The 57,671-nt window shown below is 71.6% G+C and carries 39 protein-coding genes (1 of these 39 running past the window's edge); 18 read left to right on the top strand and 21 right to left on the bottom strand.

Annotated elements, in window-relative coordinates; translation table 11 throughout:
- Both A3IG_RS0107400 and A3IG_RS0107395 read left to right on the top strand, forming a co-directional pair.
- Nucleotides 1-187: the final stretch of a DNA polymerase III subunit alpha gene (locus A3IG_RS0107400; protein ID WP_018382912.1), read on the top strand. It extends 3,350 nt beyond the left edge of the window; only the last 187 of its 3,537 coding nucleotides appear in the window; its start codon lies beyond the left edge, outside the window; it ends in the stop codon at nt 185-187.
- Between the two features lie 5 nt (nt 188-192).
- Nucleotides 193-1,209 carry a DNA polymerase Y family protein gene (locus tag A3IG_RS0107395; protein ID WP_236719117.1) on the top strand — a complete coding sequence of 339 codons (1,017 nt, stop codon included), beginning with the start codon at nt 193-195 and terminating at the stop codon, nt 1,207-1,209.
- A 28-nt stretch (nt 1,210-1,237) separates the two neighbouring features.
- Here A3IG_RS0107395 and A3IG_RS28870 read toward each other — a convergent pair whose 3' ends face one another.
- The gene (locus A3IG_RS28870; protein ID WP_018382910.1) at nt 1,238-2,038 is read right to left on the bottom strand and encodes a thioesterase II family protein; all 801 of its coding nucleotides are present in this window, start codon (nt 2,036-2,038) and stop codon (nt 1,238-1,240) included.
- A gap of 204 nt (nt 2,039-2,242) precedes the next feature.
- Here A3IG_RS28870 and A3IG_RS0107385 point away from each other — a divergent pair, with 204 nt between their 5' ends.
- A complete protein-coding gene (locus tag A3IG_RS0107385; RefSeq protein ID WP_018382909.1) occupies nt 2,243-3,730 on the top strand; it encodes a carboxyl transferase domain-containing protein in 1,488 nt (495 codons plus the stop codon).
- 19 nt (nt 3,731-3,749) lie between these two features.
- On the opposite strand, the gene A3IG_RS0107380 is transcribed toward A3IG_RS0107385, so the two are convergent.
- Nucleotides 3,750-4,805, bottom strand: a complete 1,056-nt coding sequence (locus A3IG_RS0107380) for a DUF5925 domain-containing protein (protein WP_040911002.1) — start codon at nt 4,803-4,805, stop codon at nt 3,750-3,752.
- Nucleotides 4,806-5,247: 442 nt separating this feature from the next.
- On the opposite strand from A3IG_RS0107380, the gene A3IG_RS0107375 reads away from it, so the two are divergent.
- The 3 genes from A3IG_RS0107375 to A3IG_RS34760 all read left to right on the top strand — a co-directional run bounded on the left by A3IG_RS0107375 (nt 5,248) and on the right by A3IG_RS34760 (nt 7,747).
- A complete protein-coding gene (locus A3IG_RS0107375; protein WP_018382907.1) occupies nt 5,248-6,060 on the top strand; it encodes an SGNH/GDSL hydrolase family protein in 813 nt (270 codons plus the stop codon).
- A 226-nt stretch (nt 6,061-6,286) separates the two neighbouring features.
- Nucleotides 6,287-6,550 (top strand): hypothetical protein, encoded by a 264-nt coding sequence (locus A3IG_RS0107370; protein WP_040910987.1) that lies wholly within the window; start codon nt 6,287-6,289, stop codon nt 6,548-6,550.
- A 186-nt stretch (nt 6,551-6,736) separates the two neighbouring features.
- On the top strand, nt 6,737-7,747 hold the full coding sequence (locus A3IG_RS34760; protein WP_211219465.1) for a hypothetical protein: 1,011 nt from the start codon (nt 6,737-6,739) through the stop codon (nt 7,745-7,747).
- On the opposite strand, the gene A3IG_RS0107360 is transcribed toward A3IG_RS34760, so the two are convergent.
- The 4 genes from A3IG_RS0107360 to hmgA all read right to left on the bottom strand — a co-directional run bounded on the left by A3IG_RS0107360 (nt 7,701) and on the right by hmgA (nt 12,239).
- Nucleotides 7,701-8,864 carry a CaiB/BaiF CoA transferase family protein gene (locus A3IG_RS0107360; RefSeq protein ID WP_040911000.1) on the bottom strand — a complete coding sequence of 388 codons (1,164 nt, stop codon included), beginning with the start codon at nt 8,862-8,864 and terminating at the stop codon, nt 7,701-7,703. The genes A3IG_RS34760 and A3IG_RS0107360 overlap by 47 nt on opposite strands.
- Complete coding sequence (locus A3IG_RS0107355; protein ID WP_018382903.1) at nt 8,864-10,015, bottom strand: acyl-CoA dehydrogenase family protein; 1,152 nt, start codon at nt 10,013-10,015, stop codon at nt 8,864-8,866. The genes A3IG_RS0107360 and A3IG_RS0107355 overlap by 1 nt, the downstream gene beginning before the upstream one ends.
- Before the next feature lie 92 nt (nt 10,016-10,107).
- Complete coding sequence (locus A3IG_RS0107350) at nt 10,108-10,860, bottom strand: GntR family transcriptional regulator (protein ID WP_018382902.1); 753 nt, start codon at nt 10,858-10,860, stop codon at nt 10,108-10,110.
- Complete coding sequence (hmgA, locus tag A3IG_RS0107345) at nt 10,857-12,239, bottom strand: homogentisate 1,2-dioxygenase (RefSeq protein WP_018382901.1); 1,383 nt, start codon at nt 12,237-12,239, stop codon at nt 10,857-10,859. The genes A3IG_RS0107350 and hmgA overlap by 4 nt, the downstream gene beginning before the upstream one ends.
- Nucleotides 12,240-12,527: 288 nt before the next feature.
- Between hmgA and A3IG_RS0107340 the strand changes: the two genes are divergently transcribed.
- Together A3IG_RS0107340 and A3IG_RS0107335 are read left to right on the top strand one after the other, a co-directional pair.
- The gene (locus tag A3IG_RS0107340) at nt 12,528-14,312 is read left to right on the top strand and encodes an acyl-CoA dehydrogenase family protein (RefSeq protein ID WP_018382900.1); all 1,785 of its coding nucleotides are present in this window, start codon (nt 12,528-12,530) and stop codon (nt 14,310-14,312) included.
- 205 nt (nt 14,313-14,517) lie between these two features.
- A complete protein-coding gene (locus A3IG_RS0107335) occupies nt 14,518-15,411 on the top strand; it encodes a 4'-phosphopantetheinyl transferase superfamily protein (protein ID WP_018382899.1) in 894 nt (297 codons plus the stop codon).
- A 273-nt stretch (nt 15,412-15,684) separates the two neighbouring features.
- Here A3IG_RS0107335 and A3IG_RS0107330 read toward each other — a convergent pair whose 3' ends face one another.
- On the bottom strand, nt 15,685-17,055 hold the full coding sequence (locus A3IG_RS0107330) for an NAD(P)/FAD-dependent oxidoreductase (RefSeq protein WP_078500138.1): 1,371 nt from the start codon (nt 17,053-17,055) through the stop codon (nt 15,685-15,687).
- A gap of 36 nt (nt 17,056-17,091) precedes the next feature.
- Nucleotides 17,092-17,364 (bottom strand): phosphopantetheine-binding protein, encoded by a 273-nt coding sequence (locus A3IG_RS0107325; RefSeq protein ID WP_018382897.1) that lies wholly within the window; start codon nt 17,362-17,364, stop codon nt 17,092-17,094.
- A 288-nt stretch (nt 17,365-17,652) separates the two neighbouring features.
- Here A3IG_RS0107325 and A3IG_RS0107320 point away from each other — a divergent pair, with 288 nt between their 5' ends.
- The gene (locus A3IG_RS0107320) at nt 17,653-18,336 is read left to right on the top strand and encodes a TetR/AcrR family transcriptional regulator (RefSeq protein ID WP_157862267.1); all 684 of its coding nucleotides are present in this window, start codon (nt 17,653-17,655) and stop codon (nt 18,334-18,336) included.
- On the opposite strand, the gene A3IG_RS0107315 is transcribed toward A3IG_RS0107320, so the two are convergent.
- Nucleotides 18,302-19,099: a thioesterase II family protein gene (locus A3IG_RS0107315; protein WP_018382895.1), complete on the bottom strand. Its 798-nt coding sequence runs from the start codon at nt 19,097-19,099 to the stop codon at nt 18,302-18,304. The two genes, A3IG_RS0107320 and A3IG_RS0107315, sit on opposite strands and share 35 nt — an antisense overlap.
- Nucleotides 19,100-19,261: 162 nt before the next feature.
- Here A3IG_RS0107315 and A3IG_RS0107310 point away from each other — a divergent pair, with 162 nt between their 5' ends.
- The 4 genes from A3IG_RS0107310 (at nt 19,262) to A3IG_RS31785 (ending at nt 34,728) form a co-directional block, all read left to right on the top strand.
- A complete protein-coding gene (locus A3IG_RS0107310) occupies nt 19,262-25,765 on the top strand; it encodes a type I polyketide synthase (protein ID WP_018382894.1) in 6,504 nt (2,167 codons plus the stop codon).
- 2 nt (nt 25,766-25,767) lie between these two features.
- Nucleotides 25,768-32,460 carry a type I polyketide synthase gene (locus A3IG_RS0107305; RefSeq protein ID WP_018382893.1) on the top strand — a complete coding sequence of 2,231 codons (6,693 nt, stop codon included), beginning with the start codon at nt 25,768-25,770 and terminating at the stop codon, nt 32,458-32,460.
- Between the two features lie 217 nt (nt 32,461-32,677).
- Nucleotides 32,678-33,745, top strand: coding sequence for an ABC-2 transporter permease (locus tag A3IG_RS0107300; protein WP_157862266.1), 1,068 nt, complete (start codon nt 32,678-32,680; stop codon nt 33,743-33,745).
- Nucleotides 33,746-34,029: 284 nt separating this feature from the next.
- Nucleotides 34,030-34,728 carry a class I SAM-dependent methyltransferase gene (locus A3IG_RS31785; RefSeq protein WP_018382891.1) on the top strand — a complete coding sequence of 233 codons (699 nt, stop codon included), beginning with the start codon at nt 34,030-34,032 and terminating at the stop codon, nt 34,726-34,728.
- A 327-nt stretch (nt 34,729-35,055) separates the two neighbouring features.
- Here the strand turns inward: A3IG_RS31785 and A3IG_RS0107290 are convergent, their stop codons facing one another.
- The 7 genes from A3IG_RS0107290 to A3IG_RS28855 all read right to left on the bottom strand — a co-directional run bounded on the left by A3IG_RS0107290 (nt 35,056) and on the right by A3IG_RS28855 (nt 46,076).
- Complete coding sequence (locus tag A3IG_RS0107290; protein WP_018382890.1) at nt 35,056-35,370, bottom strand: antibiotic biosynthesis monooxygenase family protein; 315 nt, start codon at nt 35,368-35,370, stop codon at nt 35,056-35,058.
- A gap of 365 nt (nt 35,371-35,735) precedes the next feature.
- On the bottom strand, nt 35,736-36,941 hold the full coding sequence (locus tag A3IG_RS0107285; RefSeq protein ID WP_026219989.1) for a cytochrome P450: 1,206 nt from the start codon (nt 36,939-36,941) through the stop codon (nt 35,736-35,738).
- A 444-nt stretch (nt 36,942-37,385) separates the two neighbouring features.
- On the bottom strand, nt 37,386-38,792 hold the full coding sequence (locus A3IG_RS0107280) for an FAD-dependent oxidoreductase (RefSeq protein WP_018382888.1): 1,407 nt from the start codon (nt 38,790-38,792) through the stop codon (nt 37,386-37,388).
- Nucleotides 38,793-39,013: 221 nt separating this feature from the next.
- Nucleotides 39,014-41,116, bottom strand: coding sequence for a molybdopterin oxidoreductase family protein (locus A3IG_RS0107275; protein ID WP_018382887.1), 2,103 nt, complete (start codon nt 41,114-41,116; stop codon nt 39,014-39,016).
- 163 nt (nt 41,117-41,279) lie between these two features.
- Nucleotides 41,280-42,938, bottom strand: coding sequence for an NAD(P)/FAD-dependent oxidoreductase (locus tag A3IG_RS0107270; protein ID WP_018382886.1), 1,659 nt, complete (start codon nt 42,936-42,938; stop codon nt 41,280-41,282).
- A gap of 33 nt (nt 42,939-42,971) precedes the next feature.
- Nucleotides 42,972-44,726 (bottom strand): NAD(P)/FAD-dependent oxidoreductase, encoded by a 1,755-nt coding sequence (locus A3IG_RS0107265; protein WP_018382885.1) that lies wholly within the window; start codon nt 44,724-44,726, stop codon nt 42,972-42,974.
- 408 nt (nt 44,727-45,134) lie between these two features.
- The gene (locus tag A3IG_RS28855) at nt 45,135-46,076 is read right to left on the bottom strand and encodes an SDR family oxidoreductase (protein ID WP_018382884.1); all 942 of its coding nucleotides are present in this window, start codon (nt 46,074-46,076) and stop codon (nt 45,135-45,137) included.
- 708 nt (nt 46,077-46,784) lie between these two features.
- Here A3IG_RS28855 and A3IG_RS0107255 point away from each other — a divergent pair.
- The 5 genes from A3IG_RS0107255 to A3IG_RS28840 all read left to right on the top strand — a co-directional run bounded on the left by A3IG_RS0107255 (nt 46,785) and on the right by A3IG_RS28840 (nt 51,941).
- Nucleotides 46,785-47,246, top strand: a complete 462-nt coding sequence (locus tag A3IG_RS0107255; RefSeq protein WP_078500153.1) for a methyltransferase family protein — start codon at nt 46,785-46,787, stop codon at nt 47,244-47,246.
- A 291-nt stretch (nt 47,247-47,537) separates the two neighbouring features.
- Complete coding sequence (locus A3IG_RS28850) at nt 47,538-48,506, top strand: SDR family oxidoreductase (RefSeq protein WP_018382882.1); 969 nt, start codon at nt 47,538-47,540, stop codon at nt 48,504-48,506.
- Between the two features lie 483 nt (nt 48,507-48,989).
- Nucleotides 48,990-49,634, top strand: coding sequence for a DedA family protein (locus tag A3IG_RS28845; protein ID WP_018382881.1), 645 nt, complete (start codon nt 48,990-48,992; stop codon nt 49,632-49,634).
- A 172-nt stretch (nt 49,635-49,806) separates the two neighbouring features.
- Entirely contained in the window at nt 49,807-51,480 is a 1,674-nt protein-coding gene (locus A3IG_RS0107240; RefSeq protein ID WP_018382880.1) for an NAD(P)/FAD-dependent oxidoreductase, read from the top strand.
- 161 nt (nt 51,481-51,641) lie between these two features.
- Complete coding sequence (locus tag A3IG_RS28840) at nt 51,642-51,941, top strand: acyl carrier protein (RefSeq protein WP_018382879.1); 300 nt, start codon at nt 51,642-51,644, stop codon at nt 51,939-51,941.
- A 74-nt stretch (nt 51,942-52,015) separates the two neighbouring features.
- On the opposite strand, the gene A3IG_RS0107230 is transcribed toward A3IG_RS28840, so the two are convergent.
- The 5 genes from A3IG_RS0107230 to A3IG_RS0107210 form a co-directional block, all read right to left on the bottom strand.
- A complete protein-coding gene (locus tag A3IG_RS0107230; protein ID WP_018382878.1) occupies nt 52,016-52,579 on the bottom strand; it encodes a flavin reductase family protein in 564 nt (187 codons plus the stop codon).
- The gene (locus A3IG_RS0107225; protein WP_018382877.1) at nt 52,579-54,057 is read right to left on the bottom strand and encodes an amino acid adenylation domain-containing protein; all 1,479 of its coding nucleotides are present in this window, start codon (nt 54,055-54,057) and stop codon (nt 52,579-52,581) included. Before A3IG_RS0107225 ends, A3IG_RS0107230 begins: the two co-directional genes overlap by 1 nt.
- Entirely contained in the window at nt 54,054-55,193 is a 1,140-nt protein-coding gene (locus A3IG_RS0107220; RefSeq protein ID WP_018382876.1) for an acyl-CoA dehydrogenase family protein, read from the bottom strand. The genes A3IG_RS0107225 and A3IG_RS0107220 overlap by 4 nt, the downstream gene beginning before the upstream one ends.
- Before the next feature lie 108 nt (nt 55,194-55,301).
- Nucleotides 55,302-56,741: a cation:proton antiporter gene (locus A3IG_RS0107215; protein WP_018382875.1), complete on the bottom strand. Its 1,440-nt coding sequence runs from the start codon at nt 56,739-56,741 to the stop codon at nt 55,302-55,304.
- Nucleotides 56,742-56,786: 45 nt separating this feature from the next.
- The coding region (locus A3IG_RS0107210; protein ID WP_018382874.1) for a 2-oxoacid:ferredoxin oxidoreductase subunit beta at nt 56,787-57,671 on the bottom strand (885 nt) is incomplete at its 5' end.

Genomic DNA, 57,671 nt, shown 5'->3' with positions numbered 1-57,671 from the left:
ACCACCGGGTCGCAGCCTCGAGCTGTCCACCGGGTACACCCTGCACCCGTGGGCCGACCTCAGGCCCGCCGGGACCCCGGCGGCCGGCACGGGCTCCCGCACGGCCCCTGCCGGGTCCCCGGCCCCCACCAGCACCCCCCGCCCCACCCGGCGGATGTGGCACTCGAGCCCGGGAAGCGCGGGGTGAGCGGCGTGACCGGAACGACCCTCTGGTACGTCCGCTGGCACACCGGCGCCGGGCCCCGCACCGGGGAACCGCCCCCCGGCCCGGCCCCCGAGCTGCTCGACCTGCTGTACGGCATCACCCCCGTGGTCGAGGTGCTGCCCCCGAACGCCGCGCTGGCGGACGTCCGCGGCGCCCTGCGCTACTTCGACCGCGGCCCGGAGCAGCTCGCCGAGCTGCTCCGGGTCCGCACCTTCGCCCGGTACGGCGTCACCTGCGCCATCGGTGTCGCCGGCAACCGGATGCTGGCCACCATGGCCGCCTGGGCCGGCCCGGCCGACGGCGTCCACGTCGTCCCCGGCACCCCGGAGGCGGTCGCCGCGTTCCTGCGCCCGCGACCCGTCGCCGACCTGCCCGGGGTCGGCCCGGCCACGGCCGGGACGCTGGCCCGCCACGGCCTGTACACCATCGGCGACGTCGCCGACCTCCCGCTGCCCACCCTCCAGCGCCTCCTCGGCCGCTCGGCAGGCCGCCACCTGCACGAACACGCCCGGGGCCACGACCCGCGCCCGGTGGTCAGGCACGCCCCCGCGCCCAGTCTGACCGCGGAGCGCGCGTTCCCCCTGGACACCGTTGACCAGGCCGTGGTCCGCCGGGCCCTGCTCGCCCTCACCGTTGACCTCGGCGCCGAGCTGCGCGGCACCGGGCAGGTCGCGCACGCCCTCACCCTGGTCGTCCGCTACGCGGACCGCTCCACCACCACCCGTTCCCGGGCCCTTCCCGACCCGGCCAACAGCACCGCGGCGCTCACTCGCTGCGCCTACCGCCTCCAGGACGCGCTCGGCCTGCAGCGGGCCCGGGTGCGGGCGGTCGCACTGCGCGCGGACGGCCTCACCCCGGCGGCGACCACCCCGGCGCAGCTCTCCCTCGACCCGGTGGACGAGCGCGCCCGCCGCCTCGAGGCCGTCGCCGACCGGGCCGCGGCCCGGTTCACCAGCGGGGTGGTGTCACTGGCGACGCTGCTCCCGCCCCGCGACGCGGCCTGAGCCCGGTCCGGGACGCGGCCCGCCGGCCTCAGTGCCCGGTGCCGCCGTGGGCGAGGCGCTCCAGGTCGTCGGTGAACGTCTTCACCATCGCCGCCGTGTGGTCGAACAGGAAGAAGTGGTCGCCCTCGTACCGGCGCACCCGCACCGCACCGGTGGTCTGCGCCGCCCAGCCGTGCAGCTTCTCCATCGGGGTCAGGGGGTCCCCGGTGCCGCTGAACACCGAGACCGGCACGGTGACCCGGTCGCCGGCCCGGTACTCGTACGCCTCGATCACCGCGAAGTCGGCCTGCATCGGTGGGATGACCTGGTCCAACAGCGCCGGATCGGCCAACACCTGCGGACTGATCGCTCCCATCCCGCCCATGACCTGGACGAACTGTTCCTGGGTCAGCGGAGCCAACCGTCCCGTGAACGGCACGTGGGGCAGCCCGGTGTCCGGGGCGGGCCAGCCGGAGACCCCGAGGAGCACCGGCTGGGCCCCGCCCCTGCGGTGCAGCTCCCGGGTCAGCTCGAAGGCGAGCAGCGCTCCCATGCTGTGTCCGAACAGGCCGAACGGCAGCCCGTCGTCCTCTCCGGCGATGGCGTCGGCGACGCCCGAGACGACCTCGGCCACCGAGGCCGCCGCCGGTTCTCCGGCACGACCTCCCCGGCCCGGCAACTGCACCGCGCGCAACCGCACCCAGTCCGGCAGGTGGTCGGCCCACGGCTGGTACGCGTCCGCGGCACCGCCGGCGAACGGCAGGCAGTACACCCGGACCGTGGCGTCGGGGCCGTCGGGACGGAGCCGGGGGAACCAGTGCGGGTGGGCGGTGCGGGGGGACTCGTCCATCACGGACCTCCGGCTCGCGGTTGGTGCTGTGGCTCGTGGTCGCTCTCGCGGCGTCTGGCGTGTCCGCTGCCGCGGTACTCGTCAGTATCCGTCCGAGTCAACGTCGGCCCACCGGCGGGCGGCTCGAGTCGGGCTCGAGCCGGGGACCGGGGCGCCACCACCCGTGCGGCCAGGACGGCACCCCGCCGGGCTACCATCCGGAACGTGCCGCGATCACGGGAACTCATCGCCGCCACCCTGGACCCGGGCTCCTGGGTGAGCTGGGACGAGCCGGCGGGTGAGCTGCCGGACGATCCGGACTACCGGGACGAACTGCTGCGGGCCCGGGCCCGTACCGGTCTCGACGAGTCGGTGCTGTCCGGCGAGGGCACGGTGCGCGGACGCCGGGTCGCGGTCATCACCTGCGAGTTCGAGTTCCTCGCCGGCTCGATCGGGGTCACCGCCGGGGAGCGGCTGGTCAGCGCGGTGGAACGGGCGACCGCCCGGCGGCTCCCACTGCTGGCCGCGCCGGCGTCGGCGGGAACCAGGATGCAGGAGGGAACCGTCGCGTTCCTCCAGATGGTCAAGGTCGCCGCGGCCATCTCCGACCACAAGGCGGCCGGCCTGCCCTACCTGGTCTACCTGCGCCACCCCACCATGGGCGGGGTGTTGGCGTCGTGGGGCTCGCTCGGGCACCTGACCGCCGCCGAACCGGGGGCGCTGATCGGGTTCCTCGGGCCGCGGGTGCACCAGGCGCTGTACGGGGAGGCGTTCCCCGAGGGCGTCCAGGTGGCGGAGAACCTGCTGGCGCACGGCCTGGTGGACGCCGTGCTGCCGGTGGAGCGCCTGCACGACACGGTCGCGGACGCCCTGGACGTGCTCTGCGCCCCGGTCCCGCCGACGGGCCCCGGTCCGCGGCACCCCGGTGAGCCGGCGGAGCCGGGGACGCCTGCCGGGCCGGCGCCCCCGGCCGAGGAGTCCATCCGCCGTTCCCGCCGCGAGGACCGACCCCGGCTGCGTGCCCTGCTCAGGACCGCGGCCCGGGTGGTCCTCCCGCTCAGCGGGACCGGGGCCGGCGAACGCGACCCCGCCTTCCTGCTGGCGCTGGCCCGGTTCGGTGACGTGCGGTGCGTGGTGCTCGGGCACGACAAGGGCCGGCTCGGTCCCGCCGGGCTGCGCGAGGCGAGGCGCGGGATGCGCCTCGCCGCCGAGCTCGACCTGCCGCTGGTCTCGGTCATCGACACCGGTGGGGCCGCGCTGAGCCGGGAGTCGGAGGAGGGCGGGCTCGCCGGGGAGATCGCCCGCTGTCTCGCCGAGCTGGTCACCCTCCCGGCCCCCACGCTCTGCCTGCTCCTCGGCGAGGGCGCCGGCGGTGCGGCGCTGGCCCTGGCCCCGGCCGACCGGGTGGTGGCCGCCCGGCACGCCTGGCTGTCGCCGCTGCCGCCCGAGGGGGCGTCCGCGATCCTGTACCGGACCACCGACCGCGCGGCCGAGGTGGCCCGCCGTCAGGGCGTCCGCTCCGCCGACCTGCTGGCCCGCCGGATCGTGGACCGCGTGGTCGAGGAGCACCCGGACGCCGCTGACCAGCCCGACGCCTTCCTGGCCCGGCTCGGCGGGGTGCTCGAGGCCGAACTCGCCGCGCTGCGCCGGGCGGACCCCGCGGAGCGGATGGCCGCGCGCCGGGCCCGCTACCGGTCCCTGGGCCGGAGCTGACCCCGCCCGGGGACACCGGTCACAGGTACATGCCGTCCGAGGCGTTCGCCTGGACGGGCAGCAGCGGGGAGCCGCCGCGGCGCAGCGCGTACAGCTCCGCCAGGGTGCACCCGTCCTTGGCGATGCCCTGGTCGTGCCCGAGCCAGGCGACCGCCTCGGCCCGGGAGAGCCGTCCGACCTCGATCCGGGACAGGCAGCGCCCCGGTCGGACCACCGCCGGGTGCAGCCGTTCGAGGTCCTCGTTGGTGGTGATGCCCACCAGCACGTTCCGCCCCTGGCCGAGCAGTCCGTCGGTGAGGTTGAGCAGCCGGGACAGCGCCTGTCCCGTGGCGTGCTTGGCCTCACCCCTGATCAGCTCGTCGCAGTCCTCGAGCAGCAGCAGCCGCCAGCGGTGGTTGCCGTCCTCCTCGCCGATGGCGATGTCCATCAGGTAGCCCGGGTCGTTGAACAGCCGCTCCGGGTCGAGCACGCAGTCCACCTGGCACCAGTCGCGCCAGGAACGGGCCAGGGTGCGCAGCGCGGACGTCTTCCCGGTGCCCGGTGGGCCGTGCAGCAGCACCAGCCGCCCGGTGATGTCCTCCGGGGTGACCTTCATCAGTTGGTCCAGGCTGTCGGCGACACCCGCCGAGTAGTTGGTGCGGATCTCCGGCCAGGTCGCCGCACTGATGGTGCGGGTGGTGCGGTAGGGGCCGCGGCGGGCCACGGACAGGTACCAGAAACCCATGGTGACGCTCTCGGGTTCCGGGTCCGGCTCCTTGGCCGCCCCTTCCAGGGCCCGGGCCAGCACCTCTTTGGCCAGTTCGTCGGTGACCGCGGTGACCGTGACCTCGCCGCCCTCCCGCCACCGCGACGCCTCGACCGTCCAGCCGGGGCCCTGGGCGAGGACCGCTGACCGCTCCTTCTCCCGGGCCGAGCGCAGCACCTCGGCGCCGGGCGGTAGCAGGGTGGCCTCGGGCTTGACGTTGTCCAGGGAGGCCGAGTGCGCGAACGGTTGCGCGCCGGAGGCGAAGCGGCCGAGCAGCAGCGCGTCCACCACGTCGTAGGGGGAGTCCCCGTCGTCCAGGTACACCCGCATGGGCACGGAGTCCTCGGGGTTCCGCGGCGGGTCCTCCGGCGCCGTGCCGGTCGGCGCTTCGGGTACGGGCCCCAACGGCTCCTCCGGTTCCCCCTGGGACGGGTCCTTCGGCGCGGGGGCGGGCGCGGGGAGTCCCTGGGACTCTGACGGCACAGCAGACATGGTGTCCATGATCTGGCACCGGGGCCGCGGGCGCACTGCATTTGCCCGGAGCGTCCGGCTCCCGCCGGAGCGGGTCAACGCGTCACAGTCCGGCCTGACGCACCGTCCATGTTCCCTCGCGGCAGACATGACTCGCCAGTAACGACACTGACAGACCACTACAAAACTGACGTAATGATTTACGTTACGCGCGAAGAATTGGCATGGACACTTCCCTTTGTGTGGGGGGCGCTGCTACCACTGAGTGCGTGGCAGTACGTCACTCACCCGTGGAGGTCCCATGAGGCTGTCCCGCATCGTGTCCGCTCTCTCCGCCCTGGCCATGGGCGCAACCCTGTCCGTGGTCGGTGTCCAGTCAGCGCAAGCCAGCACAGCCACCACCACCGCCGCCACGAACTACGTCGCCCTCGGAGACTCGTACTCCTCCGGAGTGGGAGCCGGGAGCTACTACGGCGACAGCGGTGACTGCAAGCGCAGCCCCAACGCCTACCCGGTCAAGTGGGCCGCGGCCAAGGGCGCGTCGCTCTCGTTCACCGCCTGCTCCGGAGCCGTGACCGGAGACGTGCTCGCCAACCAGTTGGGCCCGCTCAACACCTCGACCAACCTGGTCAGCATCAGCATCGGCGGCAACGACATCGGGTTCGCCGACGTGATGACGACCTGCGTGCTCAACTCCGAGAGCACCTGCCTGTCCCGCATCAACGAGGCCCGCGCCGCCGCCACCAACGTGCTCCCCGGCAAGCTGGACCAGACCTACGCGACGATCAAGAACAGGGCTCCCTACGCCAAGGTCGTCGTCATGGGCTACCCGCGCCTGTACAAGCTCAACGGTGACTGCATCTTCGGGCTGACCGAGACCGAGCGCACCGCGCTCAACTCCGCCTCCGACTACCTCAACACGGTGATCAGCGGGCGTGCGTCCGCCGCCGGGTTCAGCTTCGGTGACGTGCGCGGGAACTTCACCGGGCACGAGATCTGCTCGGGCGACTCCTGGATCCACAGCGTGACCTGGCCGATCGGTGACTCGTACCACCCGACGGCGGCCGGGCAGGCCGGTGGCTACCTGCCGGTCTTCACCACGAAGGCGGGCTGACCCCCCTGTTCCCCGGGCATCCGGAAGGCGCCACGCCTTCCGGATGCCCTGTTTTTCACGGGAGTTCTTTGGGAGGATGACGCCGCCGTGCGCCGTCGCGTGCGGGGCTCGTTCGTCAACTGTCATGGTCCGATGGGGAATGCGAGGCGCGTGGCTGCACCGGAGCCTCCGGCAGTGGTTAGGCTTACCCTGCCCGCTTGGGCGCCTCGTACGGGTGGGGAGTTTGATGAAGCAGATAGAAACACGCACCAGGCCACGGATTCCGGCCGTGCACTGCGGCGGCAGCGTCTCCAGTGCGCGCCTGGATCGCCACCTGGCGGTGCTCGGTGGGCCCGCCCGGCCCGTGAGGGAGACCGAGGAGGCCGCCGGGCTGATGCTCGACCTGGCTGCCCACGGTCGGGACAGGACCACGCCCCGTCGTACCGCGGGCGTGTCCCTGTTCGCGCCGCTCCGGCGCCTCCGCAGGACGCTGTTGGGCGGTCACCGTTGACCTGATCCGCGTGTCGGGTGGGGGCGGACCCACGTCTCGCTGAACGCGCCTCACCGGCCCGTGCCGGAGCAGGAGCGGCGAGGAAGAGCCCGCCCCCCTCCACCCCTGTGCTGCCCCTCGCCGGAGTCTTCCCACCCGTCACCGGCTGTGGGTTCCGCTTGCCCGTGCACAGTGCCGGAGGGCGATGTGAACCGCACAGTTCCTCTTCTTCCGTTCCACGTGACCGAGTACTTCCCCGAGGTCGCCGACCTCGCGCGTCCCACGACGCTGCTGTACCCGCGTGCCGGTCGGCCCAGCGTGCACGCCAGCTCGATGGGCGGGCCGTTGCTGTGGCCCGCCGACGAGCCCTGGCCGCACTGCCGGGCCCCCGACCACTACCGGCCGCTGCGCCAGCCGGTGGAGACGGTGGGCCCGGAGGCGGTCGCCCTGGTACCGGTGCTCCAGCTCTACGCCCGTGAGGTCCCCGACCTGCTGGTGCCGACGGGTTCCGACCTGCTCCAGATGCTGTGGTGTCCGCTGATGCACCCGCCCAGCCACGCCCCGTCCCCCGTGCTGCGCTGGTGGCGCACCTCGGACATCGTGATGGGACCGCTGCTGACCCAGCCGCCCCCGCCCTGGGAGTACGACGAGCAGTGCGTGCCCCGGCCGTGTGTGGTCCACCCCACCCGGGCGACCGAGTACCCCGGCTGGGACCTGCCGGGGGAGCTCGGCCAGGTGGTCAGGCGGCACAGCGCGGAGATCGAGGAGACGCTCGGACTGTCCTACTGGGACGCGGCGGTGGCCACCCAGACCAAGGTGGGCGGCTACCCCGGGTGGACCCAGCCGCCCGACTGGCCGGTCTGCGGCTGCGGGCGGCGGATGGAGCACCTGTTGACCGTGCACAGCCGGGAGCCGGCGATGGGCGACCCCTGGCTGCCGGAGGAGGACCGGGTGGGCAGCGGCCCGATGTGGCGGCGCCCGGTGGCGCCGGACGTCGAACCGCGCATCGGGCCGGGGCTTTCGCTGGGGGACATGGGCGGGGTGTACGTCTTCGTGTGCACGGTCTGCCCCGGCTCCCCCTACGAGCACCGCTACGACTGCGCGCTGGAAGACCTCCAGCACGTCGCGGCACCTCCGGGCCGGCGGGCCGAGGACCGCCCCTTCGTCCCCGTCACCGGCCCGGCTCCGGGGTCAGGGCAGCGATCTCCGCACTGGTGAGCCCCGCTTCGGCCAGCACCTCCGCGGTGTGTTCGCCGGGTGTGGGCGCGGCCCTCGGCGCGTCGCTCGGCGTCCCCCCGAACCGCGGCGCGGGGCTGGGTTGGACGATCCCGGTGGGGCCGGCGAGGTAGGTGCCGCGCGCGAGGTTGTGCGGGTGCGCCGCGGCCTCGTTCAGGGACAGCACCGGGGTGACGCACGCCTGGGTGCCCTCGAACAGGGCGGCCCAGTTGTCGCGGGTGCGGCTGGTGAAGATCTGCTCCAGGCGCTGGTTCATCACCGGCCAGTTCTTCCGGTCGTCCGGGGTCGCGAAGTCCGGGTCGTCGGTGAGGCCGAGGACCCGCAGCAGGTCGGCGCGGAACTGCTCCTCGAGGCAGCCCACCGCCACGTGGCGCTGGTCACGGCACCGGTAGACCCGGTAGAAGGGGCCGCTGCCGTCGAGCAGGTTGACCCCGCGCTGGTCGGTCCACAGCCCGTTGGCGAGGAAGCCGTAGGTCATGGCGAGCAGCAGGGCGGTCCCGTCCACCATGGAGGCGTCCACCACCTGGCCCCGGCCGTCACGCTGGGCCCGGAGCAGGGCGCTGACCACGCCGAGGGCGAGCAGCATGCCTCCGCCGCCGAAGTCGGCGACCAGGTTCAACGGGGGAACGGGGTCACCGTCCGCGGGGCCGAAGGTGTGCAGCGCCCCCGAGAGCGCCAGGTAGTTGATGTCGTGACCGGGCGCCTGGGCGTGCGGGCCGTCCTGCCCCCAGCCGGTCATCCGGGCGTACACCAGGCGGGGGTTGGCCTGGCACAGCTCCTCCGGCCCGAGCCCGAGCCGCTCGGTCACCCCCGGCCGGAACCCCTCGATCAGCGCGTCGCAGCGCTCGGCGATGCTGCGGACCGCTCGTGCCGCGACGGGGTCCTTCAGGTCCAGGGCGACGGAACGGCGTCCCCGCAGCAGCACCGGCATGGCCAGCGCGCCGCGGTCCCCGGGGCGCTCCACCCTGATGACGTCGGCGCCCATGTCGGCGAGGACCATGCCGCAGAACGGTCCCGGGCCGATGCCGCCGAGTTCCAGCACCCGCACCCCGGCGAGCGGGCCCCCCCGGCCCGGGGCCCCTTCGGTGTCGGTGCCCATCACAGGCCCAGCGACTTGCCGACGATGGACTTCTGCACCTCGCTGGTCCCGCCGTACACCCGGTGCACCCGGGCGTCGGCGTACAGCCGGGCGATCGGGTACTCGAGCATGTAGCCGTACCCCCCGTGGAGCTGGAGGCACTTGTCGATCACGCGGCCCTCCATCTCGGTGCAGAACAGCTTGGCCTTGGCCACGTCCGCGTGGCTCAGCTCCCCGCGCTCGTGCTCCTCGATCGCCCGGTCCATCAGCACCTGACCGGCCTCCACCTCGGCGGCGCACTCGGCGAGCACGAACTTGGTGTTCTGGAACGAGGACAGCGGCTTGCCGAACACCTCGCGCTGGCGGACGTACTCCACGGTCATCTCCACCGCCGCCGCGGCGGCGGTCACCGCTCCGATGACGATGGCGAGTCGTTCCTGCACCAGGTTGTGGGAGAGGTAGCCGAACGCCTCGCCCTCCTCGCCCAGGAGGTTGGCCGCGGGCACCCGCACCTCGTCGAAGAACAGCTCCGCGGTGTCCTGGGTGCGCAAGCCGATCTTCTCCAGCTTCCGGCCGACGCTGAAACCCGGGGACGTGGCCTCCACCACCAGGATGCTCAGCCCGGCCCGACGGTCGCCGTCCTGCCGCGGGGCGGTGCGGCAGACCACCAGCACCAGGTCGGCGAGGGCCCCGCCGGTGATGAACGTCTTGGAGCCGTTGAGCACGTAGACGTCGCCGTCCCGGCGGGCGGTGGTGGTGATCCCGGCCAGGTCGGACCCGGTCCCCGGCTCCGTCATGGCGATCGCGGTCATCAGGTCGCCGCTGGCGAAGCCCGGCAGCCACCGCTGCTTCTGCTCGGGGGTGGCGTACTCCAACAGGTACGGCAGGACCAGGTCGGAGTGGACCCGGCTGGCGCCCAGGGTGACTCCGTGCCGGGCGGTCTCCTCGGAGAGCACGGCGCTGAACCTCAGCCCGCTGGCCCCGCCACCGCCGAACTCCTCGGGGACCGCGATGCCCAGGAGCCCCAGCGCGCCCATCCGTCGGTAGAACTCACGGGGAGGGTGGCCGAGCTGCTCCCACTGCGCGTACTGCGGGACGACCTCCTTGGTGAGGAACGCCCGGACGGTCTCCCGGAATGCCTCGTGGTCATCGTTGAACACGGTGCGGCGCACGGCGTCTCCTTCGCTGCTCTGCTCGGCTCGCCGCGAAGTTACCGGTGCGTCACTATGGCTGTACAGCCCGCCTCGGGCCGGTGCCGCCCGGGTCAGGACTCCGCCTCCAGGGTCACCGAGAACGAGAAGCGGTCTCCCCGGTAGTGGATGCGCGCCACGTCCACCACCTGGTTCTCGTGGTCGTAGGTCACCCCGGTGTAGTGCAGGATCGGGCTGAGCAGGGGCACCCCCAGCAGCTCGGCCGTCTCCGGGTCGGCGAGCCGGGCCTGCACGGTGTCGGTGATCCGGCTGATCCGCACCCCGAGCCGGTCCCGCAGCACCCTGGTCATCGGCCAGCGTTCCAGGTCCTCGGTGCGCACCCGCTCCCCGAGCTCGGGCAGCACGTGGTTCTCCGCCCAGCTCGACGGCTCCCCGCCGTGGCGGCGCAGCCGTCGGAACCACGCCGTCCCGGAGCCCGGCGGGAAGTGCTCGGCCAGGTCGGCGGGGGCCGCGGCGGTGCCCCGGCCCAGCACCGTCGCCTCCTCACTCGACTGCTGGGCCACGATGGCGTCCACGGAACCCAGCAGCCGTATCGGTGCCATGGGGCGGGCGGCGGGGTCGATGAAGGTGCCCCGCCGCCGGTGCCGGGTGATCAGGCCCTCCTCCTCCAACGGCTTCAACGCCTGGCGCACGGTGAGCACGCTGACGCCGTAGTGCCGGGCGAGGTCCTCCTCGGTCGGCAGCCGCAGCGGGCTGTCCGGGCCGCGGCCGAGGACGGAGGCCCGTAGGCTCTGCGAGACCTGGTACCACAGGGGCAACCTGCGGTTCAGGGTGATCGGGGCCGGCTGGTGGGTGCCGTCGGTCACCTGGTCCGCTCCGGCCCCGCCGACCGGACGGGCCCGTCGGCCGGCGCCGTCCCGGGGAAGCCCCGACCGATGTCCCGCCAGACGGCGTCGTAGTCCTGCTGCCGGTGGTCCGCCGCCATCGCCTGCGCGGTGACCACCACCGGCCAGCGGGTCTCGAACATGAAGGCCGTGCCCCCGTCCACCTTCTCCGGCAGCAGCTCGGCGCTGCTGGCCTTGGCGTAGGTGTCCCGGTCGGGCCCGTGCGCGCTCATCATGTTGTGCAGGCTGGCCCCGCCCGGCGCGAACCCGCTGGCCTTGGCGTCGTAGGCGCCGTCGATCAGACCCATGAACTCGCTCATCACGTTGCGGTGGAAGTACGCCGGCCGGAAGGTGTCCTCGCCGACCAGCCAACGGGGCGCGAAGACCACGAAGTCGGCGTTGGCCAGGCCGGGCGTGCTGGACGGCGAGGTCAGCACGGTGAAGATCGACGGGTCCGGGTGGTCGAAGCTGATCGAGCCGAGGACGTTGAACCTGGACAGGTCGTAGACGTAGGGGGCGTAGTTGCCGTGCCAGGCGACCACGTCGAGCGGTGAGTGGTCGTACTGGGCGGCCCAGAGGTTCCCACCGAACTTGTTCACCACCTCCACCGGCTCCTCGACGTCCTCGAAGGCCGCCACGGGCGCCAGGAAGTCCCGGGGGTTGGCCAGGCCGTTCGCACCGATCGGCCCCAGGTCGGGGAGCCGGAACGGCTGACCGTAGTTCTCACAGACGTAGCCCCGCGCCGCCCCGTCGAGCAGCTCCACCCGGAACCGCACCCCGCGGGGCACCAGTGCCACCTGCCCGGGCCGTGCCTCGAGCAGCCCCAGCTCGGTGCGCACCAGCAGCCCGCCCAGCTCCGGGACGATCAGCAGCTCCCCGTCGGAGTCCACGAACACCCGGTCCACCATGGAGCGGTTGGCGCGGTACAGGTGGATGCCGATGCCGCAGCGGCGCAGCACGTCGCCGTTGCCCCCGACGGTGTACAGCCCGGTGACGAAGTCGGTGTCCCGCTCGGGCAGCGGCAGCGGGTCCCAGCGCAGCCGGTTCGGGTCGGGCTCGCTGTCGGTGAACGGCGCGCTGAGCAGGGCACCGTTGTCGGTCCTGCGGAACCTCGGGTGCGCGGCGGAGGGGCGGATGCGGTACAGCCAGCTCCTGCGGTTGGCGTGCCGGGGCTCGGTGAAGGCCGTACCGCTCAACTGCTCGGCGTACAGGCCGAGCGGTGCGCGCTGCGGGGAGTTCCGCCCGACCGGCAACGCTCCCGGCACTGCCTCACTGACGTGCTCGTTCCCGAAGCCCGGCGAGTAGTCGAGGCCCGCGGCGGGCGTGCCGGCCTGCTCTGCTGCTGTGCTGGGGCTGCTCATGGGGTGCGCTCCTGTGCCGGACGAGGGGAAGGGGCTCGGTTGATTCCTATGCTCGACCATAGGATTCGGCGCCCGCCGCGTCAACGCGCCGGTGACCGGGGAGCGGCCCGGCGGCGCCCCGGGCGGTGGTGCCGTGCCGGTGGTGACCCGGGGTCGAAGCCCTGCCCCGCTCCGATGCGACTCCAGTCCCGTTCTAGAAGTCCTGCCGATCCTGGGGCGACACCGTGTCGGGTTCCGCTCACAACGTGCCATCGGTGCCCGGTTCCAGAAGGTGGTAAAGGGGGCACGATGACCGTGATCGGGACAGCGGCTGCCGGGGCGCTGAACGCTGCCGGAGCACCCTCCCGACGGGCCGCCGCCGGCGAGCGCGCCGCCGCCCTCGAGTCCTACCTCGGCGACCCCGCAGACTTCACCAACCCCCTGGGGCACGAGGCCCTGCTCGCCGCCGACGCCCGGGGCGAACTGTCCGGCGAGGGCGAGCGACTGCTCGGCCGCTTCCACCTCAACGCGGAGTTCGTCCCCCGTCGACTCGGCGGACGGTTCGACGGCCCCGAGGGCCTGGTGCGGGTGCTGCGCCCGGTGTTCCGCAGGGACGCCTCGCTGGCCATCGGCTACGGCCTCTCGTCCTTCCTCGCCGCGGTCACCTCCTGGCTCGAGGGCGCGCCCGAGCAGCAGCGGGCCACCGCGGACCTGCTGCTGCGCGGAGAGCGGATGGCCGTGGCCCACCCCGAACTGGCCCACGGCAACGACCTGGCCAGGGACGAGTTCCGCGCCACCGACACCGGCACCCGGCTGGTCCTCGACGGCACCAAGCGGGCCATCAACAACGTGGCGCGGGCGCGGGCCCTGACCGTCTACGCCAGGACCTCACCCGCCCCCGGCCGTCGCAGCCACTCGGTGCTGCTGCTGGACACCGAGGAGATCCCCGCGGCACGCCTGACCCACCTGCCCAGGCACCCCACCACCGGCGCCCGCGGTCTGTACTTCCACGGCATCAGCTTCAACGAGCTGCCGGTGGCCAGGTCCGCCCTGGTGGGCGAGGTCGGGCAGGGCATGGAACTGGCCCTGCGCTCCTTCCAGATCAGCCGCGGGGTGATGCCCTCCACGGCCATCGCCATGATCGACACCTGTCTGCGGACCGCCGTGCGGTGCGCCGACGAGCGGGGTCGCGCCTCCGGTTCCGGGATCGACATGCGCAACGCCCAGCAGGTGCTCGCCGCCGCCCTGGCCGACCTGCTGCTCTGCGACAGCCTGTGCCTGGCGGCCACCCGTGCGGTGAACCTGCTGCCGGAGCAGACCGGGGTGTACGCGGCCGCGGCGGAGTACCTGGTGCCCAAGGTCCTCGGCGAGACCGCCTACGACCTGTCGATCATCCTGGGCTCCTCGCTGTACGACCAGCGCGGTCCCTACGGCATCTTCGCCAAGCAGGTGCGTGACCTGCCGGTGGTCAGTCTGGGCCACGCCGGGTCCGCGGCCTGCCAGGCCACGATCATCCCGCAGTTGCCGCTCCTGGCTGACCGGGCGTGGTTCGACGCGGAACCCGCCCCCGCCGGGCTGTTCGACATCGGTGGGTCACTGCCCCAGCTCCACCTGGAGGCGCTGCGGCCGGCCGCGGGCGAGGACGCACTGGCGGCCTCGCTGGTGGCAACGGCCAGGGAACGTCCGGGCGCGAGCGCGGGGGGAGCCGCCGCGCACCGGCTCGCCGAGGGGTTCCTGCGCGAGCTGTGCTCGTTGCGTGCCCGGATCAGTAGGGCCGGTGCGGCGGACCGGACCCCCGTCGTGGTGGCCGAGATGTCCGCGTTGACCGACCGCTACACCCATGTCCTCGCCGCCGCGTCCTGTCTGGGGGTGTGGCGCCAGCAGCAACGCGCGAGTCCAGGCGGCTTCCTGGCCGAACCCGCCTGGGTGGTCACCGCCCTGGCCAGGATCGCCGGACGCCTCGGAGGCGTTCCGGGGCTCACCGACCACGCGGAGCTGGCCGCGCCCCACGAGGAGCGGTTGGCCACCGAGGTGGTCGCCCGGTACCGCGACCCGCGGGGCTACGACCTCTACGGGGCGGCGCTCGCCGGGTGAGGGCGACGGGCACCGGGGCGGGCCGGCACCGTGGGCGGGCCCGGCCGCGTGGCGGGCCACCGACGAGCGGTGGGCCCGGACGGAACCCGGCGCTCCCCGCGGGACCTGATGACACGGAGGACCACCGGCACGAGCACCACCGCGCGACGCACCACCGCGAGACACCGACGAGGCACCCAGGACGACGAACGACACAGGGGGTCACATGGCCAGCACGCGCGCCGTCATCCATCCGTTCGGCAACCCACCCGCCCAGCAACCGGCGGTGGCGGAGCCGGTGCGGGTGCGCGGGACCGCGGGGCCGTGGGACCGGGTCCGACACGACCTGGCCTCGCTGGGTTGGGCGGTGCTGCACGCGCGGATCGACGACTGGCTGCCGCACCCCGCGCACACGCCCTCCCTGAAGCGGCTGCTGGGCCGGGACTGGGAGCGCTACCTGCGGATGCGCAACCCCAGGGTCCGGGCCCGGTTCGCCGCCACCCGCTCCCTGCTCAAGCACGCCGCGGGCGTCGCCGTCCAGGCGCCCCCGCACACCGTGGAGCTGGCCTACACCGCGTTCGGCCGTCCCTATCTGCGCGGCCTCGACCAGGTGGACGTCAGCCTCAGCCACACCGGTGACTTCCTGCTGGTGGGGCTGACGACCCGGGGCCGCATCGGGGTGGACGCGGAGAAGATCGACCGCCCGCTGCTGCGCAACGGCACCGAGCGGCACATCTGCACCCCGTACGAGCTGGACATGCTGGAACGGGTCCCCGAGGCCCGGCGGAACCGCAGCGCGGTGCGGCTGTGGACGCTCAAGGAGGCGTACAGCAAGGCCATCGGGCAGGGTCTGCGGTTCCGTTTCTCCGAGTTCGGGTTCGGGGAGGACGGACAACCGGTGCGGGTGCAGCGTCCGGACGGCACCCCGGGCACCGGAAGCGAGTGGACGTTCGCCACGTTCACGCCCGACCAGCAGTACTGCGCCAGCGTGGCGGTCCACGACACGGGGTTCGGCGCCCCGGCTGACACCGCCGCGGCGACGATGCTGGACTCGGGCCTGGTGGACGCGGTCAACGAGTTGGTCGCCCGGGCCAGGAGCGAGCAGCGGGCCGCGGCCTGACCGTCCTGGCGCCCGCGGCAGCCGTGGTGGCTCTGGTGGCCGCCCGGCGGGCCGCGGGCAGCGTCCGCCTCGGTGCGGCGCCCCCCATTGTCCCGGCCACCCCCGACCGCCCCTGCCCCGACGCCCCCGGCCGTCTACCGTTGGAGGGGGCGCGCTCCGCGTCCCGTGCCGGGTCGTGAGACGCCGGAGCGGCGGTGGCGCGGACGTCGTTGTCCGCACCACCGCCGCTCACCCGGGCCGGTGCCGGCCCGGGTGCGCCCGTGGCGGCGTCCGTCAGAACTGGGGCTTCGCCGACGGGGCCTTGAGGCTGCCGAGGTACGGGTGCCACAGGTGGGTGGGGTCGTCCTCCACCGCCTTGACGATCTCCCGCATGGCGGCGAGGGCCTTGGGCTCCTCGTCGTCGTAGACGTCGCCCTGGAGCATCTTCAGCACGTCCAGGCGGTACCGGTCGTCCTGGACGAACGCGGTGAACAGGATGTTGAGCCGGTAGTAGATCTGGATGAACTCGTACCAGTTCGAGACGCCCTTGCGCAGCTTGCGCTCGTAGGTCCCGAAGCGCTCCTTCTTGAAGTCGCCCGCCTCGGCGGCGGCGATGATGTCCTTGCAGGCGAGGCGGGCGCTGTTGAGCGCCACGGACACACCGCTGGAGAAGATCGGGTCCACGAAGCGGGCCGCGTCGCCGATGAGGACGAAGTTGTCGCCCGCGATCTGCGACATGCCGTAGCTGTAGTCACCCTCGGTCTTGAAGGGCCGGACCTGGTCCGAGTTCTTCAGGGCGTCGAGCAGTTCGGGGCGGCTGGCGACGGTGTCCCAGAAGAACTTCTCCCGGTCCCCGGCGAACTCCTGGAACCGCTTCTTCTGGCTGACCACACCGATCGAGGTGATGGTGTCGGTGATGGGGATCTGCCACACCCAGGTGTCGGTGACCGGCAGGAAGTGGATGAAGATGTAGTCCGCCTGGTCCTTGTTGACCGCCAGGGCCTTGCGGTCGAAGTTGTCGAACCACGAGTGGACCGCGTACTGGTTGAAGATCGGGTCCGGGACCTTGAACTTGAGCTGGTTGCCGAGGCGGGTCTGCCGGCCGCTGGCGTCCACGACCATGCGGACCGGGATGTCGACCGACTTGCTGCCGATCTTGGCCTCGAGCACCGGCATCTCGCCGTCGAAGTCCACCTTGCCGATGCGGATGCCGTGGAACACCTTGGCCCCGAGGCTCTCCGCGTGCTGGAGGAGGATCTGGTCGAACTTGCCCCGGTCCACGTGGAAGGTGTAGTCGCGGTCCACACCGTCCTGGTCGCGCTCGTTGAACAGGATCTCAGCGGCGCGGAAGTCGTGGGTGAGTCCGCGGAAGCCGTTGTGGTCGATGTTCCGGTCTTCGGCCGAGGTCCAGGCGGCACCGAACTTCTTGGGGAAGTTCGCCGCCTCCACCTTGGGCATGGCGCCGGTCTCGATGAGGACGGGAGTGGTGGCGGGGACCAGGGATTCGCCCACATGCTCCCTGGGGAACGTTTCGGCTTCGAAGACTGCGACTTTCAGGCCAGCTTTGGCGAGATAGGAAGCAGCCGTTGAGCCGGCCGGGCCGCCGCCGATGATGCCAATGTCGAACTCTGCGTCCACGACGCTCTCCACTTCTGTTCGGGTCAGGTGTCTCGATGGCGACCTGGGCGTGGGCCCAACGGGTCACGCAGGCTGAAGAGACAGCTCGTAGACCATGTCGGTGATGGTGTCGAGGCTGTAGAAGTGCCGACCGGTGATGTGCGTCGGGGGAACGGTGACCCCGAGGTCGGTCCTGATGTACGTGAGCAGGATCGAGGTGTTCATGGAGTTCAGCACGCCCCACTCCAGCAGTGGGGTGTCCGGCTTCAGCTCCGAGATCTCGCTGTCGTCCAGGAACTGTTCCTGTATGTAGGCGCTGAGTTTCGTGTAGATCTCATCGCGGCTGATGGCCGTCATCGGGTCCTCCCCGGATGATCTCGATGCGTCAATCGACCGGGGGCAACCGTCAGCCCGGCCGTCTGCTTCGGCGATGCTGCGAGGGGCCGCTACAGACTGGCTAGGTTCCGACTCAGGCCGGTCAACGCACCGGCCAGTCGAGTCGAAGCCTATGAGGAATTCACTACCCTTAGAATTCCAGACGACCGGCTCAGGGTAACCGGGCTGGTCGGCGGTGTTTTAGGAACGCCAGCAGTAGGCTGGGCCATCTGGAATCGAAGGCATAACGCTGTGCAGGAGGTGGATGCCGTGACTGCTCCCGGTCGAGCGGACCCCGTGGGGTTGAGCGACGGTGCGGGGGAGGAGGAACTGACGCGCACCGCGCGGAAGCGGACCGGGCGTCGTCCGGGCAACACCGAGAGCAGGCAGCTCATCCTGGACGCGGCGCGCGCCAAGTTCGCCACCCATGGCTACGAGGGCGCCTCCATCCGGTCCATCGCCCAGGAGGCCGGGGTGGACACCGCCCTGATCCACCACTTCTTCACGTCCAAGGACGGCTTGTTCTCCGCCGCGGTGCACGACGCGGTCCACCCGGAGCAGCTCGTCGCCGCGGTGGTGGGGAAGCGGCGGGCGCTGCGCGGGCTCGGGGAACGGATGGTCCGGGCCATCGTCGGGCTCTGGGAGGGCGAGGTCAGCCGGAACCAGATGAGCAGCATCATGCGCTCGGCGGTGTCCCACGAGGTGGCAGCGCAACTGCTCCGCCGGTTCTTCACCGAGGAGGTCGCGCTGCCCGTCGCGCGGTCCACCGGCAAGTCCGACCCCGAGGTGCGCGCCGCGCTGGTCACCTCGCAGTTGGTCGGCCTGGCCATGACCCGGTACATCGTGCAGGTGCACCCGATCGACAAGCTGCCCGCCGACGAGCTGGTGGCGTGCATCGCGCCGACGATCCAGCGCTACCTCACCGGCGCGCTGCCGGTGTCGTTCCGCGGCTGAGCGGATCGTTCCCGGTGGCCCGTGGGGTCAGGCGGGCCAGCCGGGACAGCAGCAGGGAGTGGAACGCCGGTTCGTCGAGGAAGAAGTGACCGCCGGGAAGCAGGGCGAGCTCGAACTCCCCGGTGGTCTCCCGCTCCCAGGTCAACAGGCCCTCCGGGTCGGCGAGCACGTCCCGCCGGCCGCCGAAGGCCGTCACCGGCACGTCGAACGGCGGCCCCGGCGGGCGCGGATGGGTTTCGGCGAGCCGTAGGTCCACCCGCAGCACCGGCAGGTAGATCCGCAGCAGTTCCGGCTGCTCCAACAGGGCCTGCGGCATGCCGCCGAACCGGATGAGCGCCGCGACGAACGCCTCGTCGTCCAGGTTGTGGATCGGGCGGTGGGCCAGCGGCTGGGTCGGGCCGTTGCGCCCGGCGACCAGGAGGGCGGCGGGCGGAGTGCCGAGGCGGACCAGCCGGCGGGTCAACTCGAACGCGAGTACCGCGCCGAAACTGTGACCGAAGAGTGCGAACGGCGCTCCCCGGCGCGGCCCCACGGTGCGCAACAGGTCCGCCACGATGGGCTCCACCTGCTCGAGCAGCGGCTCGCGCAGCCGCGCGCCGTGGCCCGGGAGTTCCAGGGGTTCGACCCTGACACCGGCCGGCAGGAACCGGTTCCACCGCGTGTAGGGGATGGCGCTGCCGCCCGCGTGGGCCAGGCAGTACAGCGTGAGTGAGTTGGCGTCGTCCCTGGTCGCGCCGGGATCGGGGGAGACAGGTGTGGTCAACGGGCCCTCCGGGTCTGGTTCCTTGCCCCGCCTGGGGGCCTTCCCCACTGCCTCTAGTGCGGCGCAAGCGGCTTGAGTAACGGTGGCGAGCGATCTCACGTACGAATTCATCGATCCCCGGTGAAGTCATCACATAATGTATATCTCGTCGGGAGAGCCCACATGCCTCAGCCGACCACCCACCGCAAGCGCGCTTCCCTCCCCACGTCCACGTCCGCGAGCATCCCCGCCCCGCGTCCCGACGACATCGCCGTGGTCGGTGTCGGCTGCCGGTTCCCCGGCGGGGTGCGGGGCCTCGACTCGCTGTGGAACGTTCTGCTCAACGGTGTGGACGTGGTGGACAAGGTTCCTCCCGACCGCTGGGACGAGAGTTTCTTCCACGACGATCCGAGGAACCCGGGCACCACGTACTGCCGCGAGGGCGGATTCCTCACCGACATCGACCGTTTCGACGCCGACTACTTCGGCATCTCCCCCCGCGAGGCCAGGGAGATGGACCCCCAGCAACGCCTGCTGCTGGAGGTCACCGCCGAGGCCATGGACGACTCCGGGCTGCCCAGGCAACGGTGGGAGGGCACCCGGACCAGCGTGCACATGGGCATCCTCGGCTCCGACTACCTGCTGGTGCACACCAAGGCGGCGGGCACCCGGACGATCGATCCCTACTTCGCCAGCGGCAAGGAGTTCAGCTTCGCCGCCGGCCGCATCTCCTACGTCTTCGGTCTGCACGGCCCGGCCATGACGGTCAACACCGCGTGCTCGTCCTCGCTGGTCGCGGTCCACCTGGCCTGCCAGAGCCTGCGCAACCACGAGGTGGACACCGCGCTCGCCGGCGGCGTGAACGCCATCGTCGCCCCCGAACTCACCGTGTTCATGGGCAAGGTGCAGGCGCTGTCCCCCACCGGGCGGTGCAAGCCCTTCGACGCCGCCGCCGACGGCATCGTCCGCGGCGAGGGCTGCGGCGTGGTGGTGCTCAAACGGTACGCGGACGCGGTGCGCTCCCACGACCAGATCTACGGGGTGATCCGGGGCAGCGCGGTGAACCAGGACGGGCGCAGCGCCGGACTCACCGTGCCCAACGCGGTGGCCCAGGCCGCCCTGCTCCGCCAGGCCCTGGACTCCGCGGGCCTCGACCCCAGGGTGCCCTCGTACGTGGAGGCGCACGGCACCGGCACCCCGCTCGGCGACCCGTTGGAGATCTCCGCGCTCGCCGAGGTGCTGGGCCGGGAGCGTCCCGCCGGCCGCCCGCTGCTGGTCGGCTCGCACAAGGCCAACTTCGGACACATGGACTCCGCGGCGGGGATCGCCGGGTTCCTCAAGTCCCTGCTGGTGCTGCGGCACCGCACGGTCCCCCCGCAGATCCACCACCACCAGCCGTCCCCGCTGGTGGACTGGGCGTCCTCCGGCATAGCCGTGCCCACCGAGGCCACGGAACTTCCCACCCGGCGCGGCCACGCGGTCGTCGGCGTCAGCGCGTTCGGCCTGTCCGGCACCAACGCCCACGTGCTGGTCTCCACCCCTCCGGCCGGCCGCAGGACCACCCACAGGGCCCCGTCGGGGCCGCGCACCCTACTGCTCTCCGCCTCCACCGAGGAGGGCCTGCGGGAACTCGCCGCCGACTACCGCGCGCTGCTCGACGGCCCCGTGTACAGCGGCACCCGCCCCGTCGACATCGACCAGGCCCTGGCCGCCGCGGCCCTGCGCCGCACCCACCACCGGCACCGGCTGGCCGTGGTGGGCGAGGACACCGCCGCCCTGTCCGCCGCCCTCACCGACTTCCAGGAGGGCCGCCGCCGCCCCTCGGTGTTCACCGCGGAGGCCGACGACAGGCGCCCCGCACCGGTGGTCTACGTGTTCTCCGGACAGGGCTCCCAGTGGCCCGGGATGGCCCGTGACCTGTACCGGGAGGAACCGGTCGCCCGCAGGGCGCTCGACGAGTGCGAGGCGCTGATCCGTGAACACGCCGGGTGGTCGCTGCTGGACGCCCTCGCCGACCCGGACCCCGATCGGCTGAAGGCCACCGAGGTGGCCCAGCCCGCGGTGTTCGCCGTGCAGGTCGCCCTGGCCCGCCTCTGGACCTCCTGGGGAGTCAAGCCGGACGCGGTGATCGGTCACAGCATGGGCGAGGTGGCCGCCGCCTGCGTGGCCGGCGCCCTCTCCCTCCCGGACGCCGTCCGACTGATCGTCGCCCGGGGCCGGTTGATGCAGCGGGCCACCGGCACCGGACGCATGGTCAACGTCGAGGCGAGCGCCGAGGACGTGCGCGCGACCCTGGACGAACGCCACCCCGAGGTCTGCGTCGCCACCGTCAACGGCCCGCGCTCGGTCGTGGTCGCCGGCCCCGGCGAGGCGGTGGACAAGGCGGTGGCCGAGCTCAGGGCCGGTGGCGCCAGCACCATCGCGCTCCCCGTGGACTACGCGTTCCACAGCCCGCTGATGCGCCCCTACGGGGACGAACTGGAGAGCCTGCTCGGCTCGCTGCGCCCGGCGGAACCCGGGGTGCGGATGGTCTCCACCGTCGCGCCCGACGAGCCCCTGCCCGCCCTCGACGCCCAGTACTGGGGCCGCAACCTGCGGGAACCGGTGTTGTTCTGGCCCGCCGTGGACCAGGTGCTCGCCGAAGGCGACGCGGTCTTCGTGGAGATCGGTGCCCACCCGGTGCTGGGCCGCCCGCTGCAGTCCGCGATCACCGAACGCGGGCGCGGCGGGGCGGTGGTGGGCTCCCTGACCCGGGACAAGGCGGCGCACACCACCCTGGCCCACGCCCGTGCCCGGCTGCACACCGCCGGGGTGGCGGTGGACTGGGCGGCGCTGCTGCGCGGGCCGGTGAGGCCCGCCGCGCTGCCTCCGCACCGCTGGGCCGACGAACGGCACTGGCTGTCCGGGGTCCACCGGGGACAGCAGTCCTCCGGCGGTTTCTCCGCGGAGGGCCTCAGCGCCCAGGTCCGGCTCTTCGACGCCGCGGGCACGTTGGTCGGGGAGATCGACGCGGGCGCCGTGGCCACCACGGCGACGCCGCGCGGCACCGGGGCCAACGGCACACCCGTCAACGGGGCCGCGCCGAACGGCACCGGTCCCCTCAGCGCCACCCCGACCGTCGCGCCCCAGGCCGCGGCACCCGCCGGGCCCGCCGCCGCGCCCGACCAGCAGGCGGCGGTGACCGCGCCCTGGGACCGCGAACAGCTCGCCGCCGCGGTGCAGGGCGCCCTGGCCACGGTGCTCGGCCACGCCCCGGGCAAGCGGCTCCCGGTCACCCGGGGCTTCTTCGAGTTGGGCATCGACTCCATATCGGTCGCCGAACTCGCCCGCCAGGTCGAGGAGGCCGTGGGCGTGCCGCTCGACGGTGCCGACGTGCTCTCGCACGCCAGCGTCGAGGCGCTGACCGACTACCTCGTCACCCTGGACCCACCGCCCCGGAACGCGCCCGGCCGGCGCCAGGCGCCGGACCAGCCGGCCGGCGACGCCCCCGCCCCGGAGGCCGGCCCGCAGGTGACACCCCGGCAGGACTCCGGCGGGGTGTCCGAGCGGCCGGCGGCCGACGTGCGGACGGTCGAGCCCGCGGCACCCGCCGCGCCCGCCCCCGCCGACCAGCCGCCGGCGGGGCCCGAGCCGATCGCGATCGTCGGCATCGGCTGCCGACTCCCCGGGGGAGCTGACGGCCCGCAGGCGTTCTGGCGGCTGCTCAGCGACCGCACCGACACCACGGGTCCCGTTCCGGCCGACCGGTGGAACGCCGCCGAACTGCTGGCCCGCGGAAAGGTCACCCCCGGCACGGTGGCCACCGCGCGGGGGGCGTTCCTCGACGGGGTGGACGGCTTCGACCACGGCTTCTTCCGCGTCTCGCCCCGTGAGGCGCGCAGCATGGACCCGCAGCAGCGGCTGTTCCTCGAGGTCGCCTGGGAGTCCCTGGAGGACGCAGGCATCCGCACGGAACTGCTGCGCGGTGGGCGCACCGGGGTGTTCGTCGGCCTCAACACCACCGACTACCAGCAGTTGGTGACCCGGGACCACAACGACGTGGACCTGTACTACGGCACCGGGAACTCGTTCTGCGGCACCGCGGGCCGGCTCTCGTACTTCCTCGGCGTGCGCGGGCCGAGCATCGCCGTGGACACCGCCTGCTCGTCCTCGTTGACCGCGATCCACCTCGCCTGCCAGTCGCTGCGCGCCGGGGAGAGCGACCTGGCGGTCGCCGGGGGCGCCAACGTGATGTCCACCCCGACGGTGTTCCTGGCGATGTCGGCGGCCGGGGCGCTGGCACCGGACGGACGGTGCAAGACCTTCGACGACTCGGCCGACGGGTACGGACGCGGCGAGGGCGCCGGCGCGCTGGTCCTGAAGACCCTCTCCCGCGCCGTCCGCGACGGTGACCGGGTGTACGCCGTCATCCGCGGCAGCGCGGTCAACCAGGACGGGGCCAGCGGCGGCCTGACCGTTCCCAGCGGCGAGGCCCAGGAGGAGGTCATCCGGGCGGCGCTCGAGCAGGCCGGCGTCCCCGCGGAGCACGTGGACTACGTGGAGGCGCACGGCACCGGCACCAGGCTCGGCGACGCCATAGAACTGCGGGCGCTCGCCGGGGCGCTGGGGTCGGGGCGTGCCCCGGACCGGCCGCTGCTCGTGGGGTCGGTCAAGACCAACGTCGGGCACCTGGAGGCGGCGGCCGGCGTCACCGGCCTGATCAAGACCGTGCTGGCGCTCAACCACCAGGAGATACCCGCGCACCTGCACGTGGAGACCCCGACCCGCCAGGTCGCCTGGGACCGCCTGCCGGTGCGCGTGGTCACCGACGCCACGGCCTGGCCCCGCGGCGACCGGCCGCGGCTGGCCGGGATCAGCGCCTTCGGGTTCACCGGGACCAACGCCCACGTGGTGGTGGAGGAGCCGCCGGCCCCGGTCGGCCGGCCGGCGCCCCAACCCGGGACGGGGCGGCCCCTGGTGCTGACGGTGTCGGCGGTGAGCGCGGTGGCGTTGCGGGCCGCCGCGGGCCGGTGGGGCGAACGGGTCGCCGCCGCCCGTGACGACGAGCTGGCCGACCTGTGCTGGGCCTCGGGGGCGCGGCGCACCCACCACGAACACCGGGTGGCGGTCGTCGCCACGACCCGCCGGGAGCTGGCGGACGCCCTGGCCGCGGTGGCCAGGTCCGACACCGCGGACGGGGTGGTCCTGGGCACCGGACGCCCCGGGGAGTACCGCAGGCTCGGCTTCCTGTACGGCGACACCGTGCCCGACCTGCCGTGGGCCGAGCTGCTCGGGGCGGCCTCGCCGGGGAGCGGGGACGGCGGCACCGCGCGGACCCTGCTCGGCGGTTCCGACGCCGCCGCGGCGTTCCGCGCCGAGGTGGTGGACGTGGACGCGGCACTGCGCGACGCGCTGGGCTTCTCCCCGGTGCGGGCCTGGGAGACCGGCACGCTGCCCGAGCCCGGTTCGACGCAGCACGAGGCGCTGGTCCTCGCCGGGCAGTTGACGGCGACGGCGCTGTGGTCCCGGCTGGGGATGACCCCCGACACGGTGGCCGGCCACGGGGTGGGGGAGTACGCCGCGGCGGTGGCCGCCGGCGAGCTGACCGCCACCGAGGCGGTGCACCGGTTCGCCGCCGGTCGAGGGGTCGGTGAGCCCGGCGGGCCCGGCGTGCTGACCCGTCACGCGGCGTCGGCCGGCTGGCCGGCGATCGGTGGCCTGCTGGCCCAGGACGGCGTGGAGGTGCTCCTCGCCCTCGGGGTCGGTGAGCCGGAGGCCGAGCGGGTGTCCGCCGCGTTCGCCGGCAACGGTTCCGAGGTGCGGGTGCTGCGGCTGCGCGGGCGGGGCCTCGACCCGCTGCGCACCGCCGCCGAACTCCAGGTGCACGGCTGCCGGGTGGACTGGGACGGGCTGCTGCCGCAGGCGCACCGGATGGTGACCCTGCCGACCTACCCGTGGCAGCGCCGCAGCCACTGGATCACGCCCCTGGCCCCGGCGGCCGACCCCGTGACGGCTCCGGCGACCACCGCGCCCACGGACGGCGGCCCGCTCCCGTCGGTGAACGGGGCGGCTCCGGAGGCCACAGCCCCGGTCCCCGCCCCGCCTGTCGCCGCCCCGCCCGTCCCCGCCGGCCCCCCGGTGTCCGCCCAGGGCGCCCCGGGCGCCGCTGACCGGCCCGAGGACGCCGCTGGCCGCCCCGTCACCCCGCTGGTGGCCGAGTTGACCGCGTTGCCCGCCGAGGCCCGCGCGGAGCGGCTGCTGACCACGCTGCTCGACCTGGTCGCCGAGGTGCTGGGGGGAGCCGACGACGTCGCCCCGGAACAGGGCTTCTTCGAACTGGGTGTGGACTCGGTGCTCGGCGCGGAACTCAAGGAGCGGGCCGAGGACCAGTTGGGCAGGGAACTGCCGGGAACGATCATGTTCGAGTGTCCGAACGCCCTTTCGTTCGCTGAGTTCATCCTCGACGACCTGTTCGGCGGGGCCGAGCCGGAGACCGGGCCGCCGGCCGCGCCGGGCAACGCCGCCCCCCGCCCCGACGGCGCCGGCGCGGCCGGCACCGCCGCCAGCGCAGGGGACGGCGCGGCATCCGGCGCGGAGGACGTCGCCGAAGGGGACGACGGCCTCGACGACCTCAGTGACGACGCGCTGATGGGGCGCCTGCTTTCCGCGCTCTCCAGCTCCGAAGCCCTGCTGACCGAGGGAGACTGACCATGACGACGACGCAGAGCGGCCCGGCGCAGGAGTACCGGACCCGGCTCGTCGAGGCCCTGCGCACCATCGAGCGGTTGCAGGACCGACTGAAGAAGGCCAACGACCGCCCGCAACGCCTCAGTGAGCCCATCGCCATCGTCGGCCTCGGCTGCCGGCTGCCCGGGGGCGCGGACAGCCCCGAGGCGTTCTGGCGGGTCCTGCGGGACGGGGTGGACACCACCTCCGAGTTCCCCGCGGAACGCGGCGACGCCTCGGCGCTGTACGACCCGGACCCCGACGCGCCCGGCAAGGCCTATGTGATCAGGGGCGCCTTCCTGGGCCGGGTGGACACCTTCGAGCCCAGCGTCTTCGGCATCTCGCCGCGCGAGGCGCTGGGCATGGACCCGCAGCAGCGCATCACGCTGGAGGTCGCCTGGGAGGCGCTGGAGCGCGCCGGCTACGCGCCGGACAGCCTCTCCGGCAGCGCCACCGGCGTCTACCTGGGGCTGAGCACCACCGACTACGTACGGATGCGGCAGAGCGAGGGCGACATCCGTGACGTGGACGCCTACCAGCTCGTCGGGGAACCCAGCTTCGCGGCCGGCCGGATCTCCTACACCCTGGGCCTGCAGGGCCCGAGCAAGGTCATGGACACCACCTGTTCGTCCTCGCTGGTCGCCCTGCACGAGGCGTGCCAGGGCCTGCGCCTCGGCGAGTGCGACATGGCGCTGGCCGGTGGTGTCAACCTGATGCTGTCGCCCTACGGCTTCGTCATGATGAGCAAGTTCGCCGGGCTCTCCCCGGAGGGCCGCTGCAAGACGTTCGACGCCAGCGCCGACGGGTACGCCCGCGGCGAGGGCTGCGGCGTGGTCGTGCTCAAGCGGTACTCCGACGCGCTGCGCGACGGGGACAACGTCATCGCCCTGGTCCGCGGCACCGCGGTCAACCACGACGGCCGCAGCAGCGGACTCACCGTGCCCAACCCGGCCGCCCAGCAGGACGTGATCCGGGCGGCACTGGCCCAGGCCGGCATCGCCCCCGGCGACGTGGACTACGTGGAGGCGCACGGCACCGGGACCGCGCTCGGCGACCCCATCGAACTGCGGGCGCTGGAAGCGGTCATCGGCCGCAACCGGCCGGCGGGCTCCCCGTTGCTCGTCGGCTCGGTCAAGACCAACATCGGGCACCTGGAGTCCGCCGCGGGCGTCGCCGGGCTGCTCAAACTGGTGCTGGCCCTGCAACACGGCCAGATCCCGCCGCACCTGCACTTCACCGACCCCAACCCCAACGTGGACTGGAGCCGGCTGCACATCGAGGTCACCGCGCAGGGCCGGCCCTGGCCGACGAGCGACCGCCCGGCCATCGGTGCCATCAGCAGCTTCGGCGCCAGCGGGACCAACGCCCACGCCGTGGTCAGCGCCCCGCCGGCACCCGCCGGGAACGGACAGAACGGGGTCACCCGCGACGTCCTGGTGCTCTCCGCGAACACCGAGGAGTCGCTCACCGAACTCGCCCGGAAGTACGCCCTGCACCTGCGCCGCGAACCCGACCTGACGCTCGGCGACGCCTGCCACACCACCCAGGTGGGCCGGTCCCGGCAGAGCTACGGCCTGGCCGTCGCCGGCGACTCCCTGGACTCGCTGGCCGACGCCCTCGACGCACACCTGCGCGGCGGCCGGGACCCCCGGGTGGACACCGCCAGGTTGCCCGTGCACAAGTACCGCAAGACCGGCTGGCTCTTCACCGGGCAGGGCGCCCAGTACGCGCAGATGGCCCGGGGCCTCGCCGACGAGCCCGCGTTCCGGGAGGCGTTCGACGCCTGCGCGGAGCTGTTCGACCCGCTGCTCGGCCGGTCGCTGGCCTCGGTGGTGTGGCCGGAGCCCGGCACCGAGTCGCCCATCGACGACACCCGCTACACCCAGCCGGCGCTCTTCGCCGTCGAGTACGCCCTGGCCCGGATGTGGCTCGGCTGGGGCCTGAAGCCCAGCGCCCTGCTCGGACACAGCATCGGGGAGCTCGCCGCCGCCTGCATCGCCGGGGTGTTCTCCCTGCCGGACGCCGTCCGGCTGGTCGCCGCCCGCGCCTCGCTGATGGCCGACCTCCCCGCCGGCGGCGCCATGGCCGCGGTCCACTGCGACGAGGCCACCGCCCGCAGGGCCATCGCCGACCACCCCGACACCCTGTCCCTGGCCGCGGTCAACGGGCCGCACACCGTCACCGTCTCCGGTGTCGCCGCCGACCTGGACGCGGTCCTCGCCACCCTCAAGGAACAGGGGGTGCGCAGCCAGCGGCTCACCGTCTCGCACGCCTTCCACTCCCCGCTGCTGCGGCCCATGCTCGACGAGTTCCGCAGGGTCGCCGGGACCATCACCTACGCGGCGCCCACCATCCCGCTGTACTCCAACGTCACCGGGCAGTTGTGGACGGCCGCCGAGGTCGGCCCGGAGTACTGGGTGCGGCACGCCGCCGGCGCGGTCCGCTTCCACGACGGGATCACCGGACTCCACGCCTCAGGGGTGCGCACCTTCCTCGAGGTCGGACCCGCCCCCGTGCTCGTGGGGATGGGCAGCAGGGCCGTGGAGGACCCGGACTGCACCTGGATCGCCTCGCTGCGCCGGCCCACCCGCAAGGGCGCCTCGCTGCACGACCAGGACAGCGTCCGGCAGGCGCTGGGACTGCTCTACCTGCGCGGCGGCACCGTGGACTGGGCCGCGGTGCACGCCGGCCAGAACCCGCGCCGGGTCCCGCTGCCCACCGCGGTGTGGCGCGGCGACTCCTACTGGTTCGCCGAGCGCCGCAAGGACGCCGAGGCCGCGCCGGCGCCCCGGGCCGGCACCGTGGTGCCGTCGATCGGGCTCCGCCTGCACAGCGCCGTGCCCACCTACGAGGTGAACCTCGACGACGCCCGCTGGGAGCCGTACGCCCGGCAGGCCACCGACGGCCGCAGCTACCTGCCGGTGGGCGCGCTCGCCGCGGTGATGCAGGACGCGGTGGCGGACGCCTTCGGTGGGCGCTGGGACTGCCTCGAGGAGCTCATCATCGACCAGCGCATCCCCAGGGACGGGGACGGCCGGATCGTGCAGATCACCCTGCGCTCGACCAGCGACGGCCACGCCACCTTCGAGTGGCACAGCATCACCCCGGACGAGGAGGCCGCGGGCGCCCCCTGGAAGCTGCACGGCCACGGCCTGCTGCGCCGCCGCGCCTCGGGCCGCCGCCTGGCGCCCGAGCTCCAGGTCCACCGCTACGGGGACGCCGTCAGCTACGAACCCGCCGCGCTGTCCTCGGCGCTGGCCGGAGCGGTCACCGGGGCCTCGCGGGGCGGCGGTGGCGTCCTGGTCGCCCTCGCCCCGGAGCGCGCCGAGGGCGGGCTGAGCTGGGTGGAGATCGTGGACGCCGCGGTCGCCGCGCTGTCCTGGGACGCCGGGGTGGACACCCAGGAGGTCGGCTTCACCCGCCGGGTCAGCGACCTGATCTGCGAGGACCCGCGGCGCGTCGCCTACGTGCGGGCCACCGCCCACCGGACCACGGGCACCTCCGAGCACCTGCACGAGGTGCTGGGCGGCGCGGAGTTCTTCGCCGAGGACGGCGCCCACATCGGCAGCATCGGCGAGTTGCTGGTGGTTGGCAACAAGGCCGCGCCGGCGCAGAGCGCCCCGTGGCGGCACCCGGACGAACTGCTCCAGCGGGTCGAGTGGCAGGTCGCCCCGGCCCCGCCGTCCCCCGGACGCCTGGACGACGAGAACTGGCTGCTGGTTCCGGACCGTGACGGCGTCGCCGACCGGCTCGCCGAGGAGCTGCGCCGGCGCGGGGCCCGCTGCCTGGTCGCCGCACCCGACGTGGCGGGCACGGACCGGGCGGCGGTGACCGAGCTGCTCGCGCGCTGGCGGGACCAGTCCGTGCCGACCGACACCGCGGACCGGATCGTCCTGCTGACCGGCCTCGACGCGCCCGAACCCGAGGCCGCCGACGCCGAGGCGCTGGTGGAGTACCGGGACCGCACCGAACTGACCGTGGTGTCCCTGGTGCAGGGGCTGCTGGCCCGCGAGGACTGCGCCAAGGCCACGGTCTCCTTCGTCACCCGGGGCACCATGCCGGCCCAACGTGCCCGGGGCGACGTCAGCTCCCCGTTCGGCAACACCCTGTGGGGGCTCGGCCGGGTGGTCGCGCTGGAGCACCCCGAACACTGGGGCGGAGCGGTGGACCTGGACCCGGCGGGTCCGCTCACCGACGACGTCGCCAGACTCGCGGACGCCCTGCTCGACGTGCGGGCCGAGGACCAGCAGGCGCTGCGCGGCGACACCCGCTACGTGGCGAGGCTGGTGCCGCACAGCGTCACCCAGGAGGAGCTGCGGAGCACCCCGCCGGTCAGGTCGTCGGCGTCGTACCTGATCACCGGCGCGTTCGGTGGGATCGGCCGGGCCCTGTCCCGCTGGCTGGCGATCAACGGCGCGGGGAAGCTGGTCCTGGTGGGCCGGACCCCGCTGCCGCCGCGGGCCGACTGGGACATGCCGGGGCTCTCCCAGGCGGTCCGGGAGCGGATCGACCTGGTCCGGGAGTTGGAGGCCACCGGTGCCCTGGTCGAGGTGGCCGCCGCGGACGTCTGCGACCCCGCCCAGTTGCTGCCGGTCATGGAGGACCTGGCGGTGGACTCCCGCCCGTTGGCCGGCGTGGTGCACGCGGCGGGTCTGTCCGTCCCGCAGTTCCTGCGCGACATCACCGTGGAGACGCCCGACGACTACGACGCGGTCTGGCGTCCCAAGGTCGTCGGTGGCTGGCTGCTGCACCAACTGACCGAGGGCGCGGAGCTCGACTTCTTCCTCGGGTTCTCGTCGATCGCCGCCACCTGGGGCTCCCAGCACCTGTCCAGCTACTCCGCGTCCAACGCGTTCCTCGACGGGCTCGCGGAGTACCGGCGGGGGCTCGGACAGGCCGCGCTCACCGTGAGCTGGGGCCCCTGGGAGCTGGAGTCCAACCTGTTCGGCGAGGACGTGCTGGCGTTCTTGATGTCCACCGGGCTACGGACCCTGTCCGCGCCGCAGTGCCTGAAGCTGCTCGGCGCGCTGCTGCTCGGCAGCGAGCCGCAGGCGGTGGTCTGCGCCGCGGACTGGGCCACCTACAAGCCGGTGATGGAAGCCAGGATCGAACGTCCGCTGCTGCGCACGCTCCAGATCGTCGAGGACTTCGGGGACGACGCCGGGTCGCCGGTGTTGGAGGAGATCGGCCGGGCGGCCGGTCCGCGTGAACGCGTCGAACGACTCGTCGGCTACCTGCGGGACGTCCTGGGTGACGTGCTGTCGGTCAGTGCGGACGCCATCGAGCCGGAGGCCGACGTGATGTCCCACGGCCTGGACTCGCTGATGGTGATGGAGGTCGTCAAGCGCTGCAAGAAGGACCTGCGGGTCAGCGTGCGCCCCAACCACCTGTTCGAGCGGTCCACCCTGGTGGACTGGGCTGACCTGCTCTCCGGTGAGCTCGGCGGGGCGGGCGACGACGACTCGGCCGCGGCGGAGCCCACGGAGGCGGTGATGGCCGACCCGGCGAACATCGCCGAGGACGTCTCCCTCGCCCCGGACATCGTCCCGGAGGGCCCCCTACGGGACGGTTACCAGGACCCCCGCCAGGTGCTGCTCACCGGCGCCACCGGCTTCCTCGGCGCCTACCTGCTGGACGAGCTGCTGGCCACCACGGAGGCGACCGTGCACTGCCTGGTGCGGTGTCAGGACCCGGCCGACGGGCTCGCCCGCATCCGGGCCAACTACGAGAAGTACCTGCCCTGGCGCACGGAGTCCGAGGACCGGATCTCGGTGCTGCCGGGAGACCTGGAGAAGCCCCTGCTCGGCCTCCCGGACGAGCAGTTCGACACCCTCGCCCACGAGCTGGACGCGATCTACCACAACGGTGCCTGGGTGAACTTCACGTACACCTACGAGCAACTGCGGGCCGCCAACCTGGCCGGGTGTGAGGAGATCCTGCGCCTGGCGTGCCGGGGGCCGCTCACCCCGGTCAACCACATGTCCACCTACGGCATCTGGGGTCTGCCGGCGGACGGCCGGACGGTGATCAGGGAGACCGACGACATCACCGGCGCCGGGAAGCTGGTCACCGGCTACGTGCAGACCAAGTGGGCCGCCGAGCGGCTCATGGAGATCGGCCGGTCCCGGGGCATCCCGGTGGACATCCACCGACCGGGCCGGGTGCTGGGCGACTCCCGCACCGGGGCCGCGCTGACCACCCACTTCACCACCCGGGTGATCAAGGGGTGTATCCAGCTCGGTATCGCGCCGGCGCTCGACCTGGAGATCGAAATGACGCCGGTGGACTACGTCGTCCGGTCGTTGGTGCGCATTTCCCGGGAGCCGCACGCGTTCGGGGAGACCTACCACCTCGTCAACGGGCGCAAGATGACCTTCGAGCGGCTGATCCGGGCGATCACCGGGTACGGCTGGAAGGTCGAGGTCGTACCGGTGGACACCTGGTGGGGCACCCTGCAGGACTCCTACGCCGAGCAGGACAACGAACTGCACCCCGTGATGGAGGTCGTCGAGGAGTTCGTCGTCGGTGGCGAGGAGGCCATCGACTACGACGACAGCAACGCGGAGCGCGTGCTCAAGGGAACGGGAATCAGTTGCCCGCCGCTGGACGAGGCGCTACTCGGCACGTATTTCGACTGGATGGTGCGCAGCGGCTATCTGCCCGAGCCGCGCGGCTGAACCGACTTGTGATCGGTCGCTCCTGGAAAGTCCCAGGTAGAGGAGGACATAAACGGATTTGATGGCTCGTGGGGCGCCTCGTTGCCTCTCCTCAGCTTGCCCAGAGAAACTCATCGGTCATAGAATTCATCGTACGATGATCAATGGGTCTTTCGGCCATGGGCAAGGCGCCGCGACCGACGTGTGCGGCCGTAACAACGATGAGGAGAAGACCTGAATGGGACACCATGTCGATGGTGGCGACGGGGCGCCCGGCCCTGCCACTCCCCAGCAGCTCGCCAAACGCGTGGGGCCGCCGGTTCTCGGTAGCGTGGTTTTCCTCGCGCTGTTCATATGGATCGTCGGCGTCTCCATGCACACCCCCAAACCGCATGACGCCCCGTTCGGGCTCGTGGGCGACCGCGCTGCGGTCCAGCCGTTGGAGCAGCAGCTCGAAGGCGCGGGTTCCGCGTTCGACGTGAAGGTCTACCCGACCGCCGAGGCGGCCCGCGAGGCCGTGATCGACCAGGACGTCCTGGGTGCCTTCGTGCCCGGCACGGACAAGGCCGAGCTCATGGTGGCGACTGGTATCGGCCAGACGCCCAAGATGTTCTACACCGGGTTCTTCAACGAGATGGCGCACCAGCAGGGCTTCGAGCTGGTGACCAACGACGTGGCTCCGGTGCCCCAGGGCGACCTGCTGGGACTGGTGGCGTTCTTCGTCTTCGCCAGCCTCACCGTGGCCAGCGTGCTCTGCCAGGTGCTGTTCTCCTTCCTGGCCCGCGGGGTTCCCTTCCGCGTCTGGTTCGGGGCCGCGGTGGCCTTCGGACTGCTCGCCGGCACCACCGTCTGCCTCTTCGCCGATCCGGTGCTCGGCGCCCTGGACGGTCACTTCCTGCAGATCACCACGCTCACCTGCCTCTACGGCTTCGTGATCGTGGCCTCCATGGCGGCGTTCCAGGCGCTGCTCGGGCTCCCGGGCATTCCGCTCGGTGCGCTGACGCTGCTGCCGTTCGGCATCGGTACCTCGGGCGGGACGGTGCACCCGGACTTCCTGCCCAACTTCTACCGTCAGATCAGCCCCTACATGGCCTCCTCCGCGGAGGTCGGCGGGCTCCGGGGGATCGCCTACATGGACGGCTCCGGGGTCGGCAGGTCCTTCCTGGTGCTGGGCATCTGGGCCGTGGTCGCGCTGCTGCTCGTGGGGCTCGGCGGCATGCTGAAGGCCCGTCGTGCGGGCGGCGCGGCGAGTGCCGACCCGTCCGGCCGGAAGAACGGCCGGGTGGCCGCTCCCAGCGCCGTCTGAGCCGCCGGTGGCGAACCGAACGCGGTCGTCATTACGGATCGCGGGGCCCGACCGATTATGGTCGGGCCCCGTTTTCGTCTCTTCTTTCGATGACTTCCCGCCAGAACCGAACGAATCTGCGACCTTTTCCCTCGGATCTTTTCAAGAAGTGGGACGGTTGTTCTATGGAGTGTTCGCATGGGCGTGAACCACTTAACATGATCTGTTTGTGTGTAAGGTCACGCTCCAGGTGCCTGGATTTGCCGTCTTGACGGGGATGATCGTCTTCCGGTTACGCTGGAAGCATGAACGAGACCAACGCCTTCTTCCAGGCTGTCTACCGTCATGACTCCGAATTCGGAAACCAGAGTCCGCCCTGGGACATCGACGGTCCGCAGCCGGTCTTCGTCGATCTCGCCAATTCGGGAAAGATCAGCGGTGAGGTGCTCGACGCCGGTTTCGGACCCGCGGGACTGAGCCTGTACCTGGCCACCGAGGGCTACGCGGTCACCGGGATCGACCAGTCGCCCGAGGCGGTTGACGCGGCCCGGGCGCGGGCACGCCAGCGCGGCCTGCGCGCGTCGTTCGCCGTTGGGGACCTGCTGGACCTCTCGGAGTACCGCGGGCGCTTCGGCACGGTCGTGGAGTGTGGCGTCTTCCACGGCCTCGGCCCCGACGAGCGCCGGCAGTACGCCCGATCACTGCACGTGGCGACCAGGCCAGGGGCCCACGCCCACCTGCTCAACCTGACCGGCAGCGGCCAGGAGGCCGCCCGGGCCCGCCTCGCCGAGTCGGGGATGTCCGCGCCGGCGGTGGAGGGGTTCCACGCCGTGACCGCGGAACACCTGCGAGCCGCTTTCGCCGGACTCTGGGACGTGGTGTCGATCGAGGAACGAGCCATGAAACTCAGGTTCCCGGGCGACCAGCAATTCACCGAACTTCCCGCCGTGTTGTCCACGTTCAAAAGGCGGCCCGACGTTCGGTGTACGGGGGCCGCGAAATAATCCTCCCCGGAGTGCGCCAAACGGAATTCCGAACGGCCGCGGGACGAGTCGCCATCGCGCCATCGGAACCGGCGCCGGCCGGAATGCCCGCCCTTGCGCTCGGGCGAGTGCCCGTCCTTTCCCTCGGACACGCCGGTGCGACCCGTTGGGGATTCGTCACCGGAGTGCGTGGTGAATTCCGCACGCCGTTGCTCGGGGATCGAACACGTGGGAAGTCACGCGCCCCCGCGAAAGCAGAACAGTTCCGGGGGTGGCGGTGCCGCCCGGCCCGGTGCACGCCGACGGGCACGGACCTGGCGTACCAGGCCCGTGCCCGTCCGGTCGTGCTCAGGCGGTGTGGACCGACGCCACGGTGTAGACGTGGGGGTCGGACGCACCGAGCTCGGCGGACGCCTTCACGTACTTCGCCGCCTCGGGGAGCTGCTGCACGGCCTGGAAGTCGGCCATTGACCGCCACTGCGCGTAGTTGGTCACCCGGGTGCCGTCCATGCTGCGGTAGATGTGGGCGGTGATGAAGCCGGGCTGGTGCCGCATCAGTTCGTCAGCGGTGCGGTACAGCAGGTCGACCAGCTCGTCCTGACGCTCCGGCTCGACCGAGTAGACGTTGACCAGGGTGATGACATCGGTGGGGTTCGCTGTCATGTCGTTCGCTCCTTCTGCTCGCTCGCGCGGGGCGAGGAGCCTCACCAGATGACGGGCAGGGCCGGTGGAGACCGCACCGCGACCGAGGGGTTGCGACGAAGGGAGCCGGGGACCCCGTCGGGCGGGCGTCGATTCCGCCCGGTGGTGTCCGCCACGGCACTGGTGCGAGCGGGGCGCGTACCGGTGCGCTGACCGGGAGCGCGTCTCGTTCGTCGGCCTTCGTTTTCCCATCACGTCGAGCTGCGGCCTCCTTGGGAACCGTAGGACCCGTCGGCCCGGACCGGGTCGTGAGCCGCTCCACGGGTGGTGGAGGTGGTCTCACCGGTCGGTGACGAGCGGGTCAGCAGGTCACCGGGGACGTGCGGTCACCAGGTCACCGGGACGCTCAGCAGGATGCGCATCGCCGTCTCCGGGGTGAGCTTGAGTTCCTCGACCGGAACCGCCACCCGCAGGGTGGGGAAGTGCTTCAACAGCAGTCGCATGCCCTCCTGCATCTGGAGCCTTGCGAGCGGGGCGCCGATGCAGAAGTGCACCCCCGCGCCGAACCCGAGGTGCGGGTTCTCCGAGCGGTTGAAGTCCAGGCGCTCCGGGTCCTCGCCGTAGACCACCGGGTCCCGGTTCGCCGCGTCCATCGCCGGGATCACCGCCTCCCCGGCCTTGATCCGCACCCCCGCCAGCTCGGTGTCCTCCCTGGCGATCCGTGGGAAACCGCCCCCGATCTTGGTTCGGGGAACCACCCGCAACAGTTCCTCCACCGTGGGCGCGATGTCCTCGGGGTGGCTCTGGAGGTGCTTCCAGTGCTCGGGGTACTGGGTGGTCAGGATGATGACGAACCAACTGAAGACCGTGGTGATGGCCTCGTGCCCGGCGACGAGCAGCAGCACGCTGAGCGCCACCATCTCGTCGTCGCTGAGCTTGTCCTGTTCGTCGTGGGCCGCGATCAGTGCGCTGAGCAGGTCGTCCCCGGGGGCCCTCCGCTTGTCCTCGATGAGCTTCCCGAAGAACTCGATCAGGCTCTGGTAACCGGCCGCGGCCGCCTCCGGGTTGCTCGGCCCGGCGATGGCCTCGGCGGACCACTCCAGGAACCGCTCGATGTCCTGCTCGGGAACGCCCATCATCTCGCTGATGACCAGCGCGGGCAGGGGCCGCATGAAGTGCTCGAGCAGATCGACGGGGCCCTCGTGCTTCCCCATCGCGGTCAGCAGGTCGTCGATGATGGCGACGATGTGCGGACGCAGCCGCTCCACCCTGCGGGCGGTGAAGGCGCGGCTGGCCAGGGTGCGGAGCCGGGTGTGGTCGGGCGGGTCGAGCCCGATCAGGGAGGAGTTCAGGATCGCAGCCGGCGTGAGTCGCCGGTTCTCGTGCTCGGCTGCGAGGGCCCGACTGAAGTTGGGATCGACGAGGACCTTGCGCACCACGTCGTGTCCTGTGGCCAGCCACGCCTCCTGGCCGTGCGGGAGCTTGACCCGGCTGACCGGGCACTTGGCGTGTGCCTCCGCGAACTGCGGGGGGAACTCGAGGTGACTGCGTGCCGGGAAGGGGAAGGAGATCGCGCCTTGGTGTTGGTCCATCTTCTCCACCATCACTTGAAGGATGTGGGGCACCGTGTTGAACCGTAGGTTCCGTTCTCCTGGAACCGTGGGTACGTTCTTCCAACACCCGGTCGCGTACCGCTCCAACAACGCTCGAGGTGGGAATAGTTGCGGGCAGCCGGGGAACCGTGCCCGCAGCACCGTGCGCTGTCGGCGCACAGGCGTGCGCACCGACAGCGCACGGCGGGCAGGAAGCACAGGTCAGAGGGTGGCGCTGGAGGCGGAAGACAGCCGTCCGCGCCCTCGGTGCCCCGGTGGGGACCGTCAGAAGGGCCCCTCTGGGCGCACGGGAGGGGACGGAGTGACACCTCGACGTCCCCGGGAACCCGTGGCGATCTCACCCGGAACTCAGCCGCGTCTCAGGGGAACGGCCGGTTCCGGGCCGGTGGGGCGTTCACGGCCGCCCGGGGCGGCCATGGACGGTCAGACGGCCTCGCGCGCCAGCCAGGTGCACAGCCGCTGCACGGTGTCCGAACAACTGCCGCAGCCGGTGGTGGCCCAGGTGGAGGAGGACAGCGCCTCGGGGTCGCGGGCACCGGCGTGCCAGGCCTCGACGAGCCGGGCCTTGGTCACCCCGTTGCACCGGCACACCAGCGCCCGTTCCGGCAGCTTGTCCGGCGTCTCACTGACCGCGGCCCCGGTCCCGAGCAGCAACCCGAAGCGGTCGGCGGGTGCCGGCGACCCGGAGTCATGGAGCTGGGTGACCGGCCCGGTGGCGTCCGGCAGCCCGAGCAGGATCGCCCCGACGAGACGTTCGGCGCGCAGCGCGAGAACGCCGTAGCGGCCTCGGGTGACATCGGACACCCGCACCAGCTCGGTGTCCCCGTCCGGCTCCGCGGGGACACGACCCATCGCGGCCAGGTCCACGTCGCGGGCCTTGAGCCGCACCACCGGACGGGACCCGGTGTACTCGGTGTCCTTGCCGACGAGCACGTCGGCGAGGACGGCGGCCTGCTCCCAGCACGGCCCCACCAGACCGTGGCACACACCCCGGTGCTCGGCGCACTCGCCGATCGCGTACACCCCGGGCGCGGAGGTCCGCAGCCGGTCGTCCACCACGACGCCCCGTCCCACGGCCAGCCCCGCCGAGCGGGCCAGCTCGGTCACCGGGGCCACCCCCGCGGTCACCACGACCCCGCCGCACCGCACCGCCCGGCCGTCGGACAGGACGAGTTCGCCCTCGTCCGGCGACGGCTGCCAACGGCTGGCACCCACGCCGAGCAGCACCCGCACGCCCAGGTCACGCAGCATCCGGGCGAGGACCTCCCCGGCCTCGGGGTCGAGCTGGTTCTCCATCAGGTGACCCACCGGGTGCACCAGGGTGACGTCCACCCCCAGCCCGGCCAGGCCCCGGGCCGCCTCCACCCCGAGCAGCCCGCCCCCGAGCACGGCCATGGACCCGCCCAGGGCGAGGCGGGAGATGAGCGTGCAGTCCGCCAGGGTGCGGAAGGTGCTCACCCCGGGCGCGGGTCCGCCGTCGTCGGCGGCGAGCCCCGGCACCCGGGGCAGCACCGGGCGCGCCCCCGTGGCCAGCACCAGCGTCTCGTAGCCGAGGACCGACCCGTCGGAGAGGGTGACCCGGCGGCGCTCCGTGTCGAGCTCGAGCGCCCGCACGCCCAGGCGCATCCGGGCACCGCAGTCGGCGAGCTCCAGGGCGTCCGCGGACACGGTGCCGGCGAGGACGGTGGACAGCAGCACCCGGTTGTAGGCGGGGCGCGGCTCCTCGCCCACCAGGGTGACCCGCACCTCCGGGCGCCGGGCGCGCAGCTCCTGGGCGAGCCGGTGCCCGGCCATGCCGTTGCCGACGATGACCACCTGCTGCGTGTCCATCAGTCCTTCTTTCGCGGGGATCGCCAGCCTTGGCTGGTGGAGACGAGTTCTTCGGCGGGGGCCGCTCGGCGGGCGGGCAACCCCCTCCTTCCGCACCACTCACGGCCCGTGGCGCGTGCGGGGCGGCCGTACGGCGGTGACCGGGAACGCGGCCGGGCCGGTCCGCCGCGCCGCTGCCCGGCCAGCGACCGTAGGGCCGGTGCGCCCGCGCGTGGGTGCCGTCACGACGTCGTTCGCTCCCCGGCCAGGGGCTCGAGGCGCACCGGGCACAGCTTCAGCTCCGGCATGCGGGAGACGGGGTCGAGCCTGGGGTCGGTGAGCAGGTTCGCCCGCTCCTCACCCGGGAAGTGGAACGGCAGGAACACCGTGTCCTGCCGCATCCGGGCGTCGGTGCGCACGGTCGCCCGGGTCGCGCCGTTCCGCGCCACCACCCGGGCCAGGTCCCCGTCCGCGAGACCGGCCAGGGCCGCGGTGTCCGGGTGCACCTCGACGTAGGTGCCGGGCTCCGCGGCGGTCAGCTCCGGCACCCGGCGGGTCTGCGCCCCCGACTGGTACTGGGCCAGGGTGCGGCCGACCGTCGCGTACAGCGGGTAGTCCGCCGAGGTGGCGTCCGGCGGGGTGAACTCCACGGGGACGAAGCGCGCGAGGCCGTCGGGGTGCGCGAACCGCTCGGTGAACATCCGCGGCGTCCCGGGGTGGGTGCGGTCCGGGCACGGCCAGTACAGCGCCTCACCGGCGTCGAGGCGGGCCCACTCGATGCCCCGGTAGTCCGCCACCCCGCCCGCGGAGGCCGCGCGCAGTTCGTCGTAGACCTCGGAAGGGTCGGTGGGGAACCGTTCCGCCGGCTGCCCGAGGCGCTCCGCGAGGCCGCGCAGCACCTCCAGGTCCGAACGGACCCCGTCCGGCGGGGGCACCGCCCGCCGGCGCCGCAGCACCCTGCCCTCCAGGTTGGTCATGGTGCCGTCCTCCTCGGCCCACTGGGTGACCGGGAGCACCACGTCCGCGAGCCGGGCCGTCTCCGAGGGCACCACGTCGGCGACCACCAGCAGGTCCAGCGCGGAGAGGCGTTCCTCGACGTGGGCGGCGCGCGGCGCGGACACCACCGGGTTCGAGCCGAACACCAGCAGGGCACGCGGTCCCGCCGGTGTGCCGAGCGCGTCGAGGAGCTCGTAGGCGGTGCGTCCTGGGCCGGGCAGGGAGTCGGCGGGAACACCCCACACCTCGGCGACGTGCGCCCTGGCGGCCGGGTCGTCGATCCTGCGGTAGCCGGGGAGCTGGTCGGACTTCTGGCCGTGCTCCCTTCCGCCCTGGCCGTTGCCCTGGCCGGTCAGACAGCCGTAGCCGCGACCCGGGTTCCCGGGCAGGCCCAGTGCCAGCGCCAGGTTGATGAACGCGCTGGTCGTCGCCGTACCGTTGGCGTGCTGCTCCACCCCCCGGCCGGTGAGCACGTAGACGCCCGCCCCGTCGCGCCGGGCCGCCCCCAGGGCGGCCGCGGCCCTGCGCAGATCGCCGACGCCGACACCGGTGACGCGTTCCACCCGCTCGGGCCACCAGGCGGCGGCGGCCTGCCGGACCTCCTCCACGCCACGGGTGCGCTCGAGGACGTAGTCCCGGTCCCACCAGCCCTCGGTGAACACCACGTGGAGCAGGCCCAGGGCCACCGCCAGGTCGGTCCCCGGGGCGGGCTGCAGGTGCATTCCCCCGCGGTCAACGGCCAGTTGGGCGGTGGCCGAGCGGCGCGGATCGACGACCACGAGTTGGGCGGTGGTCAGGTGCGCGAGCAGCGGAGGCATGGTCTCGGCCGGGTTGGCCCCGGCGAGCAGGACCACGTCGGCCCCGCCGAGGTCGGCCAGGGGGAACGGGAGCCCGCGGTCGAGGCCGAACGCCCGGAGGCCGGCAGCCGCGGCCGAGGACATGCAGAACCGCCCGTTGTAGTCCAGTTGGGAGGTGCCGAGCGCCACCCGGGCGAACTTCCCCAGCAGGTACGCCTTCTCGTTGGTGAGGCCACCCCCGCCGAACACCCCGACGGCGTCCGCGCCCCCTTTCTGCTGGGCGTCCGCGATCCCGCGGGCCACCACGTCCAGGGCGTGCTCCCAACTCGTCGGGCGGAGCTCCCCGGCGCTGCGCACCAGCGGGGTCGTGAGTCGGTCGGGGGCGGCGAGCACCGCGGGGGCCGTCCACCCCTTGCGGCACAGGCCGCCGCGGTTGGTGGGGAAGTCCCGGGGGGCGACCGTCACGCCGGACGGGCCACCGGGGGTCAGGGTAGTGGCGCACTGGAGGGCGCAGTACGGGCAGTGCGTGTCCACACGGTCCACACTCGTCACCGCCTTTCCTTCCGGGACCGCAGCCCCGCCGTGCCGCGCGGGGAGGCGCGCGGGAAGTGCGAGGGGGGCGGCGGGCCAGGGCCTGGCCCGCCGCCCCCCTCGGTCACACACCCGCCGTGCCGGTGCTGACGCACCGGTACGGCACTGGGATGACGGATCGACGTCAGAAGATCTTGCGGTTGGTCAGCCGGAGCTTGATGGCCTGCCGACCGCTCTTGAGCAGCATCTTGCGGACGGTGGGGTCACCGTGCCGGGCGAGCCAGACCGCGGTCTTGGCGATGACCGGCGGCTTGGGGCTCATGAAGTGCACCGAGCGGTCCTGGAAGCCGAAGGGCTTGGGCATGAAGTTGACCTCCTCCAGCACCGCCCACATCTCCTCGGCCGCGTCGTCCGCGGTGATCTTCCCGGCCTCGAAGGCGTCGATGTTCCGCACCATGGTGTCGAACAGGTGCTTGAAGCCCTCGTGGTCCGGCCAGTCGTAACCCAGGTACTGGCCCTTCTCCAGGTCCCGCAGGTGCTGGTCGTTGCCGTCCTGCTCGAACTTGGTCAGCCCGGCCCGCGCCCGGAAGGTGCCGTAGTTGTTGCCCCACACCCAGACCCGGAAGACGGCCTTCCAGAGCTCGAAGTGGTCGAACGCGGTGAAACCGGAGTTGACGATCTCGTCGTTGTAGTGGAAGCGGGCCTGCTGCCACTGCTCGATGTGGTCGAAGCGCTCCGCGGAGAAGTCGTCGTCCTTGCAGGCCCGGATGAGCCGCCAGGCCAGCTTGTTCACCGCGTCGCCGGTGTTGGCCAGACCGTACGAGAACAGCGGGTCGATAAAGGCCGCGGCGTGCGACAGCAGGCACCAGCGGTCACCGACGGTCTGCTTCGAGGAGTACTGGAGGCGGTCCGTGGAAACCCATTCGCGGACCGGGGTGACCCCGGCGTACTGCCGCTTGATGTCCGGGAAGAGCCCGGTGATCCGGTCGAAGTCCTCCTGGACGGAGAGGCTGGGGTCCTTGGGCCACACCCGCGGGTCCACGGTCAGACCGATGGAGCACAGCGGGTTCCGGGACAGCGGGGTGTTGTCGAACCCGATGACCCACCCCCAACCACGGTTGAACATGTGGTGGACGGTGCCCTCGTACCACGGAACCGGCGGCACGTACTCCGGCTTGCGGTCCGGCCACAGGTCGTCGGTGTGCGTGATCCCGGCGACGTGGGTGAACATCGACCGCGAGTGGTGCTTGTACTTGGGGATCTCGTCGCGCAGGTTGAACTTCTTCGCCAGGGGCGAACGGTAGCCACTGGCGTCCACCACGTAGCGCGCCCGGTACTCCGAGCCGTCCTCGCCGTGCAGGCTCGCGCCCGACCCGTCGAAGTCCACGTCGGCGACGCGCCAGTTCTGCAGCGGGGTGCACCCGCAGCGCACCGCCAGGTGGAACACGAAGGCGTCCACGTCCTGCCGGTACAGGTGGTGGGCCTCGTGCAGCAGCCCGGGGGTGTGGAACTCGTTGGTCTCCCGCGGGTTCTGCGGCTTGCCCTGCTCGTGCCGCAGGAAGCCGAAGTGGGTCTTGGTGCCGAACGTCGGGCCGATCGCCTTGGTGCAGTCCTCGAGGGTGCACAGGGTGGTCAGCTCGGGGAGGTTGTACCGCGCGGCGATGATGCGCTGGGAGACGTTGGTGTAGGGGATCGTCGCCTCACCAACGGCGAACCGGGGGTGTATGCCGCCGTCTATCAGCAGGACCTTGACGCCGTTGCGGGCGAGAGCGGCGCCCAGCATCGAGCCGCCCATGCCGGCGCCTATGATGGCGACGTCGAACCTGTTGGCCTTCGAGATCATCTAGGTGCTCCTTGGGGAAGGTTGCGGGGCGCTTCAGTACGACAGCGACGGGGAACGGAACTTCCTACCGATCACGGGCCAGGCGGCCACGATGTGCTTGGCCTCCTCGGCGAGGTCGAACTCGTCGCGGGACAGCCGCTTCTTGATGAACAGGGTCAGGCCCTCGTCCACCAGCGTCCCGATCTCCCTGGGTGCGGAGTTGCGGGCCCACTTGATGGTCTCCATGACCTTCTTGGTGCTCGCGTTGAACCAGCGGTTGTCCGCGTCGGCCAGGCCGAACGCCGGCGGCACGAAGTCCGCCTTCTGCAACGCCTCCATGATGGCCTTGGCGGCCACCCCCGCGTCGTTGCGCTTCTCCTGCACCTGGCTCACCTGGTCGCTGACGAAGTTCATCAGCTCGCGGGCGGGTGCGTAGCTCGGGATGGACCCGTCGGGGGCGATCCCCTCCAGCCGGGTGAGGTCCCGCACGTCGTGGGACTCCAGGAACTTCGCGTAGGTGGAGTTGATCTCGAAGGTGGCCAGGATCTGCCCCAGAGACCAGACCCGGAACCAGGTGTCCCACAGGTCGTAGTGGCCGAACGACGTGTACGCGTTCGCCACCAGGTTGTCGTTGAAGTCCAGCAGGCCCTGCTCGAGCCGCTGGACGTACTCGAAGCGCTCCTCGGTGAAGTCGTCGTCGCGCAGAGCCTCGAGCAGCCGCCAGGTCAGCGCGTTGATGATCTCGAAGGAGTTGGACAGGCCCCGGGAGAACAGCGCGTCCACGAAGCCGGCCGCGTGCGAGGTCAGGCACCAGCGGGCACCGACGGTCTTGCTCGAGGAGTACTGCAACCGGCCGGTGCGCACCCAGGGGCGGACCGCGGTGGCGTCGACGAACTGGCGCCGGATGTCGGGGAAACGGTCGATGAAGGCCCGGAACTCCTCCTCCGGGGTGCCGTCGAAGTCCGGGTGGATCCGCGGGTCGAAGCTGAACCCGACGCTGACCAGCGGGTTGGTCGCCCGGGCGTGGTTGTTGAACGGGATGACCCAGCCCCAGCCGCCCTCGTAGATGTGGTGCAGGGTGCCCTGGGCCCACCGGGTGGGGTGACCGTGGGAGACCTTCGGCAGCAGGTCGTCGTAGTCCGGCACGCCCACCATGTGGGTGAAGATCGAGCGCGAGTGGTGCCGCATCCGGGTGGGCTGGTCACGCAGGTCGAGCTTCTCGGCCAGGGGGGACCTGAAGCCGCTCGCGTCCACCACGAACCGGGTCCGGTAGGTCCTGCCCTGGTCATCGGTGAGGGTGCCACCGGCGTCGTCGAACGCCACGTCCACGATGCGGGTGCGCTGTTGGATACGGGCGCCGTACTTCACCGCGACATTGAGCATCCAGGCATCGATGTCCTGGCGGAAGAAGTGGTTCTCGATGTGCGTGATCCGCGGGATCGGGAACTGGTGCGCCTCGTGGTACTTCTGGCGCTCGCCCTCGCGGTGGTAGAGGAACCCGAAGTTCTTCTTGATGCCGCAGGTACTGGTGATCTTTCCCTGCACGTTCTCGAACGTGGTGAGGTACTTGATCTCGGGAACGTCATACCGCTCACTGACCAGACGCATGAGCATGGACGTATACGGGATGGTCGATTCCCCAATGGCGAACCGCGGGTGGGTGCCCGCATCGAGGATCAGTACATTGGCACCGTTGCGGGACAGCACCGCGGCCATCGCCGCTCCGGCGAGCCCGGAGCCGAGGATCACCACATCGGTGTCTGGGCGCTCGATCTTGGTCGACTTTGTGGTCCTGGTGCTCCTGGGCATGCAGAATCCTCCGAATCACTGGCGGGCGGACGGCATGGGGCCGCACAGCCTGCCGCGTTCATGGGCTTGACCGAGTACGGTCAGATCACGCGTGTGGAATTTCCGCACCCGGTGAGGGCGCCGGTCGGCCGTGCTGTGTGTTCCACCTGTCCTCGAGCGGTTGTCAATGCTCTGACTGAACGTTCGGGCTGAGGTATATCTTGTGACCGCGCCTGCTTGCGCAGGGAAAGTCCGTCCTCGACGCATGGGCGGAGGATGAACCCACTACTCCCGCCTATGGCCGAATGTCTGGCAACTGAGTCTGCGACAGCTTCCAAAACACCCCTCGAACGCCGGTCGAGGAATGGCTAGATGGGGGTTCCCTCTTGCCAAACGCGCCGTTCTGTGCGGAGACGGTGGTAAACCGCCTCAGGACGCCCGCCGCCTCGCCCGCCGGACCGACTCCAGGTCGTCCGGTACGTCGGCGCCCCGGCTCCCGAAGCCGCGCGGCTGGTCGAAGATCCGGGCCTTGATCATGTCGAAGGCCCGGTCCGAGGCCACCTTGGAGATGGCGGCCAGTGGACGCGCCGGCTTGCCGACCAGGTAACGGGTCTTGGGTCGGTCGACGGTGATCGCCCGGTGCACCACCTTGGCGACCGTGGACGGCGGAGCGGCGATCCTGCCCATCTTGTCGCTCATCGCTGACAGCATCGAGCGCAGCGCGTCCTCGTAGAGGTGGCGACCGCGGGGGCTCAGTCCGTCGACGAGCCGTTGCCCGTGCTCCTTCACGCCGTCCGCCGCGGCACTGCGGATGGCGGCGGGCTCGATGAGCACCACGTGGATGCCCCAGGGGCGCAGCTCGAAGCGGAGCGCGTCGTTGAGCGACGCCAGGGCGTGCTTCGAGGAGTTCAACGGACCGGCGAACGGCATCGTCAACCGGTCCGCGATCGAACCCATGTTGACGATGCGGCCGGTCGCCGCCCGCAGCAGCGGCAGGAACTCCTGGGTGACCGCGACCTGTCCGAAGACATTGACCTCGAACTGCCTGCGGAGCAGGTCCAGGTCCACCAGTTCGGTCGGGGCGGGGATGCCGATCCCGGCGTTGTTCACCAGGCAGCGCAGCTTCCCGCCGCTGCTCCGGGAGACCTCGGCCGCCGCGGCCTCGATCTGCTCCTGGTCGGTCACGTCCAGGAGCAGCGCGCGCAGGCTCCCCTTGGCGTCACGCTCGAGGGACGCGCCGTCGGCCTCCTTGCGGACGCCGGCGAACACCTGGAACCCGTTCTCCGCGAGGTGCAGGGCGCAGGCGCGGCCGATGCCGGTCGACGCCCCGGTGATGACGACACTGCCCTGGTCGGGCGCTGATGGGCGCATGTCGGACTCTCCTTCCGGGTGAGGTGGTGTCTGTCCCCCGTGAGTCGTTCCGGTGACGCCGCGATCCACGCTGATCGACCGGGCATCGGCGGAGAGGCGGTGCCTGCACTCCGCCGAGCGGAGCGGAGGCGTCCCTGCGCCCTCTCCGATAGGTCTGAGTTTCACTATCCAGAGACATTAATGGCGGCGTGATGTCGCGTAAATGGCTTCGGTGCGTATAGCAACGCCTGTCGGTCCGGTGAGAATCGAGAACGGCTGGAGCGGATGTCCGCCGTGACTGCTGCCGTGATCCATCCGGCAGCGATGTGGGGCCGGCGGCACGGCGTTCGGCGACCTCTGCCGGTCCCGCCCTCCCTCTCGAGGTGATGGTCTGGTTTCAGCCATCAGTGACCGCTGTGATTTGGCCACTGCGACCTTGGCGAGAAACAGTATGGCCGGAAGTCTGCGTTCGCGCGATTACGCAAAGTTGCAGATGGCAGGCCGACTTGTCGCCGTCGTGCGGTCCCTCTCGCATGTCGTTTCGTCAGGAGATAGCTCATTGGGGTGAATTACCCGCTGTGCCCCTACAACAGCCGTCTCGTCACGGTGTTCACGCCTCTACAGTGATGGCCCCGGGGCTGACTGCCCAGGGTGTTCCGACGAATACACAGGGTGGTTGACGTGCGGGTGTGGCGACACTTCAGGGCGGTTCTGCTCGCGCCGGTGCTGATGGCCGTGGTGGTGCCGTTGGCGATCTGGCTCACCGCGGGACTCCGGCAGGTGGAGGTTCCGGCGGCGGGGCGCTGGTTGGCCCTGGCGGTGGGCGGTGCCCTGGTTTCCGCCGGGGTGGCCCTCTTCCTGTGGACCAACGTCCTCTTCGACCGCGAGGGCAAGGGCACTTTGGCGATCTTCGATCCGCCGCGGCGGCTCGTGGTGCGGGGGCCGTACCGTCACGTGCGCAACCCCATGATCACTTCGGTGATCGCCGTGCTGTTCGGCGAGGCCGTGATGACCCGGTCGTCGTGGTTGATGTTGTGGAGTCTGACGTTCCTCGGGGTCAACATGCTCTTCATGCCGCTGTTTGAGGAGCCCGGACTGGTCCGCCGTTTTGGTGAGGATTACATGCGATACCGAGCGAATGTTCCGCGATGGCTGCCCCGAGTTCGGCCGTGGTCGGGGCCAAGTGACTGACATGTAGGGAAATCGCTCAAGAAGTGACGGCTGCCGATCAGATGTGATTAACCAGCAAAGTTCTTCCTGGTCAGGTATATCTCCCCTGGGGATAGCGTCTGGCCTGCGTTGGCGCGTCGCTCATGTCGGAGTCAAGTGTTCTCCATAGTCGGGTTCCAACAATGACGCTGCGTTGATATCGATCGGGCCGACACGCGATGTTGACCGGCATCGAGGGCTCGATCTCGCCATCACCGGCGTGCGGCGCACTACCTGCTGCGGGCCGAGCAGTACTAGCAAAGGAGCCCTGCTTTGAAGAACTCGACCCCTGCCACCGGCGCGGTCGTCGTCACCGGGACATCCACCGGCATAGGACGCGCCGTCGCGCTTCGGCTCGCGGCGAACGGCTACCAGGTCTTCGCCGGAGTCCGAAAGGAGTCCGACGGCGCAGAACTGCGCAATGCGGCTCGTGGCTCCATCGAACCGCTCATCCTGGACGTGACCAACAGCGACCACATCAAGGCAGCAGCGCAACGGGTCCTCGAGGCCACCGACGGACGCGGCGCCGTCGGTCTGGTGAACAACGCCGGCGTCGGCATCACCTCGCCGACCGAGATCGTCCCCATGGCCACCATCCGGAGAAGCTTCGAGATCAACTTCTTCGGTCAGCTCGAGATGATCCAGGAGTTCCTGCCGCAACTCCGGCAGACCAGGGGACGCCTGATCAACATCGGGTCCATCGGCAACCGCGTGGTGATGCCCTTCGCCGGCCCGCTCAACGCGTCCAAGTGGGCGCTGGCCGCGATCAACCACGCCCTGCGGGTGGAACTGCTCCCGTGGGGCATCCACGTGGTGCTGATCGAGCCGGCGTCGATCAAGACCGCGGCCGTGGACAAGCTGGAGCAGGACGGCCTCGACAACATCACCCAGTTCAGCGACCACGAGCGGTTCCTCTACGAGGACGCCTACCGCTCCATGCTGGGCAACGCCACGATGCACGTCCGCCGGCTCGGCACCTCGTCCGAGGCCGTGGCCAAGGCGGTGCACCGGTCGATGGTCTCGCCCCGGCCCAAGGCCCGCTACCTGGTGGGCAAGTCCGCCCGACCGCTCGCCGCGGTGGTGAAGTACGCCCCCGACCGCCTGTACGACAAGGTGCGGCTCAAGGTGTTCGCCCTGCCCAAGTCCTTCGGCGCCCGCGCCGGGGAGGCCCAGCCCCACCTGATGCCGCAGGGGACCAACCAGCCCAAGGTCGCCACCGACGGTCGCCGCAAGGCCGCCTGATCCCCCGTGACCACCGCCGCGTGACGCTGGGGCTCTTGGCTCGCGGCGGTGGTCCGGGAGCGAGCGGGGCCGTCTCCGGGTGACCGGCCCTGCCGCGATGGGCCGCGTCGATGCTCCATCGCGGTACGGCCCGGTTTCGGCCCCGCTTCCCCTCGGCCAGACGCGGCGAACCTGCCGTCCCGGCTGCTGACCAGGGCCGCGGGACTCTGTTGCCGGGCGGGAACGCCAGGAGTAGAGTTCACTGTGTAGTGAAATAAAATGGTGATCCGAGCACGTCCGGACGACATCCCCGTGACGCACCCCGCCAGCGGCGAGCCGGACGGGGCGGGCACCTCTCGCACCCCAGCCACACCCGCACCACGCGAACACACCTGCAGCACAGGCACTGCGCGGCAGGCACTGCGCGACAGAGGTCATACGCACCGCGGAGACGATGCGCGGCGGGCACCGGGCCCGCGGCGCACTCGGGGAGGCGATGTCCCGATGGACCAGATCGTCGACCGTCTGCTGGCCCTACCGGCGTGGCTCACCCTGATCCTGGTCTTCCTGCTGCCCGCGCTCGAGGCGGCAGCGTTCCCCGGCGTCCTGCTGCCCAGCCAGTCCGCGGTGATGGCCGGCGGAGTCCTCGCCTACCACGGCAGCGCGCCGATCGGCGCGGTGCTGGTCGCCGCCGTGCTCGGTGCGGTGGTCGGGCCGGGGGTCGGCTACCTGGTCGGCCAGCGGTGCGGGGCGCTGATGGTCGCGCGGGTACCCGAGTGGCTGGTCAAGTCCGCGGACCTGGCCAGGGCCGAGGACCTGCTGCGCCGCCTCGGTGGCGCCGCCGTGGTCGCTGCCCGTTTCTTCGTCGGCCTGCGCACCGTGGTTCCGGTGCTCAGCGGCACCGCCCGACTGCCCTACCGACGGTTCCTGGCCTGGAACGCCCTCGCCGGCACGATATGGGGCGTGGGCTGGGGACTGGCGGGATTCGCCGCGGGGGACACCTGGCAGCGGATCGGGGAGTCCACCGGGCAGGTGGCGGGAGCGCTGTTGGCGCTGGCGCTGGTGGCGCTGCTGGTCCGTGCGCTGGTGCGGCGGCGGCTGGACGACCACGCCGGGCCCTCCGCCCACCAGCCGCCCGCCCCGCACTGACGCCCCCGTCCGCGCCGACCCGCGACCACCCGTCACCCCACCCACCGGTCCCCGTGGCCCAGACGCTTCTAGGCTGCCTCAACTTCGACTCCCCCCGTGCTGTGCATGGTGAGACCCCGCCGTGGCCGACGACGGGCCCTGCGGCAGGCATGTCGGAAGGACGGGTCGTTCGATGAAAGCCATCAAGTCCCCCGAGCACGACCGGCGGCTCGCCAGGGCGGCCGACCCCGCCGAGAAGTACGACGTCGCGATACTCGGCGGCTCCATGGCCGCCGGGCTGCTGGGAGCGGTGCTGTCCCGGCAGGGAGTGCGGGTGCTGTTGGTCGGCGCGGCCGACGACGACAGTGACCCCGCCGGGGAGACCACGGTCCCCTACACGGCCGAGGTCTTCCTCCTGTTGGCCAAGCGCTTCCAGGTGCCGGAGATCGCGGCCTTCGGGTTGTTCACCGACCTCCCGCCCTGGGTCAGGAGCGAGAGCGGGGTCAAGAAGAGCCTGGGCTTCCTCTACCACCACCCGGGACGTCCCCAGGACCCCCACGAGTGCGTCCAGTTCAACGTCCCCAACGAGCACGGCGAATGGCACCTGTACCGGCGGGGCGTGGACCGTTACACCCGGGAGCTGGCCGCGAAGTACGGGGCCGCGCTCGCCGGTGCGGACGTGTTCGTCTCCGACGCCTGGGTGGAGGAGGACGAGGGCCGGGTGCGGGTCAGCGACGGCACCGTCTACCGGGCCCGGTTCCTGGTGGACTGCGTCGGTCCCGACTCGCCGCTGCTGGTGCGCAACGGGGGGGACGACGCCGAGCCCCGGCTGCGGCACACCTCGCGGGTCTACGCCACCCAGATGCGGGGGGTCGTCCCGTTCGAGGCCCTGGTGCCGCCGAGCCGCCAGGACAAGGTCACCCCGTGGTCCGAGGGCACGGTGCACCACCTGTTCGACGGCGGCTGGGTCCAGTTGGTGGACTTCGGCAACCACAAGGAGAGCCGCAACCCGACCACCAGCGTCACCCTCAGCGTCGACCCGGAGCGCTTCCCCGACCTGCCCGAGGAGCCGGACAAGGCCTTCCGCCAGGTGGTGGAGAGGTTCCCGGACCTCGCCAGGCAGTTCGAGAACGCCACGCCGGTGCGTCCCTGGACCGTGGAGACCCGCTACCAGCGCACCGCGAGCACCACCCACGGCGAGCGTTGGTTCGGCCTGGAGCGCACGGCCGCCCGCAACGACATGTTCCTGGCCCGGGACGCGACCATGGCCGCCGAGTCGGTGCACGCCCTGGCCTCGGTGCTGATCCCCGCGGTGCGCCGGGACAACTGGTCGCCCGCTCCGTTCGCGCGCGTGGCCCTGTTCCAGGAAGCCCTCGGCGAGTTCAACGACCGGCTGCTGCACGCCGCCAGGACCGCCTGCCAGGACTTCCGGCTGTGGAACGCCTTCTCCCGGGTGTGGCTGCTGTGGCAGATCCTGGCCGACCTGTCGCTGAAGCGGGCCCGGCTGGACGCCGAGTCCAGCGGGGACTGGTCGGTGTGCGAGCAGTACGAACTGGGCGGGATCTGGTTCCAGTGCCCGCGGGGCCTGCGGGAGCTGATCGACCGCAGCCTGGAGACCGTGGACGAGGTGCGCCGCGGGGGACTGGCGGCCGGGGCCGCGGCGGACCGCATCTTCGCGGAACTGCGCCGGGAGCCGTTCGTGCCGCCGCTGTACGCGTTCGGGGACCCGGGCGCCCGCGTGTACCGGTTCACCCTGCCCAAGCGGTTGCAGATGCTGTTCTGGGTGAAGACCAAGGCTCCCGCGGACTTCCGCAGGCTGCTGACGGTGGACAACGTCAGCGGGGTGACGGCTGCCTCGAGCCGCTGATCGACCGCGTCCCGACGGGCCGTGCCCACCGCCTCGGCGGGGGCACGGCCACCGTCGGTTCCGGACGTCCGTGGCCCACGGTGGTATGAAAGGCTTCGAGTTGCTGGGGGGGATCCCCGACACCGGTGGTGGCGTGGGGTGCCGGAACGGGAGGAGACGCGATGCTTGAACTGGCGGTCACCCAGCGGGTGATCCTGGACTGGCTGGTGGAGCAGGTCGCCGAGCGACTCGGAATACCCCCGGAAGAGGTCCCCGTGGACGCGTACATCGACGAGTTGGAGATCGACTCGGCCGACGCCGTGGGGCTCGTCACCGACCTGGAACGCTGGTTCGGCTACCAGCTCGACGTCAAGGCCGTGTGGCGCTACCCCACGATCCTGGCGCTCTCCGGGTACCTGGCCCGGGAGTACGCCCGCGGCGGTCCGGGTGCACGGATGAAGCGGAACGACTCCCTGCTGTAGGCCAGCGCACCACTGCCGCCGCACCCTTCCGAGTGCGGCGGCAGTGGTGCGCTCCCGAGGCGGACCGCCACCGGTCAGGACGCCCGCGGCGCGGTCTCCTGGTCGAGCCGGCCGTAGGAGCCGCGCCAGTAGGCCAACGGCATCCGGTCCTGCTCGGTGCTGCCGCTGACCAGGCGGCCGATCAGCAGTGTGTGGTCACCGGCCTCCACGGCGTTGTACAGCTCGCACTCCGCGTGGGCCACGGTCACCTGCAACACCGGGCTGCCGGTCATCGGGCCCGGCTCCCAGCTCACCCGCTCGAACTTGTCCTCCGCACCCGAGGCGAACAACTGGGACACGGCCTGGCCCTGGGAGCCGAGGATGTTCACCGCGAACTTGCCGGTGGTCAGGATCGACTCGAGGGTGCCGCTGTGGTTGCTGACACTGGACAGCAGCAGCGGCGGGTCCAGGGAGACACTGCAGATCGCCGAGCAGGTCAGTCCCCGTGGCTGGTCCTGCTTGTCGATGGTGGTCACCACGGAGACGCCGCTGGCGAAGGAGCCCATGACGAAGCGGAACGTCTGGATGTCCACCGAGGGCAGGGGTTCGGTGAAGTCGTCGGGCGGAACGGCGGTCAGGGTGTGTGCTTGGAGCGTCATCAGAGTTCACCCGCCTCAGCGGCGGCGGTGAGCCGCGCGCGATCGGTCTTGCCGTTGGCTGTCCTGGGCAGGTCGTCGAGTATGTGCAGCTTGTCGATGATCATGTAGGTCGGCAGCCTTTCCGCGCAGGCGCGCTTGACAGTGAGCAACGACGGACGGTTGGCCTGGGAGGACACGACGGCCGCGTGGAGCTGGGCCTCCAGCCCCGAGCCGACGACCAGTACGGACACGTCGGACACCGAGTCCAGCGAGGCGATGGCCGCCTCGATCTCGCCCAGTTCGATCCGGTGTCCACGCACCTTGACCATGTGGTCGCGCCGCCCCGAGTACTCCAGGTCCCCGTCGGAGTTCCGGCGGGCCATGTCGCCCGTGCGGTACGGACCCCGGTGCGGTTCCTTGCCCCAGTAGCCGAGCATGACGGTCGGGCCGCTCACCACGACCTCGCCCTCGTCCCCGTTGTCCGGGTCGAGCATGACGGTGTCACCAGAGCAGGCCCGCCCTATCGGCACCGGGCGGTCGCGCTCCAGGTCGGCATCGGTCACCTCGTACCAGGTGCAGACGTTGGTCTCGGTGGGGCCGTACCAGTTCAGCAGGCGGACCTGCGGCCAGCCCTTGCGCAGTGCGTGCACGTGGTGGACGGCGAACGGCTCGCCGGCGAAGATGCAGGCGCGCAGCGCCGGCGGCACCGGCCCGTCCAGCAGGCCGCCCTCACGGATCATCAGGCTCAGCGCGGACGGCACCGAGTACCACACGGTGATCCCGCGGTCCCGCATGAACTGCACCAACTGCTCGGGGGCGTACGCCATCTCCTGCGGCACCAGGTGCACCGAGGCCCCGGCCCGGAACGCGGCGTACAAGTCGAACACCGACAGGTCGAAGTTGAACGGGGCGTGGTTGGACAGCCGGTCCTGCGGGCCGACCGCGACCTCGGCCGCCGCCCACTCCACGAACGCCAGGGAGTTGCGGTGGCTGATGCACACCCCCTTCGGGTCCCCGGTGGACCCGGAGGTGTAGAGGATGTACGCGGGTTCGTCCGGCTGGTTCTCGTACGGCTTGGGGCGGGCCCCCTCGGAGGCCTTGCGGCGCAGCTCGTCCAGGCTGAGCAGCGGGGCCCGGTCCCACCCGGCCTTGTGCGCGCGGAACGCCGCGTCCTCGTCGGCGACGACCAGGGCCGGCTCCGCGTTGGCCACGATCTTGGTCAGCCGGGCCGGCGGGTTGGAGCCGGTCACCGGTATGTAGATGGCCCCGACGCGCAGTGCGGCCTGCATCACGGCGACCGCCTCGGTGCACTTGTGGCTCCAGATCACCACCCGGTCGCCGGGCGCCACACCGCGGCCCAGCAGGGCGGCGGCGTACTGGTCCGCCAGGCGGTCGAGGTCGCGGTAGGTGGTGGGTCCCTCGGAGCTGTGCACGGCGACGGCGTCGGGGTGCCGCCGGGCCGACTCGATCAGTAGGTGGTGCAGTCCCAAGGGCCTCATAGCCCCAGCTCCCTTGCGATGAGTTCCCGCTGGATGTCGGAGGTGCCCGAGAAGATCACCGAGGGCACCGCGTCCCGCAGTGCCGCCTCGATGCCGTGGTCGCGCTGGTAGCCACGACCACCGAAGATCCGCACCGCGTCCAGCGCGCTCGCCAGCACGCCCTCGGACACGGCGAGCTTGGACAGCGCGATGGACAGCGTGGCCGGGGCCCCCTGGTCCATCTCCCAGCAGGCCCGGTAGAGCAGCAGCCGCGCGCTCTCCAGGCGGAGTTTCATGTCGGCGATGCGGTGGGACACCGCCTGGAACTCGGACAGCCGCTTGCCGAACTGGCGCCGTCCCCGTACGTGGGCGATGCAGCTCTCGATCACCCGGTCGGCGAGGCCGACGTAGCCCGCGAACAGGCACGCCCGCTCCCAGCCCATGGAGTGCTGGAATATCCAGCCCCCCTGGCCGGGTTCGCCGAGCACGTTCTCGTCCGGGACGAACGTGTCCGCGAAGCGCACGCTCCCCGCGGGGCACTGGAGCAGGCCCATCTTGTCGAAGGGCTCGCTGGGGAACACCCCCTCGGCCGAGCGCTCCACCACGAAGCCGGTCACCCCGAACGGCCCGGCCTTGGGGTCGGTGGTGCCGTAGGTGATGAAGACGTCCGAGACCGGGCCGTTGCTGACGAAGCTCTTCTCCCCGTTCAGCACCCACCCGCCGTCCACGCGTCGTGCGGTGACCGCCAGACGGGAGACGTCCGAGCCCGACTCGGCCTCGGTGATGGCGTTGCCGGCGATCAGCTCGCCGCTGCACAGCCCGGGCAGGACCCGCTTGCGGACCTCCTCGGTACCGAAGTCCACCACCGGCATGGCGCAGGCGAACGTGTGGGCGCTCGCGCCGAAGACCAGACCGGTCTCGGCGCAGCCCCGTCCCAGCGCCTCCACCAGCCGGGCGGTGTCGAGCGCCCCGAGTCCGCCGCCGCCGTAGCGGGTCGGCACCGAGGGTCCGAGCAGGCCGAGGTCGCCCAGACGCTTGAAGTCCGCGCGGCTGTAGTACTGGGTCGAGGGCGGTTGGTCGCCGGGGAACGCCTCCCGGACGGCGGCGAGCGTCTCGTCGTATCGCGCCTGTTGCTCTTGGGTCCAGCCGAACTCCACGGGGTCCTCCGCACGTTGATCAGGCGGTCCGGAACCGACGGTCGGCCTGGACCGGTGCTTCTCCTTGGTGACCCGACGTCCGTCTTGGCGCCGGAGCAGTACGGACTGTCAGTCCCCGCCCTGGGGGGTGGGGAGATAGCTGTTCCTGCCGGCCTCGTCGCGGTGCACGGGCGAGGCGCCGTTCTCCACGCCGGCCACGGGGCCGGAGCCGTTCGCGGCACTCGGCACGGCCGCCGCTGACGCGTCGGACTCGTCGCCGCCGTCCTTGAGGTGTGCGGGCACTGCTGCCTCCGAGTGGGGCGCGGCCCTGCGGAGCATCATCGACAGGATGGGGGAGGTCATGCCCGTGGTGACCAGCGCCATCATCACCATTGCGGTGAACAGCTCGACGCTCAGCAGACCCAGGCTCAAACCGACGTTGAGGATGACGAGTTCGGTCAGGCCCCGGGTGTTCATCAGCAGGCCGAGGATGGTGGAGTCCTGCCAGCTCATGCCGGTCACCCTGGCCGAGAGCAGGACGCCGCCCAGCTTTCCGGTGATGGCGACGCAGATGATCAGGGTCATCTGGATCAGCCCGTCCGAGGTCATCGCGGTCAGGTCCACGGACAGTCCGGTGACCACGAAGAACAGGGGGAGCAGCAGCTTGCTGACGTTCTCCAGCGGCACCATGGCCGCCCGGTGCATCAGCTCGGGTTGCGGCCCGCGCGGCATCACCAGGCCGAAGACGAACGCCCCGAAGATGGCGTGCAGGCCGATCTCCGAGGTGATGTAGGCGGAGCACAGGGTGCCGGCCGCGGCGGCCACCGCCAGGTAGGGGGCGGAGGCGCTGGTGATCTTGCGGGCCAGGTAGGCCAGTGCGGGGCGGACGATGACCAGCATCACCACGATGTAGACCGCGCCCCAGCCGATGACGCTGAGGAACCCGCCGGTGCCGGACGCCGTGACCAGGGCCACCACCACCGCCAGCATGGACCAGGCGAGGATGTCGTCCAGGGCGGCGAGCGCCAGGGCCAGCGTGCCGACCCGGGTGAACTGGAGCCGGTGGTCGGTGATGATCCGCGCCAGCACGGGGAAGGCGGCGATCGACATGGCGATGCCGATGTAGAGGGCGAAGTCGACCATGCGGATGTGCTTGCCGTTGACCACGTCGTTGGAGCCGTGCAGGAGCACGGCGAGCCCCATGCCCATGGACAGGGGCAGGGCGGCGGCGCAGATCCAGATGGTCCCCAGTTTCTTGCGGCGCCCGCGCATCGAGGCGTAGTCGAACTCCCAGCCGATGATGAACATGAACAGCAGGAGGCCGATCTGGGCGACGACGTTGAGGTAGGGCCTGACGTCGCTGGGGAAGAGCTGCTCGGGGAGGTCACCCGGAAGGAGTCCGAGCAGGCTGGGCCCCAGGCAGATGCCGGCGGTGATCTCGCCGATGACCGCGGGCTGCTTGATGCGGCGCGCCAGCAGCACGAATAGCGTTCCGACGGCGAGGACCAACGCCACGTCACCGATGGCGACGGTGACGATCCACTCCGCGTGTTCGTGGTTACTGCTCACACTCACTCCCGGGATATGACGTGGCGTCGGTCCGCCATCGGTGTCTCAGCGGGTGACGGTCCAGGTGTCGTTTCCTGCCAGGAGGGCGGCGAGGTCGCCTTTGCCCTGGTGTTCGGTGGCGTGGTCGAGTTGGTGGGTCATGGTGTGGTCGTAGACGGGGCGGGTGATGTCGCGGAAGACGCCGATGGGGGTGTGGGTGAGGGTGTGGGGGTCGGCGAGGCGGGAGAGGGCGTAGGCGGTGGTGGGGTCGGGGTTGTGGGCGTCGTGGATGAGGATGTTGGGGGGGTTGGGGGTTTGGGTGAGGTCGGTGATTTCGAGGGTGCCGGTGGTGGGGTTGCGGGTGAGGGCTTTGCTGCCGTGTCCGTCGGGGGCGGGGGGGCCGAAGCGGATGGGTTGGCCGTGGGTGAGGCGGATGAGGTGGTGGTGTTGGGTGTCTTTGTTCTTCAGGGGTTCGAAGGCGCCGTCGTTGAAGATGTTGCAGTTTTGGTAGATCTCGACGAGGGAGGTGCCGGGGTGGTGGGCGGCTTGGCGGAGGGTGTCGGTGAGGTGGGTGCGGTCGGAGTCGATGGTGCGGGCGACGAAGGAGGCTTCGGCTCCCAGGGCGAGGGAGATGGGGTTGAAGGGGGTGTCGAGGCTTCCCATGGGGGTGGATTTGGTGATTTTGCCGGTTTCTGAGGTGGGGGAGTACTGGCCTTTGGTGAGGCCGTAGATGCGGTTGTTGAACAGCAGGATGTTGAGGTTGACGTTGCGGCGTAGGGCGTGGATGAGGTGGTTGCCGCCGATGGACAGGGCGTCGCCGTCGCCGGTGATGACCCAGACGGACAGGTCGGGGCGGGTGGTGGACAGTCCGGTGGCGATGGCGGGGGCGCGGCCGTGGATGGAGTGCATCCCGTAGGTGTTCATGTAGTAGGGGAATCGGGAGGAGCAGCC

It is taken from the genome of Wenjunlia vitaminophila DSM 41686, assembly GCF_000380165.1.
Lineage (GTDB): Bacteria > Actinomycetota > Actinomycetes > Streptomycetales > Streptomycetaceae > Wenjunlia > Wenjunlia vitaminophila.
The sequence above is the reverse complement of the archived record's forward strand: the minus strand, read 5'-3'. Positions and strand labels throughout refer to the sequence as shown.

Coding starts and splice junctions, on each gene's coding strand:
- A3IG_RS0107225 (WP_018382877.1), bottom strand. CDS start 54,057: ATGAGGCCCTTGGGACTGCACCACCTACTGATCGAGTCGGCCCGGCGG.
- A3IG_RS0107370 (WP_040910987.1), top strand. CDS start 6,287: ATGAAGCAGATAGAAACACGCACCAGGCCACGGATTCCGGCCGTGCAC.
- A3IG_RS0107270 (WP_018382886.1), bottom strand. CDS start 42,938: ATGATCTCGAAGGCCAACAGGTTCGACGTCGCCATCATAGGCGCCGGC.
- A3IG_RS0107290 (WP_018382890.1), bottom strand. CDS start 35,370: ATGACAGCGAACCCCACCGATGTCATCACCCTGGTCAACGTCTACTCG.
- hmgA (WP_018382901.1), bottom strand. CDS start 12,239: ATGAGCAGCCCCAGCACAGCAGCAGAGCAGGCCGGCACGCCCGCCGCG.
- A3IG_RS0107230 (WP_018382878.1), bottom strand. CDS start 52,579: ATGACGCTCCAAGCACACACCCTGACCGCCGTTCCGCCCGACGACTTC.
- A3IG_RS31785 (WP_018382891.1), top strand. CDS start 34,030: ATGAACGAGACCAACGCCTTCTTCCAGGCTGTCTACCGTCATGACTCC.
- A3IG_RS0107310 (WP_018382894.1), top strand. CDS start 19,262: ATGCCTCAGCCGACCACCCACCGCAAGCGCGCTTCCCTCCCCACGTCC.
- A3IG_RS0107265 (WP_018382885.1), bottom strand. CDS start 44,726: ATGCCCAGGAGCACCAGGACCACAAAGTCGACCAAGATCGAGCGCCCA.
- A3IG_RS0107375 (WP_018382907.1), top strand. CDS start 5,248: ATGAGGCTGTCCCGCATCGTGTCCGCTCTCTCCGCCCTGGCCATGGGC.
- A3IG_RS0107280 (WP_018382888.1), bottom strand. CDS start 38,792: ATGGACACGCAGCAGGTGGTCATCGTCGGCAACGGCATGGCCGGGCAC.
- A3IG_RS0107285 (WP_026219989.1), bottom strand. CDS start 36,941: ATGGACCAACACCAAGGCGCGATCTCCTTCCCCTTCCCGGCACGCAGT.
- A3IG_RS0107380 (WP_040911002.1), bottom strand. CDS start 4,805: ATGCGGGTGTACCTGGACGACGGGGACTCCCCCTACGACGTGGTGGAC.
- A3IG_RS28870 (WP_018382910.1), bottom strand. CDS start 2,038: ATGGACGAGTCCCCCCGCACCGCCCACCCGCACTGGTTCCCCCGGCTC.
- A3IG_RS0107305 (WP_018382893.1), top strand. CDS start 25,768: ATGACGACGACGCAGAGCGGCCCGGCGCAGGAGTACCGGACCCGGCTC.
- A3IG_RS0107340 (WP_018382900.1), top strand. CDS start 12,528: ATGACCGTGATCGGGACAGCGGCTGCCGGGGCGCTGAACGCTGCCGGA.
- A3IG_RS0107360 (WP_040911000.1), bottom strand. CDS start 8,864: ATGGGCACCGACACCGAAGGGGCCCCGGGCCGGGGGGGCCCGCTCGCC.
- A3IG_RS0107255 (WP_078500153.1), top strand. CDS start 46,785: ATGGCCGTGGTGGTGCCGTTGGCGATCTGGCTCACCGCGGGACTCCGG.
- A3IG_RS0107240 (WP_018382880.1), top strand. CDS start 49,807: ATGAAAGCCATCAAGTCCCCCGAGCACGACCGGCGGCTCGCCAGGGCG.
- A3IG_RS0107335 (WP_018382899.1), top strand. CDS start 14,518: ATGGCCAGCACGCGCGCCGTCATCCATCCGTTCGGCAACCCACCCGCC.
- A3IG_RS0107325 (WP_018382897.1), bottom strand. CDS start 17,364: ATGACGGCCATCAGCCGCGATGAGATCTACACGAAACTCAGCGCCTAC.
- A3IG_RS28855 (WP_018382884.1), bottom strand. CDS start 46,076: ATGCGCCCATCAGCGCCCGACCAGGGCAGTGTCGTCATCACCGGGGCG.
- A3IG_RS28840 (WP_018382879.1), top strand. CDS start 51,642: ATGCTTGAACTGGCGGTCACCCAGCGGGTGATCCTGGACTGGCTGGTG.
- A3IG_RS28845 (WP_018382881.1), top strand. CDS start 48,990: ATGGACCAGATCGTCGACCGTCTGCTGGCCCTACCGGCGTGGCTCACC.
- A3IG_RS0107300 (WP_157862266.1), top strand. CDS start 32,678: ATGGGACACCATGTCGATGGTGGCGACGGGGCGCCCGGCCCTGCCACT.